The sequence below is a fragment of the Bradyrhizobium sp. USDA 3650 genome (assembly GCF_054057395.1).
In genome coordinates this window covers 788395-842657 of sequence record NZ_JBSRZG010000001.1, presented here as the reverse complement: position 1 = coordinate 842657, position 54263 = coordinate 788395, and the positions used below count along the sequence as shown (strand labels likewise).

At 64.5% G+C, this 54263-nt stretch carries 59 protein-coding genes and 4 pseudogenes (2 of these 63 only partly in view); 34 read left to right on the top strand and 29 right to left on the bottom strand.

From position 1 onward, the window contains the following. The 3 genes from ACVIN2_RS04165 to ACVIN2_RS04155 form a co-directional block, all read left to right on the top strand. On the top strand, nt 1-89 hold the final stretch of the coding sequence (locus ACVIN2_RS04165; RefSeq protein ID WP_456764601.1) for a phosphatase PAP2 family protein. It extends 859 nt beyond the left edge of the window; the window shows 89 of its 948 coding nt (coding positions 860-948); the start codon falls outside the window, past its left edge; it ends in the stop codon at nt 87-89. A gap of 489 nt (nt 90-578) precedes the next feature. Next, a complete protein-coding gene (locus ACVIN2_RS04160; RefSeq protein ID WP_456764600.1) occupies nt 579-1799 on the top strand; it encodes an MFS transporter in 1221 nt (406 codons plus the stop codon). A 310-nt stretch (nt 1800-2109) separates the two neighbouring features. Then, the gene (locus tag ACVIN2_RS04155) at nt 2110-3093 is read left to right on the top strand and encodes an alpha/beta hydrolase family protein (protein WP_456764599.1); all 984 of its coding nucleotides are present in this window, start codon (nt 2110-2112) and stop codon (nt 3091-3093) included. On the opposite strand, the gene ACVIN2_RS04150 is transcribed toward ACVIN2_RS04155, so the two are convergent. The 3 genes and pseudogenes from ACVIN2_RS04150 to ACVIN2_RS04140 form a co-directional block, all read right to left on the bottom strand. Further along, a complete protein-coding gene (locus ACVIN2_RS04150) occupies nt 3090-3707 on the bottom strand; it encodes an Isoquinoline 1-oxidoreductase subunit (protein WP_456769639.1) in 618 nt (205 codons plus the stop codon). The genes ACVIN2_RS04155 and ACVIN2_RS04150 overlap by 4 nt on opposite strands. An 8-nt stretch (nt 3708-3715) precedes the next feature. After that, nucleotides 3716-4241: pseudogene (locus ACVIN2_RS04145) on the bottom strand ((2Fe-2S)-binding protein). Then, nucleotides 4238-7009: a xanthine dehydrogenase family protein molybdopterin-binding subunit gene (locus ACVIN2_RS04140; RefSeq protein ID WP_456764598.1), complete on the bottom strand. Its 2772-nt coding sequence runs from the start codon at nt 7007-7009 to the stop codon at nt 4238-4240. Before ACVIN2_RS04140 ends, ACVIN2_RS04145 begins: the two are co-directional and overlap by 4 nt. Before the next feature lie 235 nt (nt 7010-7244). Here ACVIN2_RS04140 and ACVIN2_RS04135 point away from each other — a divergent pair, with 235 nt between their 5' ends. Beyond that, nucleotides 7245-8852 carry a multicopper oxidase family protein gene (locus tag ACVIN2_RS04135; protein ID WP_456764597.1) on the top strand — a complete coding sequence of 536 codons (1608 nt, stop codon included), beginning with the start codon at nt 7245-7247 and terminating at the stop codon, nt 8850-8852. A 121-nt stretch (nt 8853-8973) separates the two neighbouring features. Next, nucleotides 8974-10596 carry an ABC-F family ATP-binding cassette domain-containing protein gene (locus ACVIN2_RS04130; protein WP_456764596.1) on the top strand — a complete coding sequence of 541 codons (1623 nt, stop codon included), beginning with the start codon at nt 8974-8976 and terminating at the stop codon, nt 10594-10596. Here ACVIN2_RS04130 and ACVIN2_RS04125 read toward each other — a convergent pair. Next, the gene (locus ACVIN2_RS04125) at nt 10593-11588 is read right to left on the bottom strand and encodes a glycerophosphodiester phosphodiesterase family protein (RefSeq protein WP_456764595.1); all 996 of its coding nucleotides are present in this window, start codon (nt 11586-11588) and stop codon (nt 10593-10595) included. The two genes, ACVIN2_RS04130 and ACVIN2_RS04125, sit on opposite strands and share 4 nt — an antisense overlap. 126 nt (nt 11589-11714) lie before the next feature. Here ACVIN2_RS04125 and ACVIN2_RS04120 point away from each other — a divergent pair. Next, nucleotides 11715-12609: pseudogene (locus ACVIN2_RS04120) on the top strand (MBL fold metallo-hydrolase). Here the strand turns inward: ACVIN2_RS04120 and ACVIN2_RS04115 are convergent. Together ACVIN2_RS04115 and ACVIN2_RS04110 are read right to left on the bottom strand one after the other, a co-directional pair. Continuing rightward, nucleotides 12606-13697: a type II asparaginase gene (locus ACVIN2_RS04115; RefSeq protein WP_275171826.1), complete on the bottom strand. Its 1092-nt coding sequence runs from the start codon at nt 13695-13697 to the stop codon at nt 12606-12608. The pseudogene ACVIN2_RS04120 and the gene ACVIN2_RS04115 sit on opposite strands and share 4 nt — an antisense overlap. Before the next feature lie 223 nt (nt 13698-13920). Further along, nucleotides 13921-14169 carry a hypothetical protein gene (locus tag ACVIN2_RS04110; protein ID WP_456764594.1) on the bottom strand — a complete coding sequence of 83 codons (249 nt, stop codon included), beginning with the start codon at nt 14167-14169 and terminating at the stop codon, nt 13921-13923. 204 nt (nt 14170-14373) lie between these two features. Here ACVIN2_RS04110 and ACVIN2_RS04105 point away from each other — a divergent pair, with 204 nt between their 5' ends. After that, on the top strand, nt 14374-14838 hold the full coding sequence (locus tag ACVIN2_RS04105; RefSeq protein ID WP_456764593.1) for a cupin domain-containing protein: 465 nt from the start codon (nt 14374-14376) through the stop codon (nt 14836-14838). A 15-nt stretch (nt 14839-14853) separates the two neighbouring features. Here the strand turns inward: ACVIN2_RS04105 and ACVIN2_RS04100 are convergent, their stop codons facing one another. After that, nucleotides 14854-15417 carry a TetR/AcrR family transcriptional regulator gene (locus ACVIN2_RS04100; protein ID WP_085353008.1) on the bottom strand — a complete coding sequence of 188 codons (564 nt, stop codon included), beginning with the start codon at nt 15415-15417 and terminating at the stop codon, nt 14854-14856. A gap of 101 nt (nt 15418-15518) precedes the next feature. Here ACVIN2_RS04100 and ACVIN2_RS04095 point away from each other — a divergent pair, with 101 nt between their 5' ends. Next, nucleotides 15519-15890, top strand: a complete 372-nt coding sequence (locus ACVIN2_RS04095) for a nuclear transport factor 2 family protein (protein WP_456764592.1) — start codon at nt 15519-15521, stop codon at nt 15888-15890. 46 nt (nt 15891-15936) lie between these two features. On the opposite strand, the gene ACVIN2_RS04090 is transcribed toward ACVIN2_RS04095, so the two are convergent. Next, nucleotides 15937-16899, bottom strand: coding sequence for an alpha/beta hydrolase (locus ACVIN2_RS04090; protein WP_456764591.1), 963 nt, complete (start codon nt 16897-16899; stop codon nt 15937-15939). A 119-nt stretch (nt 16900-17018) separates the two neighbouring features. On the opposite strand from ACVIN2_RS04090, the gene ACVIN2_RS04085 reads away from it, so the two are divergent. Both ACVIN2_RS04085 and ACVIN2_RS04080 read left to right on the top strand, forming a co-directional pair. Continuing rightward, a complete protein-coding gene (locus ACVIN2_RS04085; RefSeq protein ID WP_456764590.1) occupies nt 17019-17696 on the top strand; it encodes a nitroreductase in 678 nt (225 codons plus the stop codon). A 133-nt stretch (nt 17697-17829) separates the two neighbouring features. Continuing rightward, nucleotides 17830-18033 carry a hypothetical protein gene (locus tag ACVIN2_RS04080; RefSeq protein WP_018456356.1) on the top strand — a complete coding sequence of 68 codons (204 nt, stop codon included), beginning with the start codon at nt 17830-17832 and terminating at the stop codon, nt 18031-18033. A 26-nt stretch (nt 18034-18059) separates the two neighbouring features. On the opposite strand, the gene ACVIN2_RS04075 is transcribed toward ACVIN2_RS04080, so the two are convergent. The 3 genes from ACVIN2_RS04075 to ACVIN2_RS04065 are packed head-to-tail and all read right to left on the bottom strand — an operon-like array spanning nt 18060 to nt 20655. Further along, complete coding sequence (locus ACVIN2_RS04075; RefSeq protein ID WP_456764589.1) at nt 18060-19181, bottom strand: HD-GYP domain-containing protein; 1122 nt, start codon at nt 19179-19181, stop codon at nt 18060-18062. A gap of 50 nt (nt 19182-19231) precedes the next feature. Next, nucleotides 19232-19552 carry a PilZ domain-containing protein gene (locus ACVIN2_RS04070; protein ID WP_456764588.1) on the bottom strand — a complete coding sequence of 107 codons (321 nt, stop codon included), beginning with the start codon at nt 19550-19552 and terminating at the stop codon, nt 19232-19234. Then, on the bottom strand, nt 19549-20655 hold the full coding sequence (locus ACVIN2_RS04065) for a DUF2336 domain-containing protein (protein WP_456764587.1): 1107 nt from the start codon (nt 20653-20655) through the stop codon (nt 19549-19551). The genes ACVIN2_RS04070 and ACVIN2_RS04065 overlap by 4 nt, the downstream gene beginning before the upstream one ends. A 298-nt stretch (nt 20656-20953) precedes the next feature. Between ACVIN2_RS04065 and ACVIN2_RS04060 the strand changes: the two genes are divergently transcribed. Then, on the top strand, nt 20954-21901 hold the full coding sequence (locus ACVIN2_RS04060) for a helix-turn-helix domain-containing protein (RefSeq protein ID WP_456764586.1): 948 nt from the start codon (nt 20954-20956) through the stop codon (nt 21899-21901). 50 nt (nt 21902-21951) lie between these two features. Beyond that, nucleotides 21952-22542, top strand: a complete 591-nt coding sequence (locus ACVIN2_RS04055; protein ID WP_446480260.1) for an NADPH-dependent FMN reductase — start codon at nt 21952-21954, stop codon at nt 22540-22542. A gap of 106 nt (nt 22543-22648) precedes the next feature. Here ACVIN2_RS04055 and ACVIN2_RS04050 read toward each other — a convergent pair whose 3' ends face one another. Together ACVIN2_RS04050 and ACVIN2_RS04045 are read right to left on the bottom strand one after the other, a co-directional pair. Further along, the gene (locus ACVIN2_RS04050) at nt 22649-24730 is read right to left on the bottom strand and encodes a methyl-accepting chemotaxis protein (protein ID WP_456764585.1); all 2082 of its coding nucleotides are present in this window, start codon (nt 24728-24730) and stop codon (nt 22649-22651) included. A gap of 96 nt (nt 24731-24826) precedes the next feature. Beyond that, nucleotides 24827-25267 (bottom strand): DUF1810 domain-containing protein, encoded by a 441-nt coding sequence (locus ACVIN2_RS04045; protein ID WP_456764584.1) that lies wholly within the window; start codon nt 25265-25267, stop codon nt 24827-24829. 222 nt (nt 25268-25489) lie between these two features. Here ACVIN2_RS04045 and ACVIN2_RS04040 point away from each other — a divergent pair, with 222 nt between their 5' ends. From ACVIN2_RS04040 to ACVIN2_RS04025, 4 genes are all read left to right on the top strand, one after another. Beyond that, nucleotides 25490-26440: a DUF2778 domain-containing protein gene (locus tag ACVIN2_RS04040; RefSeq protein ID WP_456764583.1), complete on the top strand. Its 951-nt coding sequence runs from the start codon at nt 25490-25492 to the stop codon at nt 26438-26440. A gap of 95 nt (nt 26441-26535) precedes the next feature. After that, nucleotides 26536-26793, top strand: coding sequence for a hypothetical protein (locus ACVIN2_RS04035; protein WP_007609546.1), 258 nt, complete (start codon nt 26536-26538; stop codon nt 26791-26793). Between the two features lie 157 nt (nt 26794-26950). Then, nucleotides 26951-28039 carry a TRAP transporter substrate-binding protein gene (locus ACVIN2_RS04030; RefSeq protein ID WP_456764582.1) on the top strand — a complete coding sequence of 363 codons (1089 nt, stop codon included), beginning with the start codon at nt 26951-26953 and terminating at the stop codon, nt 28037-28039. A gap of 208 nt (nt 28040-28247) precedes the next feature. After that, the gene (locus ACVIN2_RS04025) at nt 28248-29687 is read left to right on the top strand and encodes a YadA family autotransporter adhesin (protein ID WP_456764581.1); all 1440 of its coding nucleotides are present in this window, start codon (nt 28248-28250) and stop codon (nt 29685-29687) included. A gap of 9 nt (nt 29688-29696) precedes the next feature. Here ACVIN2_RS04025 and ACVIN2_RS04020 read toward each other — a convergent pair whose 3' ends face one another. From ACVIN2_RS04020 to ACVIN2_RS03995, 6 genes are all read right to left on the bottom strand, one after another. Then, complete coding sequence (locus ACVIN2_RS04020) at nt 29697-30479, bottom strand: ABC transporter ATP-binding protein (protein WP_456764580.1); 783 nt, start codon at nt 30477-30479, stop codon at nt 29697-29699. Continuing rightward, nucleotides 30467-31522 (bottom strand): dihydrodipicolinate synthase family protein, encoded by a 1056-nt coding sequence (locus tag ACVIN2_RS04015; RefSeq protein WP_456764579.1) that lies wholly within the window; start codon nt 31520-31522, stop codon nt 30467-30469. The genes ACVIN2_RS04020 and ACVIN2_RS04015 overlap by 13 nt, the downstream gene beginning before the upstream one ends. A 6-nt stretch (nt 31523-31528) precedes the next feature. Continuing rightward, nucleotides 31529-32350 carry a GNAT family N-acetyltransferase gene (locus ACVIN2_RS04010; protein WP_456764578.1) on the bottom strand — a complete coding sequence of 274 codons (822 nt, stop codon included), beginning with the start codon at nt 32348-32350 and terminating at the stop codon, nt 31529-31531. Next, nucleotides 32337-33374 carry an NAD-dependent epimerase/dehydratase family protein gene (locus tag ACVIN2_RS04005; RefSeq protein WP_456764577.1) on the bottom strand — a complete coding sequence of 346 codons (1038 nt, stop codon included), beginning with the start codon at nt 33372-33374 and terminating at the stop codon, nt 32337-32339. The genes ACVIN2_RS04010 and ACVIN2_RS04005 overlap by 14 nt, the downstream gene beginning before the upstream one ends. Nucleotides 33375-33404: 30 nt before the next feature. Continuing rightward, the gene (locus ACVIN2_RS04000) at nt 33405-34175 is read right to left on the bottom strand and encodes an ABC transporter permease (RefSeq protein WP_456764576.1); all 771 of its coding nucleotides are present in this window, start codon (nt 34173-34175) and stop codon (nt 33405-33407) included. An 84-nt stretch (nt 34176-34259) separates the two neighbouring features. Further along, nucleotides 34260-34907, bottom strand: coding sequence for a TetR/AcrR family transcriptional regulator (locus ACVIN2_RS03995; protein ID WP_007609554.1), 648 nt, complete (start codon nt 34905-34907; stop codon nt 34260-34262). 100 nt (nt 34908-35007) lie between these two features. Between ACVIN2_RS03995 and ACVIN2_RS03990 the strand changes: the two genes are divergently transcribed. From ACVIN2_RS03990 to ACVIN2_RS03970, 5 genes are all read left to right on the top strand, one after another. Next, entirely contained in the window at nt 35008-36024 is a 1017-nt protein-coding gene (locus ACVIN2_RS03990; protein ID WP_456764575.1) for an ABC transporter substrate-binding protein, read from the top strand. A 285-nt stretch (nt 36025-36309) separates the two neighbouring features. Beyond that, entirely contained in the window at nt 36310-37008 is a 699-nt protein-coding gene (gene minC, locus ACVIN2_RS03985; RefSeq protein ID WP_456764574.1) for a septum site-determining protein MinC, read from the top strand. 19 nt (nt 37009-37027) lie between these two features. Beyond that, nucleotides 37028-37846 carry a septum site-determining protein MinD gene (gene minD, locus ACVIN2_RS03980; protein ID WP_456764573.1) on the top strand — a complete coding sequence of 273 codons (819 nt, stop codon included), beginning with the start codon at nt 37028-37030 and terminating at the stop codon, nt 37844-37846. Further along, entirely contained in the window at nt 37843-38124 is a 282-nt protein-coding gene (minE, locus tag ACVIN2_RS03975) for a cell division topological specificity factor MinE (protein WP_007609560.1), read from the top strand. Before minD ends, minE begins: the two co-directional genes overlap by 4 nt. Before the next feature lie 176 nt (nt 38125-38300). Beyond that, on the top strand, nt 38301-38486 hold the full coding sequence (locus ACVIN2_RS03970; protein WP_007609561.1) for a hypothetical protein: 186 nt from the start codon (nt 38301-38303) through the stop codon (nt 38484-38486). Between the two features lie 13 nt (nt 38487-38499). Here the strand turns inward: ACVIN2_RS03970 and ACVIN2_RS03965 are convergent, their stop codons facing one another. The 4 genes from ACVIN2_RS03965 to ACVIN2_RS03950 all read right to left on the bottom strand — a co-directional run bounded on the left by ACVIN2_RS03965 (nt 38500) and on the right by ACVIN2_RS03950 (nt 40971). Beyond that, entirely contained in the window at nt 38500-38751 is a 252-nt protein-coding gene (locus tag ACVIN2_RS03965; RefSeq protein ID WP_456764572.1) for a hypothetical protein, read from the bottom strand. A gap of 109 nt (nt 38752-38860) precedes the next feature. Continuing rightward, on the bottom strand, nt 38861-39250 hold the full coding sequence (locus ACVIN2_RS03960) for a hypothetical protein (protein WP_027517634.1): 390 nt from the start codon (nt 39248-39250) through the stop codon (nt 38861-38863). A gap of 91 nt (nt 39251-39341) precedes the next feature. Continuing rightward, entirely contained in the window at nt 39342-39572 is a 231-nt protein-coding gene (locus ACVIN2_RS03955) for a DUF6894 family protein (RefSeq protein WP_007591727.1), read from the bottom strand. 373 nt (nt 39573-39945) lie between these two features. After that, nucleotides 39946-40971, bottom strand: coding sequence for a hypothetical protein (locus tag ACVIN2_RS03950; RefSeq protein WP_456764571.1), 1026 nt, complete (start codon nt 40969-40971; stop codon nt 39946-39948). Between the two features lie 354 nt (nt 40972-41325). Between ACVIN2_RS03950 and ACVIN2_RS03945 the strand changes: the two genes are divergently transcribed. Next, a complete protein-coding gene (locus ACVIN2_RS03945) occupies nt 41326-41943 on the top strand; it encodes a L,D-transpeptidase (RefSeq protein WP_456769638.1) in 618 nt (205 codons plus the stop codon). A gap of 7 nt (nt 41944-41950) precedes the next feature. Here the strand turns inward: ACVIN2_RS03945 and ACVIN2_RS03940 are convergent, their stop codons facing one another. Continuing rightward, nucleotides 41951-42379, bottom strand: coding sequence for a COG4315 family predicted lipoprotein (locus ACVIN2_RS03940; RefSeq protein ID WP_456764570.1), 429 nt, complete (start codon nt 42377-42379; stop codon nt 41951-41953). Nucleotides 42380-42501: 122 nt separating this feature from the next. Next, complete coding sequence (locus ACVIN2_RS03935) at nt 42502-42966, bottom strand: MarR family winged helix-turn-helix transcriptional regulator (RefSeq protein WP_456764569.1); 465 nt, start codon at nt 42964-42966, stop codon at nt 42502-42504. Between the two features lie 104 nt (nt 42967-43070). On the opposite strand from ACVIN2_RS03935, the gene ACVIN2_RS03930 reads away from it, so the two are divergent. The 3 genes from ACVIN2_RS03930 to ACVIN2_RS03920 all read left to right on the top strand — a co-directional run bounded on the left by ACVIN2_RS03930 (nt 43071) and on the right by ACVIN2_RS03920 (nt 46595). Continuing rightward, nucleotides 43071-44993 carry an FAD-binding monooxygenase gene (locus ACVIN2_RS03930; RefSeq protein WP_456764568.1) on the top strand — a complete coding sequence of 641 codons (1923 nt, stop codon included), beginning with the start codon at nt 43071-43073 and terminating at the stop codon, nt 44991-44993. Nucleotides 44994-45155: 162 nt separating this feature from the next. Then, nucleotides 45156-46142, top strand: a complete 987-nt coding sequence (locus tag ACVIN2_RS03925) for an SH3 domain-containing protein (RefSeq protein WP_456764567.1) — start codon at nt 45156-45158, stop codon at nt 46140-46142. Nucleotides 46143-46316: 174 nt separating this feature from the next. Continuing rightward, on the top strand, nt 46317-46595 hold the full coding sequence (locus tag ACVIN2_RS03920; RefSeq protein ID WP_456764566.1) for a hypothetical protein: 279 nt from the start codon (nt 46317-46319) through the stop codon (nt 46593-46595). A gap of 19 nt (nt 46596-46614) precedes the next feature. Here the strand turns inward: ACVIN2_RS03920 and ACVIN2_RS03915 are convergent, their stop codons facing one another. Beyond that, entirely contained in the window at nt 46615-46893 is a 279-nt protein-coding gene (locus ACVIN2_RS03915) for a DUF3551 domain-containing protein (protein WP_456764565.1), read from the bottom strand. A gap of 140 nt (nt 46894-47033) precedes the next feature. On the opposite strand from ACVIN2_RS03915, the gene ACVIN2_RS03910 reads away from it, so the two are divergent. Beyond that, the gene (locus ACVIN2_RS03910) at nt 47034-47213 is read left to right on the top strand and encodes a hypothetical protein (protein WP_027517643.1); all 180 of its coding nucleotides are present in this window, start codon (nt 47034-47036) and stop codon (nt 47211-47213) included. Nucleotides 47214-47298: 85 nt separating this feature from the next. Beyond that, nucleotides 47299-47613, top strand: coding sequence for a hypothetical protein (locus ACVIN2_RS03905; RefSeq protein WP_456764564.1), 315 nt, complete (start codon nt 47299-47301; stop codon nt 47611-47613). Nucleotides 47614-47680: 67 nt separating this feature from the next. On the opposite strand, the gene ACVIN2_RS03900 is transcribed toward ACVIN2_RS03905, so the two are convergent. Together ACVIN2_RS03900 and ACVIN2_RS03895 are read right to left on the bottom strand one after the other, a co-directional pair. Continuing rightward, nucleotides 47681-48025 carry a DMT family transporter gene (locus ACVIN2_RS03900; protein WP_456764563.1) on the bottom strand — a complete coding sequence of 115 codons (345 nt, stop codon included), beginning with the start codon at nt 48023-48025 and terminating at the stop codon, nt 47681-47683. A 164-nt stretch (nt 48026-48189) separates the two neighbouring features. Then, a complete protein-coding gene (locus tag ACVIN2_RS03895; protein WP_456764562.1) occupies nt 48190-48855 on the bottom strand; it encodes an O-methyltransferase in 666 nt (221 codons plus the stop codon). 97 nt (nt 48856-48952) lie between these two features. On the opposite strand from ACVIN2_RS03895, the gene ACVIN2_RS03890 reads away from it, so the two are divergent. The 3 genes and pseudogenes from ACVIN2_RS03890 to pdxY all read left to right on the top strand — a co-directional run bounded on the left by ACVIN2_RS03890 (nt 48953) and on the right by pdxY (nt 51194). After that, nucleotides 48953-49597, top strand: coding sequence for a TetR family transcriptional regulator (locus ACVIN2_RS03890; RefSeq protein WP_456764561.1), 645 nt, complete (start codon nt 48953-48955; stop codon nt 49595-49597). Nucleotides 49598-49689: 92 nt separating this feature from the next. After that, nucleotides 49690-50332 (top strand): annotated as a pseudogene (locus ACVIN2_RS03885) (FMN-binding negative transcriptional regulator). 49 nt (nt 50333-50381) lie between these two features. Further along, complete coding sequence (gene pdxY / locus ACVIN2_RS03880) at nt 50382-51194, top strand: pyridoxal kinase (RefSeq protein ID WP_456764560.1); 813 nt, start codon at nt 50382-50384, stop codon at nt 51192-51194. A gap of 10 nt (nt 51195-51204) precedes the next feature. On the opposite strand, the pseudogene ACVIN2_RS03875 reads toward pdxY, so the two are convergent. Next, nucleotides 51205-52510 (bottom strand): annotated as a pseudogene (locus ACVIN2_RS03875) (hypothetical protein). Between the two features lie 332 nt (nt 52511-52842). On the opposite strand from ACVIN2_RS03875, the gene ACVIN2_RS03870 reads away from it, so the two are divergent. From ACVIN2_RS03870 to ACVIN2_RS03855, 4 genes are all read left to right on the top strand, one after another. Continuing rightward, nucleotides 52843-53046: a hypothetical protein gene (locus ACVIN2_RS03870; RefSeq protein WP_456764559.1), complete on the top strand. Its 204-nt coding sequence runs from the start codon at nt 52843-52845 to the stop codon at nt 53044-53046. 172 nt (nt 53047-53218) lie between these two features. Next, a complete protein-coding gene (locus tag ACVIN2_RS03865; protein WP_211396075.1) occupies nt 53219-53473 on the top strand; it encodes a hypothetical protein in 255 nt (84 codons plus the stop codon). A gap of 247 nt (nt 53474-53720) precedes the next feature. After that, entirely contained in the window at nt 53721-53867 is a 147-nt protein-coding gene (locus ACVIN2_RS03860) for a hypothetical protein (protein WP_018454523.1), read from the top strand. Between the two features lie 91 nt (nt 53868-53958). Continuing rightward, a protein-coding gene (locus tag ACVIN2_RS03855; RefSeq protein ID WP_456764558.1) for a DMT family transporter crosses the window boundary here: on the top strand, nt 53959-54263 show its 5' end (the start). It continues 616 nt past the right edge of the window; 305 of the gene's 921 nt are visible here — the first part of the coding sequence; its start codon is at nt 53959-53961; its stop codon lies off the right edge, out of view.

Sequence of the window (54263 nt, the reverse complement as noted above, 5' to 3'; positions counted from 1 at the left end):
TCATTCTCTGCCTCGCTTGCCTTCGACAGCTTCGCTGGGGCGTTTTGTTTGCGCGATGGAGCACCTCGCCGTCTCACGCGGCCGGATAGTCATCCACGCTCTGCAGGGGGCAGAGCGATTTGTCCTTAGCAGAGGTCATTAAACGACAAGCAGATTGAAGTCCGCTTGTGGCCTAACTCGCTAAAGCGAGCTGATCATGTCCGCTCCCAAACGGTGAGGGGGGTCCTCGGCTGACGGCCGCTGGAAGGGGCGGCGAGCTCGAAGGCATCGCACTTGCCGGCAAGCGCAGCCTGCGCCTTGCGGCCTCGCTCAAGCTGATGCGACGGGCCTAGGACAGTTACTCAAAAATCTGGGGTGTCTGCTTGAGAGAGTAACGCAGGCTGACGTGCGACTCGCGGCGATGTCAGCAAGACCGAAAGCTGACATTGCGATTCGCTCACGCTGCGGCGGGCAAGTCGCTTCGCGCGCAACGACCAAACGGGCGCAACACTCGCAGTACCATTCTTGAATCGCTTTCCACGACTACAGCGTGTATGTAGTGCGCGCCGCTCGGGAGCGGCTGGGAGTGGGGCCGGCACATGCACGACGAGACGTCACCGCGCTACGCCGGCTGGAGGGTCGTGCTTGCCTGCTTCCTGCTGGCGCTGTCGATCTTCGGCTTTGCTCTGTATGGGCAGGGTGTCTACCTGGTGGAGCTGCAGCGGCTGAACGGCTGGCCGGCTTCGCTGATCTCGGGTGCCAGCACGCTGTCCCTCTTGATCGGCAATGTCATCGTCATCTTCACCGATGAGATCGTGCGGCGGCTTGGCCTGAAGCGACTGGCACTGGCAGGCATTGCATGCCTCGCCACCTCGATGGTGCTGCTCGCCTTCGCTGCCGCGCCGTGGACCCTCTATGCGGCATTCGCGTTGATGTCGCTCGGCTGGGTGGGCATGGGCACCGTAATCGTTTCGGCGGTCGTCGGTGCCTGGTTCGTTCGGCGCCGTGGTCTTGCAATTAGCTTGGCCTTCCTCGGCGCCAGCGCGGGCGGTGTCATCGTGACGCCATTACTGGTGGTTCTGGTGAGCCACCTCGGTTTCCAGACCGCGATGCTGGGTGCGAGCGCAGTCCTGCTGATCTTTCTGGTCCCGGCCACGCTCGCCTGGATCGGCCCGCCGCCGAATGCGGGCCCGACGGCTGCGACCCCCAACCAATCCGCGCCGGCGCCCGCCAGCAGCATCTCCCGGGCCGAGGTGGTCCGCCGGCCGGCGTTCTGGACCATCGCGATTCCCTTTGCGCTCGGGATCGTCGCGCAGGTCGGCTTCATCGTGCACCAGATCGCGATACTTGAGCCGAAGATCGGAGCTGTCACAGCAGGGCTCGCCGTCAGCGTGATGACTTTGATGGCGCTCGTCGGACGGCTCTCGCTTAGTGTGGTCGCCGACCGTCTCGATCCGCGCCTTGCTGCCGCCGTCTCGCTGGCGAGCCAGGCCGTGGCGGTGTTGACCATCTGCCTGACGGATGACGTCCAACTCGTCTTGCTGGCCTCTGCCGTGTTCGGTTTCTCGGTCGGCAACCTCATCACGCTACCGCCGCTGATCATTCACCGCGAGTTCGAGGTGCAAAACTTCACTGTGGTGATGGGACTGTTCACCTCGATCAGCGGCACGGTCGGCGCCCTGGGTCCCGGATTGATCGGTCTCATCCGCGGCTGGAGAGGCGATTACGACGCTGCGCTGCTGTTAGCGATGACACTGGAAGCCGTCGCAGCGGCGATCGTGCTCGCGCGGGTCGGAAATCCCAGCGTGGGCGAGGCGTAGCGTGCCCACCGCTGCACGCAGTGCGTTTCCTGCTTCGTGGTTCGAACTTACTCGGCAACTTCCTGCCGAGTTTCCGGCGATGACCGCGAGAGTGCGGCAACCTCATGCTGGCGTCAGAGGGGAGTGTCCGCTGTTGGCCCGTGAAAGACCTTAGCTCAGAACACCGCGACAACCGCTTTCGGGAGGGTGAGCTAACGATCGTGCAAGCTGCGCGAGGGCTGCCTTTGGCCGATAGCGGCAGTCAATGCGGCGACCTAACACAGTTCGGCCAAGTTTGATCCGATAGTTCACTGGCGAAATGGGGGCACCGATGGTCAGATTGTATTGGATCTATGCCGCCGTACTCGGCTGTTTGGTCTCGTCTGCGCAGGCTGCAGGTGTTCAGCTTCTGGATACCGATCCAAGTTTGGCCGGCGCTATATGGTACCCTTGCGCAGCAGCGGCGCAACGAGTGCCCCTCGGCAAACTCACTGTCCAATTCATTGAATCGATTGAAGGTGCGAAGGACTGCCCCGTCACAGGAACGAAATTGCCGCTCGTGATTGTCTCACACGGACGCGGCGGTTGGTTCGGACAACACGATGACACGGTGCAGGCTCTGGCAAATGCCGGATTTGTCGTCGCCTCGATCAACCTTCCGGGTGACAATGGAAACGATTCCTCGCAACGAGACAGCCTTTCCATTTTGGCATCCAGGCCCGCCAGTATCATCCGATTGCTCGATTTCGTCTTGAACGATTGGAAAGACCGGGCTGCGATTGATTCCGCCAGGATCGGCTTCTTTGGGTTTTCGCTCGGCGCCTATACCGGATTGGTTTTAGCGGGCGGCAATCCCGATCTCCGGAGATTTGCGCTTTACTGCTCGGATGCGAACCGAACGCGGGCGTGCGAGCAACTCCGTAGCGGCGACATACCGAGCAGCTTGCCTCACGAACCTCGTATCCGAGCCGCGGTGCTCGCCGATACGGCAGTTAACTTTGCCTTTCCCGTCGACCGCTTGGCAGACATAAAAATCCCGCTGCTGATCTGGCGATCAGAGTTTGGGGGCGCTGGCGTAGACCCGAAAAACTCAGCGCTCGTTGCGGAGTCGCTGCCCGGCATAAAGGAAGTGCGCGTGGTGCCTGCCGGTCATTTTGCTTTCCTGTCGCCGTGCACGGCAGAGTTCGCGGAGAAGCTTCCTCGCTTCTGTAGTGATCCGCCGGGGTTCGACAGGACGGCATTCCATCGCGAGTTCAATGCCAGCATCATCAATTTCTTTCGAGAAACTCTCGTTCGCCAGGGGGAGAGCCGCTAAGGCGCCGGACAGGCCGCTCCGGTCTTCACCCACGCCTCGACAAGCGCGCCGGCCTGCTGTTGCGTGCCCGACACGGGCGAGCGGCCGAAGCCGGGCTTCCAGGCCCAGCCGACGAGGGTGTCCTTGCCGATATGGTCGATCAGGTCTTCCACCTTGCGCCCGCCATTGCGCGCGGGATCCCTGATCTGCTCGCAGATCTCGCCGACGGTCTTGCCCTCCCAGGCCATCTCGCGCGGGGCCAGATGCCAGTCGGGATGGCCGGGCATGCGGCCGGGCTCGAAATTGGCCTTCTGGTGGCAACTGTTGCAGCGCATCGCCTCGAGCCCATGGCCGTCAGTGCCGCGCGTGACCGGCGGCTGATGCAGGCGGGCATTGTCGCCCTGGTGCGGCCTGTCGCCGGCCGGATGACAATTGGTGCAGCGCGGATTCGTCAGCACCTTGCCGAGCTCGGTGAAGATTGCGGCCGAACGCTTTTCGGTGTCGCCGATCGAAGCAAAGCTCTCGGGCGAGGCGAGGGCGTGGCTTGCCGTCTCCGACGCCGCGTAGCCCGCACCGAGACTGCCGGCGAGGGCGGCGACCACGGCAATCATCTTGAACTGCACGTCGGAGATCATGATGCGTGTCACTTGGTGGCCATGAGGTAGCGCTTCGAGTCGGCGAGGATCACGTCGCGCACCGCCTCGTGATATTTGATGTAGCCGGTGCAGCGACAGAGATGACCGTCGAGCGCGTCCGCGATGGTCTGCTCCAGCGCCTCGCGCGCGACCGGTGTCCGCGACAGGCGCTCCAGCAGGACCTGGCCCTCATTGAGGAAGCCGGCGGTGCAATAGCCGCACTGAAAGGCGAAATGTTCGATGAAGGCCTTTTGTAGGGTCGAGAGCTCGCCGTCCCTGGCGTGGCCCTCGACGGTGCGGATCGACTTGCCGTCGAAATTCACGGCGGGCGCGACGCAGGTCGGGCTGGTGGTGCTGGTGCCGTCGGGCGCATCGATGATGACGGCGCAGCTCAGGCATTGCGCGGCGCCGCAGCCGAACTTGGTGCCGGTCATGCCCAGCATCTCGCGCAAAAAATCGTTCATCGAGAGATCGTCGCGGACGTCCATCGGACCCGTGCTTCTGGCCGTTGATGGTGAGGCTGAGGGTCGTCACGCGAGCACTCCCTTCAATAGGCTTGCGGTGACCGGCAGCGCGCGGAAGCGATGGCCGGTGGCGTCGTGGATGGCGTTGATCAGCGCCGGCACGATCGGGATCATCACGACCTCCGCCATGCCCTTCGGTGGTTCGTCTGGTACTAGTGGCTTCAGCATCTCGATCTCGAGATCGCGGAGCGGCAGGTCGGAGCCGCGTGCGACCAGATAGCGCCCGAGATTCCATTCGCCGTTGCCCGGCCCACCCTCGAACGGGGGCAGGGTTTCGAGCAGCGCGTAGCCGACGCCCATGGCGAAGCCGCCCTGGGCCTGGCCCATCACCACCTCGGGCACCAGCGCGGTGCCGCATTCGAGCACGCTATAGGCCTTGGCGATGCGCAAGCTCCCGGTTGCACGCTCGATCTCGACGCGGACGACCGTGCCGCACATCGAGGTGTAGGCGGTGCCGATCCGGTTGTTGTCGGTCGGCGGAAACTTGACGCTGGTGCGGTTGATCCGCTCGAACTTGCCGTTGCCTTTGCGGATCGCCAGCGCGTCGATCTCGGCGCGGTATTGCTCGCCGGACAGCGGGAAGCGTGCCCGCGACCACGCCCAGCGCGAGAAGCTGTGCGCAACCGCACCGGTGACGAAGCCGCGCGCATGAGCCGTTGCCGCGAGCGCAGGGAGGCCGAGCGGTTCGAGGCCGGGCATGGTGAGCTGGCCGTTCTGCCAGCTTGCGCTGGCCGATTGTCGCGCGCGCGGATCGGTCTTGGCGATGCGCCACAGCTCAAGCGCCGCGGGCCACAGGCCGAAGCGGAAAATGACGCGCGCGGCCTCCGCGGCGGAATGGGTGCCGACATGCGCGCCGATCGAGGAGCTTGTCGGCGAGCTGATCGCGGGCACCCAGCGCGGATTTTTCTCCGCGGCATCCTGGGTCTTCTGGTCCATGGTTGAGGGATCGCCCGACGTGACCAGCCCGAGCACGTCATAGCTGTCGACGCGGGCGACCGAGACCTCGTCGGCGATGGCGCCGAGATGGCCGGCGACCCGGTTGGCCAGCGCCGTCCCGATGCCGTTGCCCATCTCGACATGATCGCAAAAGATCACGATCTTGCCGTCAGGTCCAAGCTCGACACGGCCGAGCGAGCCGTCCGCGCCGGAGCCATAGTCTTTCGTGACGCAGGCAACGCCGGTGCCGACCAGCCGATCCGACGAGGTCTGCTTGAACTGCGCCCGCTGCTGCCAGATCGGGTGCTTCTCGAGCTTGTCGAGGATTTCGGGCGTGCGCACCGAGACGATGTAGGGATTGCCCGTCATGGTCCGACCGTTCTGCGGCAACGCGTTGCGCCGCCGGAAATCGATCGGATCGTGCTTGAGCTCGGACGCGGCTTCGTCGATCAGGACCTCCAGCGCCGTCATGGCTTGCAGGATGCCGTAGCCGCGCATCGAGCCCGCGCTCACGCCGCGCGAGTGCACCGCGACGGTCCTGACGTCGACCTTCGGAATGTCGTAGATGCCGATCGCGCCGGTGCCTGCGACGACGGCGACGCTGGCCGAGAAATGCGCGAGCCCGCCGCCGTCGAGCACGTGATCGGCAGCGAACGCCTTGATCTTGCCGGTCGCGCGATCGATGCCGATGCGCGAACGCATCTTGATCGCGTGGCGTTTGATGCCGGCCTGAAATTGCTGGTAGCGGTCATGCGCCAGCCGCACCGGCTTGCCGGGAAAGCAGACCGCCGCGAGCGCAACATAGAGAATGAAGGGCGTGTGATCGCGGCCACCGAAGCCGCCGCCGACATGGGCGAATTGCGCGTTGATGTGCGCCGGCTTGTAGGGTGCGCGGGCCTTGCCGAACAGATGCGCGATCGACTCCGCCGCCTCGTAAGGTGACTGGACGCCAAGCAGCAGTTCGAGATTGCCGCCCTTGCCGTCGTACCAGGCGAGCCCGCATTCCGGCTCCAGGAACATCGGGTCGACCGATTGCGTCTCGAACTCGCGGTCGAGCACCAGCATCGAGGCGTCATCCGCTGCAAGCTCGGCGCGGATCTGCTCGCCATGTTTCGCCGCCTTGGCGTAATCCGCCGGCGTGTCCTTCGCGAGCGGCGACCACACCGGCAGCGCCGCGCTCTGCACCTTCTTGGGCGAGACCCAGCCGGCCTGGAGCGGTGAATAGACATCCGGTTTGTCAGGCGAGGGACCTGCCACGCGGGTGAAGCGGAAGGCCCCGTAATCCGGGACGACGACTGGCCCGGTCTCCTCGCCGAATTGGACGAACGTGCCGTCGCGCAGCGCGAGACGCGCCTGGTCGAAGGCGTCGAACTTTTCGAAGATCAAAAGCGCGACCGGCTGGCCGAGATAAAGCGGCGTCTTGCCGATCGGACAGAACAGGTCGCCCGCATAGAATTCCGGCACCTGCGTCCCGATCCGATCGAGATTGGCGGCTGTCACCACCACCGACGGCTTGAGCGCGCCGCCGAGGCGGGCGAGGTCCAGCCCGGTATAGACATGCGTGGCGTCGTTGGCGCGGACCAGGATCGCGTGCGAGGTGGCCTGCGGCCAGCCCGCCAGATCGTTGGCCCGGAAGTCGGAGGCGTAAAGCTTTGCGCCGGTGACCTTGGCGACGCCGTCGACACGGCCGGCGCCCGTTGTCGCGGGATTGAACTTGCCGCGTCCGGGCAGCGTCTCGTGCGCTGCGAAGGGCACGCCCGCCGCGGACGCCAGATGTGACAGGCTGACCGAGATGCCTCCCGCCGACAACCACTTCACGAACTCACGTCGCGAAGGCCCCATGATCATATCCTTGTACAGAGTTTCGAGAACATCGGGATGCGGCCAGCATGCGATGTCCAGAGGGCATAGGCGAGCGCCAGCGCGAATCCGTCACGATGCATCATGCGACGATAGAACGGGTGAGGAGGTTTACAACCGCTGAATGTCGTGCGCTCGCAGATCGAATTGTGGTTTCGTGCTTGCTTTAGAGTCGAATCGAACGGAAGACGGTCCGGCAACAGGGGGCGCAATTCAAATGCAGCACGATCCGAACGGTGCGTCTTCAGTCACCAGCACCATGGGCACGACGACATTGTCGCGCCGCCAGTTGCTGGATTGCGGTCTCAAAGCCGGCGCGTTGTCCCTGTTCGCAGGTGCAGCGAATGCCCAGCACGCCGTGCACGACCATGCAGGCATGTCCCACACCGCGGACATGTCGCCGACCATGGGAATGATCGCTGAAACGCCCGTTCCCGCCATGGACCAAGCGCTGGTCGAGCCCGAGGTGCGGCGGTCCGTCAATGGCGTGCTGAGCACGACGTTGCGCGTCGGCTACGCCTATCGCCAGATCGGCGGCGTCCGGCTCTACGTCAGATCCTATGAAGGCGGCAGCCCCGGCCCGACCTTGCGCATGAAGCCCGGCGATACGCTGCGCATCAAGATGATCAACGATCTGCCGCCGAACCGCGATGGATTGCCGGCCGACATCAGCCATCCGCACCAGTTCAACAACACCAATTTCCATTTCCACGGCGCGCATACCAGCCCGAGCGGGATTTCCGACAACGTCATGCGCTCGATGGCGCCGGGCCGCAGCTACAATATCGAAATCACCCTGCCGGCGGATCACACCAAGGGCACCTATTGGTATCACCCACATCACCACGGCAGCGCTGACATCCAGATGTCCTCCGGCATGGTCGGCGCCATCGTCATCGAGGGCGATTTCGCCGACGTTCCGGAGATCGCGACCGCCCGCGAGCGCCTCATGGTGCTGACCCAGGTGGTCTACGATGCCAACGGCATGGTCGAGAATTTCGAGACGCTGTTTCCCGAGACCGCGACGCGCTTTCTCGCCATCAACGGCCAGCGCCGGCCGATGATCGAGATGCGGCCAGGCGAAGTGCAGCGCTGGCGCATCCTCAATGCCGCCTATCAGGACGACATGCTGCTCGACCTGGAGAAGCACGATCTGCAAGCGATCGCCTATGACGGCATCCAGCTCGGCGCCATGCAGCCGCTCAAGCAGGTCCTGATCGCGCCCGGTCAGCGCGCCGACATTCTGGTGAAGGCAGGAAGCCCCGGCACTTACGCCTTCAACGCGGCGCCCTACGACCAGGGCCATCCTTCGCCGGTGGGACCGCTGGCGCGGGTCGTGGTCTCGGGCGCGCCGATGGACATGAAGCTGCCACGCGCTTTGCCACCGGCGCCGCTCGCGACCATCAAGGATTCCGAGATCACCAACCGCCGCAAGGTGGTGCTGTCGGCCACCGCGCCGGAGGCGGACGCCGCCGGCCATTGGCAGGAGTTCGAGTTCTTCGTCGACGGCAAGAAGTTCGACCCCGGCCGGATCGATCAGCGGGTGAAGCTCGGCGCGGTCGAGGAGTGGACCATCGTCAACACCCATGAGCATGACGACCACGTGTTCCACATCCATACCAATCCGTTCCAGGTGATCTCGGCCAATGGCAAGGCGCTGGCGGTGCCGGAATGGCGGGATTCCGTGATCGTGGAGCGCAAGGGCGGAGTGGTCGTGTTCCGCTCGCGCTTCATCGATTTCACCGGTGTCTACATGCTCCACTGCCACATGATGAACCATGAGGAGATGGGCATGATGCAGACCGTGGAGGTCTATAAGGCCTAAGCTGCGGGTCGAATTGCGCGAATTCGGCGGCGCGCGGGGCTGATCCGGGTCCGGCCGGGCTTCCCCTGGCGGCCCGCATGGCCTATGACGCTGCAACGCAACAATCCCCCAAAAAGACCCCATGATCCGCCTCGACAACGTCAGCAAGCAAGCCGGCCACCAGATCCTGTTCATCGAAGCGTCCGCCGCCCTCAACAAGGGCGAGAAGATCGGCCTCGTTGGCCCGAACGGCGCCGGCAAGACCACGCTCTTCCGGATGATCGCCGGCGAGGAACCGCCCGATGAGGGGCAGGTCTCGACCGATCGCGGCATCACCATCGGCTATTTCAACCAGGACGTCGGCGAGATGGCCGGCCGCAGCGCCGTGGCCGAAGTCATGGACGGGGCTGGGCCGGTGAGCGCGGTGGCGGCCGAGCTGCACGAGCTCGAGACCGCGATGGCCGACCCTGATAAGGCCGACCAGATGGACGAGATCATCGCCCGCTACGGCGAGGTGCAGCACGCCTTCGAGGAGCTCGACGGCTACGCGCTCGACGGCCGCGCGCGCGAGGCGCTGTCCGGCCTCGGCTTCAGCCAGGAGATGATGGACGGCGACGTCGGCAAGCTCTCCGGCGGCTGGAAGATGCGCGTGGCGCTGGCGCGTATTCTCCTGATGCGTCCCGACGTCATGCTGCTCGACGAGCCCAGCAACCATCTCGATCTCGAAAGCCTGATCTGGCTGGAGAAGTTCTTGCACGATTACGAAGGCACGCTGCTGATGACCTCGCACGATCGCGAGTTCATCAACCGCGTGATTTCGAAGGTGGTCGAGATCGATTCCGGTTCGCTCACCACCTACGCCGGCGATTACGAATTCTACGAGCAGCAGCGGGCGCTGAGCGAGAAGCAGCAGCAGGCGCAGTTCGAGCGCCAGCAGGCGATGCTCGCCAAGGAGATCAAGTTCATCGAGCGGTTCAAGGCGCGCGCCTCTCATGCGGCTCAGGTCCAGAGCCGGGTGAAGAAGCTCGACAAGATCGAGCGGGTCGAGCCGCCGCGCCGCCGCCAGACGGTGGCATTCGACTTTCCGCCGGCGCCGCGCTCGGGCGAGGACGTCGTTGCGCTCAAGAAGGTGTTCAAGGGCTACGGCAGCAAGCGCATCTATGACGGGCTTGATTTCATGATCCGCCGCCGAGAACGCTGGTGCGTGATGGGCGTCAACGGCGCCGGCAAATCGACACTGCTCAAGCTCGTCGCCGGTGCGAGCGAGCCGGACGAGGGCACGGTCGCGGTCGGCGGCAGCGTCAAGATGGGCTATTTCGCGCAGCATGCGATGGATCTGCTCGACGGCGAGCAGACGGTGTTCGAGTCACTCGAATATGCGTTTCCGACCGCGGGGCAGGGCTCCTTGCGCGCGCTCGCCGGCTGCTTCGGCTTCTCCGGCGACGACGTCGAGAAGCGCTGCCGTGTGCTGTCGGGCGGCGAGAAGGCGCGCCTGGTGATGGCCAAGATGCTGTTCGATCCCCCGAACTTCCTGGTGCTGGACGAGCCGACCAACCATCTCGACCTCGCCACCAAGGAGATGCTGATCGCGGCGCTGTCAGATTTTGAGGGCACCATGCTGTTCGTCTCGCATGACCGGCATTTTCTCAGCGTCCTGTCGAACCGCGTGCTGGAGCTGACGCCGGAAGGCATCCACCAGTTCGGCGGCGGCTACACCGAATATGTCGCGCGCACGGGGCAGGAAGCGCCGGGATTGCGGAGCTAGTTCTTGCTCTTTCCCTTGCCCTTGCCCGCGATCGTGGCGATCGCCTCGATCTCGTTGGTCCAGATCCCGCCGGAATAGCCTTGCGGGAGCCGGGCGAAGAGCTCGGGCGTATCGATGCCGGTGGAGAAATCGCCTCCACTGTAGGGACCGAGCACGAACACTGCGCTGTTCGCGCCCTCCATGCGCGCGAGGAAGCGGTCAGGCCAGCCCCATAGAAAAGGCGCGACATTGATCGGCACCAGCACCATCGCGTTCCGACAAGCTGCTGGCACCAGGCCGGTCCAGCCGTAGCCGATATAGCCGATCAGGCAGCTTCGGATTGCCGCGCGCGAGATCGTCCGAACCGCGGGGGTGAGGCGGCGGATCATGTCGATGGGTTCGTCGCCGCCATAGACCATGATCGTACGGCGGCGCTCGGCCGGCAGCGCGTTCAACACAGTGGCAAGTTTCTCGCCTTCGTACGCGTCGCGGCTCTTCACGTTGATGAGGAGCTTCTTGTCAGGGAAGGCGGCAAACACCTCCGACAAGGTCGGCATCATCCCGATGCCTTTGCCGCGAAACGGAAACGTCTTGCCACCGTCGGCGGTGTAGCCATAGCCGATGTCGAGCAGCTTCAGCCTCGCCATGCTCTGCTCGCGGGTCACGCCGCGGCCATCGGTGCGGCAATCGAGCGTCCAGTCGTGGAAGACGGCGAATTCGCCGTCGGTGGTCGGGTGCACGTCGAGCTCGACCACATCGGCGCCGGCGTCGAAGCTTGCTCGCATCGAACGTATGGTGTTCTCGAGGTAGTCGTGCGTCGGCGGCAACATTCGCGCGGCGGTGCAGGTGTCGTTCTTCACATCGCGCTCCTCGAAGCGCTGCGCCATGCCGCGATGTGCGAGTAGCACCGGCTTGCCGTCCCGATGCGGCGCCAGCAGACTCGTGTTGTTGACGTAGACGCCCGCGGCGACAGCGATCACGGCTGCCGTCGCGACTCTCAGTTTCGTGCCCACCGATTCTCCCCCAATTCCGTGATCACCGTCGGCGGCGTTTGGGGTTGATTTGCGGCAATCGCCGTCCGGCTTGAACCGTCCGACGGCGCCCGCTACGCTGCTTCAAAAATCGGGAGCGGAACGCGCATGAAGCAATTGCGCATCGGCGACATCACCATCGATGCGGTGATCGAGCGGGAGGGGCCGTGGCGGCGGCCGCAGGATTTTTTCCCGGCCTATGATGAGAGCGTGTTCAGGCACCATCTGCCGTCGATGGAGCCGGAGGTGTTCGACGCCGCGCGCGGCATGATGGTCATCACCTATCAGACCTTCGTGGTGCGCACGCCGCGCTACACCATCCTGGTCGATACCTGCACCGGCGAGGACAAGGGCCATCCGCCGCCGTTCGATTTTCCGGGCAAAGAGCGCTGGCGCAACGAGCTGTTCGCGCTCGGCATCTCTTTCGAGCAGATCGACTACGTGTTCTGCACGCATCTTCATATCGACCACACCGGCTGGAATACGAGCTTGCGCGACGGTCGCTGGGTGCCGAATTTTCCGAATGCGAAATACGTCTTCCACAAGGGTGAATATGCGGCCTGGGAGGCCGAGCACGCCAAGGGCAGCAACCCGGCCCGGCACCGTGTTTCGCGACAATTGCCTGCCGATCGTCGAGGCAGGCCAAGCGCTGTTGGTCGATGACGACTACGCGCTCGACGACACCGTCACGCTGACGCCGACGCCGGGGCATTCGCCCTGTCATTGCTGCGTGAACATCTTCTCGAAGGGTCAGCGCGCGGTGGTCGCCGGCGACCTCATGCATCACCAGATCCAGTGCCGCGAGCCGGACTGGTCGGCCAAGCCGGATTGGGATGCGAAGCAATCGGCGGTGTCGCGGCGAAAGGTTTTTGCTTCCGTCGCTGACACCGACACGCTGATCCTGCCTGTCCATTTTCCGGCGCCGACGGTCGGGCTGATTAAGCCGTTCGGCGCCGCCTTTGACTATCGTTTCAAGCGGGAGTGGGGCGACGCGACGCTCTAGTAAGTGAAGAACATCCGCTGGATTTCCTTGGTGTCGGTCGTCTTGGTCAGCGCCAGCATCAGCAGAATACGCGCCTTTTGCGGATTGAGCGTATCCGAGACGACGAAGTCGTGTTCGTCGTCCTTGGCCTCGCCGTTACGTGCGACGATGCCGTTGCCGACACGGCTGCTGCGCACGATCACGACACCCTTCTTGCGGGCCTCGTCGAGCGCCGGCTCGACCGCGGGCCGAGCCAGGCTGCCGTCACCGACGCCGGCATGCACGATCCCCTTGGCACCCGCGGCGACAAACGCGTCGATCGCAACCCTATTCATATTGGCGTAGCCGTAGACAATGTCGACTTGCGGCAGGACATCGAGGCTGGAGACGTCGAATTCCGAATCTGCCGTGTGCCGGCGCGTCGATTGACGATAGAAGTACGGCTTGTTGCCCTGCATGTAGCCGAGAAAGCCGAGTTCAGGGGTGCGGAAGGTGTCCGCCGTCGAGGTGTTGTTCTTGGTGACATCGCGCGCCGCGTTGATCTGATCGTTGAGAGCAACGAGCACGCCCTTGCCGACAGCCTCGTCGCTGCCCGCGAGGATCACCGCGTTGAAGAGGTTGATCGGCCCGTCCGCGCTGATCGCCGTCGACGGCCGCATCGCGCCGACGACGACGACGGGTTTCTTGCTCTTGACGACGAGGTCCAGGAAGTAGCTGGTTTCCTCGATTGTATCAGTCCCGTGCGTGATCACGATGCCATCGACGTCGTCCTGGGCGAGCAGCGTGTTGACGCGCTTGGCGAGCTTGAGCCAGTAGTCATTGTTCATGTTCTCGCTGGCGATCTGGAAAACCTGCTCGCCCTTGACGTTAGCCACCGTTTTCAGTTCGGGGACGGCGTTCAGGAGGGTCTCTATGCCCACCGTGGCTGCGGTATAACCGACCACGGTGGTGCTGCTCGCCCCGCTGCCGGCGATCGTGCCGCCGGTTGCGAGCACCATGACGTTGGGCAGTCCCGGGCCCCGCGCGTTCGCGGCTTCAAGTCCGATGAGCAGCGCGAAGAGCAAGCTCATTGCCGCGATGAAGTGATGACGCACTCGAGGTTGCCACATCTTGACGTTCCCTTTCATAGAAAGCCTTATCGATGCGCCCCGCTTCGCTCAGCACCGCATGATCGGTCAGTCGAGAGCTCCTGTCTAGGGCGACACTGCTTTCGGATGATTTGGTCTGGAAACCGGTACACAGAAACACGCACGCGAATGGCCGGGACAGGCCCGGCCATGTGGCAGTTCGTCTGGCGATTGCTCGCTAAAGCAGCAGTGAATTCGCGGCGCCTTACGCGCCCATCTCGCACTTCTTCATAAAGCTGTTTTTGGCGGCGCCGGCGAGCGGCTTGCCCTCGGCGCTGACGGCCTTGGGCGCGCAGGCGTCGGCCTTGCACTTCTTCATGAACGAGGTCTTGGCGGCGCCAGCCAGGGCCTTGCCGTCCTTGCCGACGGCCTTGCTTTCGCAGGTGTCCTCCGCGAAGGCCGAACCCGCTGCGAACGTGGCAACGATCGCAGCCAGGAAAATCCGCTTCATCATGATTGTCTCCCTAAACCAGAAATGGCGCGCGGATTGGAGCCGGGAATCGTGGCGCAATCAAGCTGGATGAGCGCCCGCCGTCCGGTCTTCCTGGCGATTTTTCGACCGCGGGTGCGACGAGACCGACGGCCTGCTGCACTGCTCGCTGACCGGGACGGGCGATCCTGCTAGCTTCGGGCGAGTTTAGCCGAAGGGAGCATCGTGATGAAGACCCTGATTGCGAACATGCCGGATGCCGCTTCTGACCGGCATTCTCACCTGGTTCGGCCGCAAGAGATGGAATGGCAGAAGACGCGCTTTCCCGGCTGCGAGGCCAAGACGCTGCTGTTCGATCGCAGCAGCGGTCTGATGACCGCGTTGATGCGCTTTGCGCCGGGATCGGTGCTGCCCGATCACGAGCATGTCGGCGTCGAGCAGAGTTATGTCATCGAGGGCGCTCTCGTCGACAGCGAGGGGCCGGCCAAGGGGATTGCCTGCAAGGCCGGCGAATTCATCTGGCGCGAGGCGGGCAGCCGGCATGCTGCCTGGTGCCCGGAGGGCGCCCTGATCCTGGCGATCTTCCAGGTGCCGAACAAGTTCTTCGAAGCCGACGGCCGTGTCGTCGATTCCGCCGGTCAGGATTGGGACCAAACATGGGGGCACACCGACGCGCAACGGGCGGGGAGATAGGCGGCTCTTCGCAGCTCAACTGCCATCATCGATGCTTCTGACGAGCATGGTGACCTGAACGGCGATCAGCCGCCGCATCTCCTTGCCGTTCCTGGCGGTTTCGCGCAATCCCCGCATGCCGAACACCAGGCATCGCGCCAGCACCTCCGGCTCGTCCGCGATCCCAGCGGCCTTCACCTGATCGCGGATGAGGTCGGCGACCAAAGACTGGAAGTTGTCGTAGACCTTCCGAACTGCCGGGAAACGCAGGTCGAACAGATCTGCCGAATCGGGGTGCGCCTCTATCAGGTCGAAGCCATGCGATCCCCAGGATTTACAGGCGTGGAGCAGCCTGGCGTGAAGGCCGTCGAGGCGCGCGATTGCGGCCCTGATCTCCCGATGCTTCTGCTCGTCCATTCGCTGGATCACCGCCGCGAACACGGCATCCTTGTCGGGGAAGAGCAAATAGAGCGCCGGCCGCGACATCCCCGCCTTGGCGGCGATGTCGCCCATCGTCGTGCGGGCATGGCCGTAGCGGGAGAAGACCTCCGTCGCAGCCGCGACGGCACGCTCCTCTTTCGAAATGCTAGAACGAGCCATGAGCCTCACGGGCGTCGGAACGGAACGTCGGCCATATTGACAAAATATCAATAATTGTCAATTTGCCGGAAGCGGCATGAAGCCATGAGAGGATCTGCGAGATGAACGATGAAGCGCGACTGAAGACCTGGAACACCTATCAGGCGGCGTGGGGACCCATCGATGAGGACGAGCGGCGTCGGCTGCTCGAGCAAAGCGTGGCCGCGGACTGCGTGTATACCGATCCGGGCTCGCAGATTGAGGGACGTGACGCCTTGATGGCGCGCATCGGTCAAACCCAGCTTAAGTTTCCTGGCGCGCATTTCAGGAATGACAGCTTCCTCGAGCACCATGATCAGGGGCTGTTTCGCTGGACGATGTACGACGGCGCCGGTCGCGTGTTCGTCACGGGCGAGAGTTTTGGCCGCTTCGGCGACGACGGCCGCCTCGTTCAGGCGACCGGCTTCTTCGACGTGCCCGCTGCGAAGGCCTGAACGCCGGCCGGCGCGGCGGTCGATCCTGCCGCTCCCGACATCGCCCTCATACGCCGCGCGCGAGAAGTGCCTTGAAGTCCGCGCGTGCGCGCCGCGCTTCGGCTCGCGCCACCTCGGAGGCGTCGCCGAGGCCGAAATAGCCGTGGATCAGACCGGGGCCTTCATGGTGCTTTACCGGCACACCGGCGGCTTCCAGCGCGCGTGCATAGGCTACGCCCTCGTCGCGCAGGGGATCGAACCAGGCCGTGGTGACGATCGCGGGCGCGACGCCGGCAAGCGAAGTCGCGCGCAGCGGCGAAACGCGCCAGTTGGTGGCGTGCGAGGGATCGGCGAGATAATGGCCGCAGAACCACTCCATCACGGCGCGGGAGAGGAAGTAGCCTTCGGCATTCTCGGCGCGCGAGGGAAAGCGTGCGTTCTCGCGCGCGTCCGTATAGCTGCCGAGGACGTCGGTGACCGGGTAGACCAGCAGTTGCGCGGCGAGCTTAATGCCGGCGTCGCGGCAGGCGATTGCGGTGGTGGCTGCGAGATTGCCGCCGGCGCTGTCGCCGGCAACACCGAGGCGTTTTGCATCGCCGCCAAATTCCGCGACGCGGCCAAACACGTCGCTGACCGCGGCAAAGGCGTCCTCGAACGCGCCGGGAAAGCGCGTTTCGGGCGGGCGGCGGTAGTCGACGGAGATGACGACGGCGCCGGTCTCGATCGCAAGGTTGCGTGCCTGCCGGTCGTGGGTCTCGAGGTCGCCCGCGACCCAGCCGCCGCCATGGAAGAACACCACGGTCGGCGCCGGCGTTGTGCCGACCCGGTAGACACGTGCATCGAGCGGTCCGGCGCCGCCTTTCACCTTGATATCCGCGGCGATGTCGACGGGTGGCGGCGGTATGGCCGCGCGTGAGGCAGCCAGTGCGCGCAAGGAATCGCGGGCGCTCTGTGGCGTCATGGTCGTGGCATCGCGCATCGGCAGCAGCGGAATGATCTGGGCGATGACAGGATCGAGCGGTGCGGCCATGTTGGGATCCTCACAGGGTTCTTGGTCTTGCTTGCGGGTTAGCATAGATATTGCGCGCCGCATCGGCAACCGCTCGCATGTGGCAATGCCGGGGAATGAACGGGCAGGGAGGTCTTGAGGTGGAATTCGAAACGCTGGTCCAGTCGCGCCGCAGCGTGCGCGGCTTCAGGAACGAGCCGGTGCCGCGCGCGGTGATCGAGGCGATCATCGACAGCGCTAAGCGTGCGCCGTCGTCGATGAACACCCAGCCCTGGCATGTCCACGTGCTCACAGGCAGTCCGCTGGAACAGCTGCGCCGACGCAACATGGAGGAGATGGTTGCCGGCGCCAAGGTCAAGCGCGACATCGTCAGCCACGGCGAATACCAGGGCGTGCACCGGACCCGGCAAGTCGACGTCGCCAAGAAACTGTTCGGCGCGATGGGGATCGCGCGCGACGACAAACCGATGCGTCAGGACTGGGTGTTGCGCGGCTTCCGCCAGTTCGACGCGCCGGTGTCGCTGGTCTTGACCTATGACCGCGTGCTCGATCCCGGCGCGGTCTGCCATTTCGACCTGGGCGCGCTCTGCTACGGCATCGTGCTCGCGGCCTGGGACCGCGGGCTCGGTTCGGTGATCAACGGGCAGGGCATCATGCGCTCCGACATCGTGCGCGAGGTCGCGAACATTCCGGAGGACGAGGTGATCATGACCTGCGTCGCGATGGGCTATCCCGACGACAACTTTGCCGCGAACGCCGTTCGCTCCGATCGCGAGGGCAACGACGATTTCGTGCGCTACGTCGGATTCGCCGAGTAGCGCAGGCAGAGGAGATTATTCTCTCGCCGGATTTTTTTTGGTGCGGACCCCTTGGCGGCCTCTTGCAATCTCTATCGTGCAGGAGGAACAATGTACGGACTGAAAGGTTTGATGCTGGCGCGAGGGAATTGACATGCGGCGGCTCGCTAGCCTGGTTCGACGGTTCTTCGGCCCGCGAGTGCGGCGTCCGATCGATGATGATCCAAGTCTTCCTTTCACACCCGAAGAGTTCGGTCGGCTGATCCGCAGCGGCCGGCACGAGGACATGAAGCTGCTGGCCGAAGGGCTGGCGTGCCGGACCGTTCCGCGCCGCACCAGACATCGCGCCGCGCACTAGACTGGGGTCGAGACGGGTTGCTGCGCTCACCTCGTGAGAGCGACCTGCCTGAACGCGGTCAGCAGTGCTTTCTCCAACTTTCCGCTCATCCCGCATAGGATGTCATAGGCTTCGCCGCGTGGCAGCGTCGGCTTGTAGTGCCGATACTCGATCAGGGCCGCGAAGATGTCCGAGATCGTGAGAATCCGCACGATGTCGCCAATACTCTCGGCCCCGAGCGCATCCGGATAGCCGCTGCCGTCGAGAAATTCGTGATGATGCCGCACGGCATCGAGGATCTCTGGGGAGATATTGTCGTGGTCTTTCAGGAAATCGTAGCCTGCCATCGGGTGAGTCTCGATCATGGCACGTTCGGCCGGATCGAGACGGCCGGGCTTGTCGAGGATGGCGAGCGGGATCCGGGCCTTGCCGACGTCGTGGAACATGGCCGCCGAATACAGCCGCTCGAGATCGGCCCGGCCCACACCGAGACTCAGCCCGAAGTCAATTGCAACGCCGGTCACGAGCAGGCAGTGCTGATAGGTTCCCTCGTGGTGGCGCCGCACCGTGGTGAGCCACTCGGACAAGCCATGCTGGGTGATGCGATCAGCGATCTTGCGGCCGGCTTCCTTCGTGCCGTCGACATCGATGGGCTCGCCGAGCGTGACGGCCGTGAACATCGACGCGATCGCCGTCGCCGCCGCCTCGACGGCATTGTCCGGCTGCGTCGCGTGACCTGAGGAAGCAGACGCCTCTTCGGCAGGATCAACCAGCGCTGACAGCAGCTTGATCTTGTCGATCGTCCCGGGAAGGACGAGCGTGGCCCCGAGCGCGTAGGCCTGCGAGATACTCATGTGAGAGGCGTGCTCGACCAGGAAGATGCGCTTCGTTGCCTTTGCGAGCTTTGCGGCTCGTTTCTTGATGGCCGCAATGGTGTGGACGTCACGCAATTCCGCACGGATGATGATCGCGAACGGCACCTGGGACAGCTTGGCTTCCGCGTCGAGCCGTTCGCCTGCGACGGCAAACCGTTGCTCGAGAATCGAACAGACGCTCGACAGTTTGTCCGAGGAATCAGCCAGCACATGCACGAATGGGCGTGCCGCTTCCTTCTCTCGGATGCCGCCGTCGCCTTTGACGGGGCGGGATATCATTCGCGCGTTCTGCACGGTTGACCTGAATCATGCTGGAGTTGGATGGGGCTGATGAATCCTTGGGCCTATTTGCTCTGAGCGGCAGCCTGCACGGCGACTGCCGCTTTCTTCTTGCCGTCTGCGGTGACGAAGTGCACGCCGGCCGTGGTGCCGTCGATCCAGACCAGTTCGCAGCGCCGGTAGGCGAGCCCCGTCGAGGACAGCAGCAGGAAGAATTCCTTGGCCTGGAGCACGTCGAGTGTACCCTCGACCGCGATCTTTGCACCGCTTTGCGATATGTCGAGCAAAACGCAACTGCGCCGCCACGTGCCGTCCGAGCCCATCAAATTGACGGGCTGCTTGTGGTCCATTTTCACGCGAAAGGCTTTACGGCCGTCGAACTTCATCGGCTAACCCCCATCTTCGGGCTCCGATTTCCCGGGTCGCCCGTGCTGTCGTTTGCTGCTATTTGCCCCCATCGCACTGTCCATTGGCTGGTGGACAGAAGCAGCGTCTCGAAGATCCGTTGCGCGCGCTCGCGCTCGGAATAGGAGAGCCTTTTTCCGCTGCGGTTGCTCAGGATGGTAAGGGTGGTCTGCCAGTTCAGCCGCGACGCCCGGCAGGCCATGACCAGCCCCTCGCAATCGTCATCGCTCACGACATGCTCGATGATTTCAAGCGGCGCCCCTGAAAGCACCGACAGTGCCGTGAACAGATTGGCCGTCTCGCCGCGGATCGCAAAACGGTTCACTGTGGAATCGTTGAGCTTGCCGATGCGGTTGAGGGCGACGATCTCCGGCCTCGCGCTTGCATAGTCGGCCCGGCAAGGCCGCTTTGGCGGAGTCGGCTCCGCTTCCGGCACCAGCGCCGCAGCGGGCGGGTTGGGCGTCGCCGGTGCCTTCGGTATTGGTGGGGCGGAGAGCAGCTTGCGCACGACCAAATCGGGTGTGCCGGGCCGGAGCACCAGCGCCTTCGCGATCTCGCCGTCCTGGTCGGCCTTGGCAATCAGCGCTGTATAGGCTGCGTCGGAGAATTTCGTTCCCGGATTCCTGATCAGGTCAAGGCAGGTCGGGCCGCCGTGCTTGATCAGCGCCTCGGTCACGGTCGGCGCGATGTCGCTGCGCGCGGCGATCGCGCGTCGATGCCACTCGCCACGGGAGTCAATGACAGCCTCGAGATCGGCCGCGGAAAGTGCACGCGACTTGAGCAACACAGGACCCGCCACGTCCGGATTATCGTGCGAGGCGAGACGCCACAATGTTTCGGGAGGCGCGATGTCAAGCTCGGCGAGCGCCATGCTGAGCTGAACCAGTGCGCTGGTCTCGACCCGTTCCGTCAAGCGTAGCAGAACACCGTCGGCCACGTTGGTGAGCATTGCCTGGCACTGGCCGCGGCTGCCAGTGAGCAACTGCACCATGCCTGAGAGAATGCGTGCGCAACGCTCCGCGGGGCACGTTGCGACCGTCTCCTCCAATTCAGCGAGAATATCAGCAGGCGAATTTGCCATCATGGCAGGGGCCTGACTCAAAATTGATTTTGAATATCGAACAGCGCTTATTCGGCCCGACAGACGTTAATTTGAAATGTTGCATTCGATTGTTCGGGTATTGCTGCACCGCTGGCAGCCAGGAAAACGCTATCGAAAATTGGCGACATTTGATGCGCCGGCTTGTCCTTGGACTTCGATGCTCGCCAACTGGCCAGCATAGTTGAAGTGATTCTTTCAGACCTAACGGACACGGAGCGGGGAAGTCGGGCTGGCATCGTCGCCGGACGCGCGTGTGTTGAGACGCGAAATTCACATTGCCATGAATAGAACTGATGATCCGCCGACGCTGGCGCCAAAAGTATTTCGCTTCACCGACGTCGATGAATTTCGAAATGCCATACGAGGGCTCGACTTCGAGTTCACGCCCTTCGTACGCAGGATTTCGGCCGAGCAGATTATTCTGTCGCTGCCCGGCTGCGACGTGAATTTGACGCGGGCATTTCCGCGGGTCGTCGACGCACAGCTCGTCGAGAATTGTACCGCGATCGGATTCACGATGGACGATTTGGACGTGCCCGTTCGATTCAACGGCACGCGGCGTGCACGACCCGTCATCGTTATAGGCAACGGCGGCGCGGCTTACACCATCATCGAGGAGGTGCAGCGGCAAATCGCCTCGGTGGTGTTCAGGCCGGAGGTGACGGATCGCGGCTGGCCACAAGCAACCCTCTGCTTCAACATCTTCGAAACGACCGCTGCGGGCTTGAGCCGGCTCCGCGGTGTGGTTCGGGAAGTCTTGGAAGCCGCGTCGGAGCCAGTCGACGCGCCCGACGTGCCGCTGAAGGCGGCCGCCATGAAGGAGAGCCTGCTGGGGGCTGTGGACGCAATCTTCCAAAGTATCGTTCCCGCGCGATGGACCCTGCGCCCCAATGACGAGCGCAACTTCAAGGTCTTTCAGGACATCCGCGCGCTGCTTTCCGACGACCTCTCGCAGCCCATCTACAGCGACGAGATCGCGCGCAAACTCGGCTTGTCCGTTCGCACCATGCACGACGTCGTCCGCCGCTATCGCGGAATGAGCCTGCACCGCTACTTGCGCCTGCGGCGGCTGTGGCTGGTGCGTCAGCGGCTGCTCGCCGGGGCGGACAGCGTCAAGGCCGTCGCGCTGGCGTTCGGCTTCTGGCATCTCGGCGACTTCTCCAGAAGCTATCGCGACCAGTTCGGCGAGACACCGTCGCGAACGCTGGAATGCGGACGGCGAACATAGCGCGTCAAAACGTTGAGGCCGGCCTGCTAATCCGTGCTATACTACCGGTCATGAGCAATCGCATCCTCGTCCTCTACGGTTCCTACCGTTCCGACCGCATGGGCATTCGCCTGGCGAATTTCGTCATCGATCGCCTGCGCGCTCGCGGCGACGACGTCGTGTTCATTGACGCCAAGGCGATAGGCCTGCCGATGCTCGATCGCATGTACAAGGAATACCCCAAGGGCTCCGCACCCGAGGCGCTGGAGAAGCTGGCGGGAGAGATCCGCGGCGCCGATGGTTTTGTGTTCGTCACCGGCGAATACAATTGGGGCATTCAGCCCGGCCTGAAAAATCTCACCGACCACTTCCTCGAGGAGTGGTTCTGGCGTCCGGCCGCGATCGTGAGCTACTCGGCCGGCCGCCTGTCCGGGGCGCGTGCCTCGACCGCCTGGCATGGCACGCTGTCGGAGATGGGCATGGTGGTGGTGTCGAGCACCATCGGCGTCGGCCCGATCGCACAGACACTGTCGGAGGCGGGCGAACCGATCGGCGAGGGCGGCAAGGCGCTGGAACGCTCGTTCCCGCGTTTCGCCGACGATCTCGTCTGGTGGATCGAGGCGGCCAAGGCGCAGCGGGCGCGCAAGGCGCCGCCTTATTGACGGTCCCGTAGCCCGGATGGAGCGCAGCGCAATCCGGGGCCGTCGGTGTTTGCGGCACGATTCCCGGATTACGCTTTCGCTCCATCCGGGCTACGAATGTGGAGTGCTAGGCCGACCTGACCTCGCCGAGGAAGCGGTCGAACTGTCCGGCGAGATCGCGTGACTGGGTCGAGAGCTGCTCGGCCGCGCCCAGCACCTCTCTTGCGGCCGTGCCGGTATCGTCGGCGGCGCGCTGCACGCCTGAGATGTTGGTGTTGACCTCCTGGGTGCCGCGCGCGGCCTCCTGGACGCTGCGGGCGATCTCCTTGGTCGCCGAGCCCTGCTCCTCGATCGCGGCCGCAATCGCGGTGCCGATCTGGTCGATCTCGCCGATCACGTCGGCGACGTTGCGGATCGCGGTGACGGTCTCGTCGCTCGCGGCCTGGATCGCCGAAATCTGCTCGGAGATTTCGGTGGTGGCCTTGGCGGTCTGGCCCGCCAGCGATTTCACCTCGGCAGCAACCACCGCAAAGCCGCGGCCGGCGTCGCCGGCGCGGGCGGCCTCGATGGTCGCGTTCAAAGCCAGCAAATTGGTCTGCTCGGCGATGCTCTGGATCAGCGTGACGACGTCGCCAATCTTCTGCGCGCCCTCGGCCAACGCTCGGGCGGTGTCGCCGGTGCGGCGGGCGTTGTCGACGGCGCGGGCCGCGATCTCGGTGGATTGGGCCACCTGACGGCCGATCTCTGAGATCGAGGAGGTCAGCTCTTCGGTGGCGCTCGCCACGGTCTGGACGTTGCTCGATGTTTGCTGTGAGGCGGCGGCGACGACCGCGGCCTGGCTGTTGGTCTGGGCCGCCGTCGAGGTCATCGACTGCGCCGTGCTTTCCATGGTGGATGACGCGCGGGACAGTCCGCCGACGAGCTCGGTGACCTTGGCTTCGAACGCGCGGGTGATCCCGTCAAGCGCCTGTGCGCGGCGCATCTTGCCGTCGTTCTCGGCCTGCTTCTCCGCCGCAAGGCTGTCGGCCCGGATCATGTTGTCCTTGAAGACCCGGACGGCCGCGGCCATCGCGCCGATTTCGTCGGAACGCTCGGCGCCGGGAATCTCTTCCGCGACCTCGCCGTCGGCGAGCCGTGACATCCGCGTCGTCAGGTTGACGATCGGGGCGCAGACGCGGCGGCGGACCGTGACGATGAGGCCGGCGCTGGCGATCAGCACGGCGAGGAGGCCCGCGAGTGCGATGGTGAAGCTGGTGTGGGCCGCAGTGGAGGCTCCGGCGAGAATGTGCTCGGCGTTGTCGTAGAAGGCGTCGCGGACCTCGATGATGGTGCTGAGGCCGCGCTGCGTGGCGGTGTAATAGGTGTCCATGTCGTGTTCGTACTTGCCGCTGACCGCCCCCTCCTTCACCAGCTTGAGCTCGCGGCCGAACTCTTCGATGTAGATCGCGTTGAATTTCTCCAGTGCGGCGGCGATGTTCGCCGGCGTTGCGGGATTGCCGCGCAGCTCCAGCAGCGACATCACGATCTGGTCGTTGCGGCCTTGCGAGCGGCTGATCTCGGCCTTCTCGGTATCGGTCGCCGGCTTTTTGCCCCCGACGAGATTCTTGTGCAGGCTGGAGTTGAAGCCGCCGACGTCGCGCAATGTCATCGCGATGTTGGCGTAGCTGGCCTGCCGGTAGGCATCGCCGTTGAGGATCGCCATGCGGCGGACCTGCTCGTTGAGCAGCGCGGTCACGCTGGCGTTGAGCACGGCGTTGTCGGCGACGATCTTCTTGGCGGCGTCCTTGCGCGCCTCAGGCGGGCCCGACATCGCCTTGTCGATGGCTTCGCGCAGCGCGGTGAACTTCGAATTGATGGCGTCGATGTTGCCGCCGGTGGTGTTGCCGTCGTCGAACGGGCCGGGCAGGTCCTTGCGCAGCCCGTTCATCGTGTCGCGGGCGGCGTCGGTCTGCTTGCGCAGCTTGCCCTGTTCGGCAAGCAGCGCCGGGTCGACAGCGGGAGGGCCATAGAGAATGTTGGTGGAAAAGCCGCGCTCGGGATTGAGGTAGCGCGGGATGTCGCTGACGGCGCGGACGATCGCGAGCCGCCCCTGGGCTTCGGTGATCCGCTCCATCGTCTGGTATTTCGTTACGGCGACGTAGACGGCGAGGCCGCCGCCCACGGTCGAGAGCGAGACGATGGCGGTGGTCAGGAGCGTACCGATTTTCATGAGTCTATCCGGCAACTGGCGCGGGAAATTATTGCACGGACAATAGGCAGGCGATCTTAATCCCGGGTTTACGCTGGTGGCCGCCAGCAGTCGCGGTCACTTCGCCTTGCGGTCGAGGGCGGCGAGGATATCGAGCGTTGCCTGATCGCGCCCGCCCGAAAAATACCGGGCGAGCGCCTCGTCGAAGACGGGCTCATCGGACACCGCGTCGAACAGCGTCATCGACGAGCGGAATTTGGCGTCATCGGGCGCGCCGAGGATGGCGTTGATGGTCCGGCCCTCGATGGCAAGCACGAGGCGGGTGCATTCGATCAGGCGCGGACCGAGGATGGGGTGGGCGAGATAGGCCTTGGCCTCGGCGCGGGAGGCGATGGCATAGCGCTGCGACATGGCGCTGGAGCCGAGGCCGGCGACCTGGGGAAAGACGAACCACATCCAGTGGCTCTGCTTTCGGCCCCGGGTCAGCTCCCCCCGAACGTCGCCATAAACCGGGTCCTGGGCCTGGACAAAGCGTTTGAGATCGAACGGATCGGTCATAAGATACCTTAGGATACCCTGGAATGGCTTGCCGGAGTCTTGCCAGGCCCCTGCCGGCCGCGATTATGCCTAACTTTTGGCTCCCAATGTGGTAGCTGGTATAGAATCTCCGGGTGGGGGTGGGTCCCCCCGGGGATCGATTTTGGGGAGCTGATGGTTTCCGACCGGGCACAAGCCGAGAGGCTATTGTCGCGCCGCCGTATTGGGCGAGCCGAGACGATATTGCTGTCTCTGGCCGCTGTCGCGCTGGCACTGGGCGCCGCCGCCTGGGTCGCGGATATCGGCGGTTCGGCCTCGCTGGTCACCGCCGCGCTGCCGCCGGCCAATGCGCCTTCATTCGATGATCGTTTCGCTTCTGCTTCCAGCAGTCCGCCCGCCCGCGAGCTCGGCTTGCGGACGCTGGAGCGCTCCGCGGTGAGTGCAGTCCAGCTCAAATTGCGCGACGCCAAGGCGATGCTCGCCCAGAAGCTCCAGGGCGACGACTGGCGCTCGACCCTGACCGACGACGACCGGCACATGTCCGAGGAGACGAGACAATCGCAGCGTGCTGACGCCATCCCGATGCCGCGCTCGCGCCCGCCCCAGGCCGACATCTCGGCCCAGATCGCCTCGAGCCAGGCTTACGCCGAGACCAATCCCAGGATCGACAACCGCAACTTCTTCGAAAAATTCACCGACAAGATCAAGCTGGCCTCGCTGACGCCCGACAGCGGCCTGTTCGGCAAGGCGCCGGATCTCGCCGCGCTCGGGTACGATTCGCGCACGGCCGTCTACGACATCTCGGCCAAGGCGCTTTACCTGCCGAGCGGCCTCGCGCTGGAAGCGCATTCCGGCATGGGCGCGCTGATGGACGACCCGGAGCACGTCGACCAGCGCATGGTTGGCGCGACCCCGCCCGCGACCTACGACCTGAAGCCGCGCGAAAAACTGTTTCACGGCGTCCGCGCACTGCGCTTGACGCCTACCGAGGGCACCAGCGCGCTCGGCCGCGTCGGCCTGCTCACCCACAATTACATGCTCGGGCCCCGTGGCGACTCCAACGGTTGCGTTTCGATCAAGGACTATGATCGGTTCATGAAGGCCTACGACAACGGTGAGTTCAACCGTCTGGTCGTGGTGCCCAGGCTGACCCCATCGGCGACCGCCTCGCAGCGCGCGAGCACTGAGTCCTGATATCTGCGCCTGATATTTGCCTGCCGCGGCGGGGCTGCCGTTTTCCCTTCGTTAAGCCGTCATCGTCCAGAAGCAGCCCATGAGTGATCCGCAAAGTGAGTGATCCGCAAAGTTCCGAGACCCCGCTGCGCACGACGTTCAAGATCAAGCTGAACGGCGACACGCTGGCGATCGCGACCGTCGGCCAGGCCTATCAATTCCTCACCAACTTCAAATCGGTCGAGTGGATGGAATTCCGCTCGCTGCATGAAGACGCGGTCGCCGCGCTCGAAGGCGCCGCCGAGAACGCCATGCTCGTCGTGCAGGCGACCAACGCCGTGCGCGCGCTGTTCGTGAGCGCAAAGCTGCTCTGAGAGCGACACGGCAGATATTTGGGGAGAGTCCCGGATTGCGCTGCGCTCCATCCGGGCTACCGCTCACAAGTTGAATTCCGCTATAGGAACGGCAATAGCTTCGCGAAGATCGCGCTCAAGCCGATATGTTGAAACATAGTTCAGGGAGAGACCCATCATGAAACGCCGTACATTCCTCAAGGGCGGCGCGGTCGCCGGCGCGACGACGCTGGTTGCTGCACCTGCGATCGCGCAAGGCGCGCCCGAGATCAGATGGCGCCTGACCTCGAGCTTCCCGAAGTCGCTCGACACCATCTACGGCACCGCGCAGACGTTTGCGAAATATGTTGCCGAGGCCACCGACAACAAATTCCAGATCCAGACCTTTGCTGCCGGCGAGCTCGTCCCCGGCCTGCAGGCGCTCGATGCGGTCAGCACAGCCTCTGTCGACATGGCGCAGACGCCGCTCTACTTCTATATCGGCAAGGAGCCGGCGCTGGCCTATGCGACCGGCGCGCCGTTCGGCATGAACCATCGCCATCAGGAATCCTGGTGGCATTTCGGCGGCGGCGCCGACCTCACCAACGAGGCGCTGAAGCCGTTCAAGGCGCACGCCATCCTCTGCGGCAATTCCGGCACCCAGATGGGCGGCTGGTTCCGCAAGGAGATCAAGACCGTCGACGATCTCAAGGGTCTCAAATTCCGCATCGCCGGCATGGGCGGGCATGTGCTGGCGCGGCTCGGCGTGGTCCCGCAGCAGATCGCGGGCGGCGACATCTATCCGGCGCTGGAGAAGGGTACGATCGACGCGGTCGAATTCGTCGGTCCCTATGACGACGAAAAGCTCGGCTTCCAGAAGGTCGCAAAATACTACTACTTCCCGGGTTGGTGGGAGGGCGGCGCGATGCTGCACATGATCGTCAACGACGAGAAGTGGGCGTCGCTGCCCAAGCAGTACCAGGCGATCGTCAACCAGGCCGCGTCGGCGGCGGGCGCCTGGATGCTTGAGAAATACGACAGCGTGAATCCGGCGGCACTGAAGCGGCTGATCGCTAATGGCGCGGAGCTGAAGGCGTTTCCGCAGCCGGTTCTGGAGGCCTGCTATGCCGCGACCCAGGAGCATCTGAACGAGCTCGCCACCAAGAGCGACCTGTTCAAGCGCACCAAGGAAAGCCACGACGCCTATATGAAAGAGCTGCTGTTCTACACGCAGATCGCGGAGAACTTTTACGACAATTATCTGCTCGGCAAGATGCGCAAGGGCTGATCTCAGGCCACCGCGACGGGCGGCCGGATTGCTTTGCGCCCACCTCCGGCCGCCCGTCGTTGCGTCAGACTTATGACGATGCATTCCTGCAACATGCCGCCGAAAACCGATGGTGGGATGATGCCGTCCATGCTTCTTCAACCTAACGGTTGATGTGGGATTTTGGCCGTTCCTCCAGACCTTGTTGAAGCAGGGAATGGAGTCGAAAATGACCTTACTGAACAGCATTGGCGGAACCGCTGGCAGGAGCTACCTTCGCCCGATCGCGTCCTGCCTGGCTATCCTCCTTGCAACCACATTCCTCCACGCCGGTTCCGCGCTGGCCGCCGACTACGCGGCCGGCGGCGGCGTCATCAACGGGCCATCCGGCGAGGCGACGGCGGTAGGCCAGACGGCGACGACGGAGGGCACGTTCGCCACCGCCTATGGCGCCTTGTCCACTGCAACCGGCGAAACCGCGCTTGCCGTGGGCACCGTGTCCAAGGCGATCGGCGATAATGCAACCGCGATCGGCATCGGCACCGCTGCAACCGGAATATCGGCGAGCTCCTTCGGTGACAACGCCACCGCAACTGGCACCGGCGCCACGGCGACTGGTACGCACTCCAGCGCCATTGGTGCGAACGCCGCGGCGTTCGGCGGCAACGCCTTCGCAAGCGGGGCAACCGCCACGGCGACGGGCGCCCACAGTAGCGCGTTTGGCACCGCAGCGACCGCAACGGGTGAGGGCAGCAACGCCCTCGGCAACAACACAACCGCGACGGGCGCCGGCAGCCTGGCCAACGGCGACTTTGCGACGGCGACAGGCCAGAACAGCAACGCCAGCGGCCAGTTCGCGACCGCGACCGGCACCAACAGCAAGGCGAATGGCGCCGCTGCCACGGCCTACGGTCAAGGCAGCACCGCGACCGGCAGCAACGCCGTGGCCATCGGTGAAACCAGCACCGCCACAGGCAATTTCGCGACCGCGCTCGGCAACAACAGCAATGCCATTGGCAACGTTACGGTGGCGGTAGGTGCTTTCAGCTCCGCCAACGGCGAGGGGACCGTCGCGGTCGGAAATTCGAGCAATGCAGGTGCGACCAACGCCACCGCGCTCGGCGCTTCGGCCGTGGCCGTCACCGGCGGCACCGCACTCGGCAACAGTTCACGGGCGGACGGCACCAATTCGCTGGCGCTCGGTATGAATGCGACCGCATCGGGAGCCAATTCCGTCGCGATCGGCGCAGGCTCGACCGCAACGCTGGCCAATACCGTGTCGTTCGGTACGTCTGGCAATGAGCGGCGCCTGACCAATGTCGCCGCCGGCGTCGCGCCGACCGACGCGGTCAACATGAGCCAGCTCACCGGCATCACTGCCGGATTTCAGTCGCAGATTGGTTCGCTCCAGGCGCAGATCGGCAACAATCTGACCGAGGCGCGACGCGGCATCGCCGCCGCGGTTGCAGCCGCCAGCGCGCCGATGCCGTCCGCGCCGGGCAAGACCACCTGGCAGGTGCGCGGCTCGGCGTTTCACGGCGAAGGCGGTTTCGGTGCTGGTTTCGCACATCGCCTCAACACCACCATGCCCCTCACCGTCGTGGGCGGCTATGGCAATGGCGGCGGCACCGAGCACACCGCCTATGTCGGCGTCGGCGGGGAGTTTTGAGCGTTCACCTCACGCCGAGCCGAGACCCAGCTTGGCATAGATGCGCCGCGCATAGGCGCCGAACGCGTCCGTCGTCTTCAGCGGCAGATCCCGCGGGAAGGGCAGGTCGATCGGGAAATAATCGGCCATCTTTGCCGGACCGGCGGTCAGCACGGCGCAGTGCGAGGACAGGAATACGGCCTCCTGGATCGAATGCGTGATGAAGATGATGGTCTTGCCGCTCTCGCGCCAGATCCGCAGCATCTCCAGATTCATCTGCTCGCGCGTCAAGGCGTCGAGCGCGCCGAACGGCTCGTCCATCAGGATCAGTTTCGGGTCGTGAATGAAGGCGCGCGCAATGGCGGTGCGCTGCTGCATGCCGCCGGACAGCTCTCGCGGATATTTCTGCTCGTAACCGGCAAGCCCCACCAGATTGAGCAGATCGCGCGCCCGCTCGCGCGCGGCCTTCATGGGAAGGCCGACGATCTCGGCCGGCAGCAGCACGTTGTCCAGGATGGTCCGCCATTTCAGCAGCAGCGCCTGCTGGAACACCATGCCGATGTCGCGGGTCGGATCGAACGGGCTTTTGGCATTGCCGATCTTCACCGTGCCGCCGTCGGCGTCGTGCAGGCCGGCCAAGATCTTCATCACCGTGGTCTTGCCGCAGCCGGATGGGCCGACCAGCGAGACCAGCTCGCCCTCCTGCACGTCCATGGTGACGTCGGACACCGCCAGGAATTCGGCGCCGCCGCTGCGATAGACCTTGCGGACGCCTTGCAGGCTGATGAAGGGGCTTGAGCTCATGCCAGCCATTTATCCAAGTTTGCGGCCACGAAGGCGTCGTCGCTGAGATCTGAATGCTCGCGAGTGACGCGGTCGATCTCGTCCTTCTGGCCGGGGCTCAGGCCCTCGTTCGGATCGAGGCACCACAGACCCTGCATCAGGCCCTGCCGTCGCAGCACCTCATGGCAGCCCGCAATGCAGCCGTGAAAATCGTGGGCGACGTCGAAGAAGGCGCTGTTGCAATCGGTGACGCGGGCATCGAGCGCGAGCAAATCGGCGGGGATGCTGTCCTTGTGCCGTGCCGCCTTGCAGCGCTCGAATTGCTTGATCGCGCTCGCCGTCCACACCGACCAGTGGCCGAGCAGACCGCCCTTGAAGTAGGTCCGCGTGGTGATGCCGTTGTCGCGCAGATCGAACGGCAGCGTCAAATCGAGCAGGATGTGATCGTCATTGCCGGTGTAGATCGCGACGCGGTCGAGCGCGCCGGCTGCCGCGACGCCGCGCAGAACATCAAGGGTCCTGTAGCGGTTGAAGGGCGCGATCTTGATCGCGATGACATTGTCGATCGCGGCAAAGCGCTGCCAGAACCGGCTCGACAGGACCACGCCGCCGACGGCCGGCTGGAGATAGAAGCCGACCAGCGGAATTTCGGCTGCGACCGCTGTGCAATGCGCGATGATCTCGTCTTCGGACGCGCTCTTCATCGCAGCGAGACTGAGGAGCCCTGCGTGATAGCCGATGTCGCGCGCGGTGCGGGCTTCGGTGGTCGCCTGCCTGGTCGGACCGGCGAGGCCCGCGACCAGCGCCAACGGACGCTTGGTCCAGTTCGCCGCAGTCTCGGCGGCGAGCTCGAGCACGGGACGATAGAGGCCGACATCGCGGATCGCAAACTGCGTGGTGTGGACGCCGACCGCAAGGCCGCCCGAGCCGGCGTCGATGTAATAGCGCGTCAGCGCACGCTGATGCTTCTTGTCGAGCTGGCGTTCGGCGGTGAGCGCGAGGGGATGCGCCGGCAGCACGGTGCCGTCGGCGATCAGGTTGCGGATCTCGCTGTTGATCTGGCTGTGGTGCATGATGTCCTATCCGAATTCAGGGCCGGCGACGGCGAATGGCATGTCCTCACCCGTGGCTATGGCGGGGCCGAACCGCATGCGCTGGAACGGCCGTTCGATGCTCCAGCCCGATGCAGTCAATCCTTCAGGGAACGCGGCTTGCGACGCGACGGCGTCGAGGAGCAGCGGCCCGGTCTCCGATCGCGCGATGGCCTCGACCAGGGTCAGCGCGGCTGCCGTGTCGTCGGCAAACAGCGGACCGATATGGCGCGCGGTGCGTCCGTCCCGCACCAGCGCGATGGCGCCGTTCGCGGCGACAATGCGTGAGCCGGGACGCTGAGCGAAGTTGGAGAGCAGGGCGGTTCGATCGAAACCGGTGGCCCGCCGGTCACGCATGCGGAGCGCGTCGAGCGTCGCGGATGGAGGTGGCTGCGCGGACGCGAACGCGGATTTCACCAGCTTGAGACGGCGCAATTGCAGCGTCGGCGTGAACCCGAGCGGTCCATAGACGGCAGCACCGTCGGGTGTTGCGTCGAGCCAGCTCGTCAGGCCGTTCCTGCGGGCGGTTTGCAGGCAGGCATCGACGAGGCGCGTTGCAAGGCCGCGGCGGCGATGGGTGCCTGATACCAGCACCATGCTGATCCAGGCGTTTTTGCTGGAGTAGGGCAGCAGGGCCGCGGTTGCCACCAGCCGTCGGCCGTCGCGCATGCCGAACACGATTCCATCGTGCAGGAAGATGCGCCAGTCCTCCTCGGTCTGGTTCCAGTGTGCTTCCGTCGACAGCACGAGCCCGGCGATCGCATCGTCGACGCCGAGCTTGATGATGGCCGGATCGTCAGTAGCGTCCATCGCGCACCTCGTATTTGGTGGGCTTGCCGAGGCTCGGCATGGCGCGGGACACCCAATCCGCGGTCCAGGCGATCAGCTGCTCGGTGTCGACGACCGGCAGGCCGAACAGCTCGACGGCCTTGGACGTGTCGGTCAGCCACGCCGTCGGCTGTTCGTTTCCTGTCAGCACCGGCGCACGGCCGAACCTCGCGCCAAATCTTGCTGCGAGGTCGCGCACCGCCAAGATCTCGTGGCCGCTGACATTGATCGGCGAGGTCGGCGCCGTGCAATGCGCGAGGCAGCGCAGCGCCTGGGACGAGGCATCGCCCTGCCAGATGAAATTGACATGGCCGATGCTGACATCGATCGGCGCGCCCGTAAGCACTTTCAAGGCGATGTCGTGCAGCACGCCATAGCGCATGTCGATCGCGTAATTGAGGCGGAACAGCCGCCCGGGCGTTCCGAACTTGCGCGAAAAATACTCGAACATGCGCTCGCGGCCGACGCAGGACTGGGCGTACTCGCCGGGCGGGTTCGGCGCCATGTCCTCACCCGAGCCTTTGCCGTCGACGAGGACGAAGGGATAGATGCAGCCGGTGGAAAACGCCACGATCCGCGATGACGGGAAGGCCTGCGCGACCAGTGCCGGCACGTGCGCATTCATCGCCCAGGTCAGCGAGAGGTCGCCCTCCGCGCCGAATTTGCGGCCAGCCATGAAGACGATGTTGGGCGCCTTCGGCAGTGCCTGAATCGCGGTCTCGTCCATCAAATCGCAGTTGATGGTCTCGACGCCACGCGCGTGCAGCCAGTCCTTGACGCCGGCGTCGCTGAAGCGGGCGACGCCGATGACGCGGCGGTCGGGCGCTGCGGCTTTGGCGAGCCCCGCCAGCGTCGGCCCCATCTTGCCGGCCACGCCGAGGATCATGATGTCGCCGTCAACCCTGGCGAGGTCGTCGATCAATGCCTGCGTCGGCCTGCACAGGAGATCGTCGAGCGCGGCGATATCGGGAATGGTCTTCGGCAGTGTCTGGCGGGTCAGGAGCATGGTTGTGGTCCTTGGTGTTGGCTTTGCCGTTCAAGTCGGTGTTGCGTCACCGACCACGAACATGCGTTCGAGGACGAGCACGAAGCCGTAAAGCGCGACGCCGAGCAGCGTCAGCAGCACGACGGCCATCACCATCGCGGGCGTGTCGAGCGACGACTGCACCTGGATCATGAGGTAGCCGAGCCCGCGCTCGGAGGCGATGAACTCGCCGACGATGGCGCCGGCGACCGCGAGGATGGCACCGACCTTCATGCCGGAGAAGATGTAAGGCTGCGATCCCGGCAGCTGGATCTTGCGGAACAACGTCCAGCGCGAGCCGCGCAGCGACTTGACCAGATCGAGCAGATCCGGCTCGACCTCGCGCAAGCCCCGCGCGGTGGTGAGCAGGATCGGAAAGAAACAGATGCTGAAGGCGATCAGGATGTTCGGCACGATGCCGTAGGAGAACCAGACGATCAGGAGCGGGCCGAGCGCGACCTTCGGAATCATATTCAGCGTCACGAACAGCGGCAGCAGCACGAGGCTGATCAGCGGCGCCCAGCTGAAGATGACGGCCAGCGCCACGCCGACGAATGCGCCGAGCGCAAAGCCGCCAAGGATCTCGATCGCCGTCACCAGCGTATTGGCGCCCCAGGCGTAGCTCGCGGTTCCCAGCGTCTGGATTGTCGCGAGCGGCGAGGGCAGGATGAACTTCGGCACGTGGAAGGCATCGACCAGGACCTGCCAGAGCACGAGCACGGCGAGGTGCACGATCAGGACGATCGCAAAGCTGCGCGTGTTGCGGGCGCCGTCTCCTGTCACCGGTTGCTCCCTGTTGCCGCCGGCCACCTTGCCGCCGGTCGCTAGCCTAACCGTCCTTGAGGGAAGTTTCAACCAGTTGGTTGATTACGGGCGGAGCGAATGCAGCACGAGATCGGCGACGTGCCGGCGGCGGGCGCGCCGCGCCGCCCGGCTCGACAGGTCCTTGCCGAAGATCGCCGACAGCGTCGGCGTGTTCGAGAGATAGAAATAGCTGAGGCCCGCGATCGAGATATAGAGCTGGATCGGGTCGATCCCCTTGCGGAACATGCCGGCGCGGACGCCTTCGTGAAGGATGTGGGACACGCTCTTCACCAGCGGCGAATGCATCGCTTCCAGCCGCGTCGAGCCGCGGACGTGGCGGGCACCGCCGCGGTTCTCGTCGTTCAGAAGCACGATGAAATCGGGGTTTGCCGCGAGGTAATCGAACGAGGCCTCGATCAGTTTCCGGATCGCCTTTTCCGGCGGCAGGCCTTCGAGATTGAGCTGGCGCTCCTGTTCGCGGATATCGGCGTAAACCCATTCGAGCACGGCAAGATAGAGCGCGTCCTTGTCGCCGAAATAATGGTAGACGAGCTGCTTGTTGACGCCGGCGCGCTCCGCGATCTCATCGACGCGGGCACCGGCAAAGCCGTGCCGGGCGAACTCCTCGCGCGCCGCGGTGAGCAGCTTCTTGCGGGTGGCGACCGGGTCGCGCCGCTGCGGCACGGTGTCGCCTGAACGTTTTGCGGGCATTTCCAACCAAACAGTTGACAAGTTGAGGGCGGCCTTGTTGCATTGGTATCCTCACAGGGGGAGAGCGACAAGCCGGTCGCGGGCAACGAGGAGAGATGCGATGAAGCGTTTGCAGGCGGCGGGCTCGGCTCTGGCTGTGGCCCTGATGCTCGGATCACCAGTCGTGCCCGCGACCGCGGGCGAGGCGGTCAACCTGATCCTGAACTGGGCGCCGACGGCCGATCACTCGCCCTATTATTACGCCAAGGCACAAGGCTGGTACGAGAAGGCGGGCATCGATCTGACCATCGAGGTGGGCAAGGGCTCCGGCGTCTCCGCCGCCAAGGTCGGCTCCGGCGGCTCGCCCTTCGGCGTCGCCGATCTCGCCACCATGCTGGTGGCGAAGAGCAAGGGCGCCGACGCTGTTGCCGTGATGAGCGTCTACGCCAACACCGGACAGACCTTTTACTGGCTGAAGAGCTACGGCGTGAACGGGGTGAAGGATTTTGCCGGCCACAAGATCGGCAATCCGCCCGGGGACGCCTCGCGTGTGATGTGGCCGGCCTTCGCCAAGGCTGCAGGGCTTGCGCCCGACTCCGTCGGCTTCGTCAATGTCGGGCCGACGGCGAAGATCGCCGCGCTGAAGAGCCATACCGTCGACATCATCAGCGACTTCTACAACGAGCATGATTTGAAGGTGATCGAGTTCGGGCCCGATCTCGGCTACGTCAACTGGAAGGACATCGGGCTCAATCCTTACGGCAATTCGCTGATCGTCAATGGCGGCTATCTGCAGAAGAACCCGAAGCTGGTCGAGGAGTTCGTCCGCGTCACGCAAAAGGCGTTCGCGACTTGCGTCGCCGACGCCGCGCCCTGCCTGAAGGCGCTGCTCGACCAGGTCTCCGGTCTCGACAAGGAGAACCAGGAGCGCCAGTGGGAGCGCATCAAATTCCTGATGACGGACGAATTCACGACGACGAAGGCGCTCGGCTGGATCGACGGCGAGCGGATGAAGAAGGACTACGATCTGGTCCAGACCTATCTCGGCATGGAGAAGCCGTTCGACGTCACGACGGCGTTCACGACCAAGATGCTCGATCCCGCCATCAAGATGGATGCGAGCAAGGTGAAGAAGTAGGGGGGCTTCCTTATAGTCGTCCTGGCGAAAGCCAGGACCCATTACCCCAGGGCGCGGTTTGGCGAAGACTCGTGGTTCGGTACTCCCACCGTCCGCATCGATGGATTCCGCGGTATGGTCCTGGCTTTCGCCCAGGACGACACTGGAGATCGGGGCGGCTGCCCGTCGCCGAGAGCCACGGCCCGACGCCCACCACTCCACGTAGCCCCACGGAGAAATTAACCGGCCATTAACCATATCGGCGGCATCGTTAACCATTCAATAACAGGGAACGAGTCGGCCGCTATGGAGGCTGCAGTAAAACCTCAACGCCAAATGGTTCGCCTGCGCGGGCGCTCCTATGTGGCCTTCGTGTTCGTGCCGACGGTTCCCATCCAGGACTGGCTGCAGGAGATCGACACCACCATCGCGCGCTCGCCGGGCTTCTTCGCCGGCCGCCCCGTGGTGATCGACCTGTCCTCGGTCGATCTCAGCCAATCCGGCATCGGCCATCTGCTCACCAGCCTTCAGGACCGCAACATCCGCGTGCTCGGGATCGAGGGCGTGGAGGAGGCGCGGCTGACCCCCATGATGCCGCCGCTGCTGTCGGGCGGGCGGAGCTGCGTGGTCGAGCCGAGTGCGCCCAAGAAGGTTGAGGCAAAGGTCGAGACCAAGCCGACCTCGCTGCTGCTCGAAAACCCCGTGCGCTCCGGCCAGACCGTGATCTTCCCCGAAGGCGACGTCACCATTTTGGGTTCTGTCGGCTCCGGCGCCGAGGTCGTTGCCGGCGGCTCCATTCACATCTACGGCGCGTTGCGCGGCCGCGCCATGGCGGGCGTGAACGGTCACACGAGCGCACGCATCTATTGTCAGAAGATCGAGGCCGAACTGCTTGCAATCGATGGTTTTTACCAGACCGCCGACGATATCGACGCGGCCCTGCGCGGCAAGCCGGCCCAGGCCTGGCTGCAGGGCAATACCATGCGAATTACCGCGCTGAACTGACCAGAAGGAGATTTGAGAGATGGCCAAGGTACTGGTCGTGACGTCAGGCAAGGGGGGCGTCGGCAAGACCACGACGACCGCCGCGCTGGGAGCTGCGCTCGCGCAACGCGGCGAAAAGGTCGTGGTCGTCGATTTCGACGTCGGCTTGCGCAACCTCGACCTCGTGATGGGCGCCGAACGCCGCGTCGTGTTCGACCTCATCAACGTGGTGCAGGGTGTCGCAAAGCTGCCGCAGGCGCTGATCAAGGACAAGCGGCTGGAGAACCTCTGGCTGCTGCCGGCCTCGCAAACCCGCGACAAGGACGCGCTGACCGAAGAGGGCGTGGGCAAGGTCATCGACGATCTGCGCAGCCGTTTCGACTGGGTGATCTGCGACAGCCCGGCCGGCATCGAGCGCGGCGCCTCCATGGCGATGCGCTTTGCCGACGAAGCTGTGATCGTCACCAATCCCGAAGTCTCCTCGGTGCGCGATTCCGATCGCATCATCGGCATGCTCGATTCCAAGACGGTGCGGGCCGAGAAGGGCGAGCGGGTCGAGAAGCACATCCTCATCACCCGCTATGATCCCTCGCGCGCCGCGCGCGGCGAGATGCTGACCATCGAGGACATCCTTGAGATCCTCGCAACGCCGTTGCTCGGCATCATCCCGGAGAGCCAGGACGTGCTGCGCGCCTCCAATGTCGGCACGCCGGTCGTGACGCTGTCGAACGCTGAAGGTGCTCCGGCGCGGGCCTATATCGACGCGGCGCGGCGGCTGTGCGGCGACACCGTGCCGATGCAGGTGCCGACCGAGCGCAAGGGCTTCATGGACCGCCTGCTGCGACGGAGGGCCGCATGAGCATGGGTTTGCTTCGGCTTCTCCGCGGCAACAAGGCCTCTGCACCCGTCGCGCGCGAACGGTTGCAGATCCTGCTTGCTCATGAACGCGGACTGCGCGGCCAGCCCGATCTGCTCGGTGTGCTGCGTGAGGAAATTCTCGCGGTCGTCTCCAGGCACGTCACGCTGGACCCGACCAAGGTCATCGTCCGGCTCGATCGCGGCGACGAGGTCTCGACCCTCGAGGTCGATATCGAGGTGCCCAATGATTTCGAGCGCAGGCGCGCGGCGGCCGGGTAGGGATTTCGGCTGCGACGCTTCGAATTTGGGGTGGGTGAGAAGGCGGTCCGCTGGGCATAGCGGGCCGCCTTTTGCGCGCCGGTATGAACGCTACGGAACGAGGTCAAGGGCTCAATCGTTGTGAACAACCCGCGGCGGCGCGATGCACCGCGGTTTCGTCAAACGGGAGAACGCCCATGATGACCGAGGTCCAGGTCCACACCGTCGCGCGCCAGATGCTGGAACAGCATGGTTTTGCGGCGATCGCGAAGGCCGCCGAACAGGCCCGGGCCTGCGAGGGCCGCGGCGAGGCCGATGACGCCAAAGAGTGGCGTCACATCGCCGACGCGATGAAGATCATACGCGGTCCGCACCAGAGCTGATACTCCCGCGCGTTCAACGCTCCCCGCGGTCGGCGCCCTGCGGCGACGTACGATGCTGCGTCTGCGGCTGGGAGCGCTCGCCCGTTTCCTTGCAGGGCAGCGGCTCCCACGAGCCGTCCGGCGCCTGCTGGTAGGCGCTGCACGATGACGACGAGGTCGATTTGTCCTCGCCCTTCTGGGCGTCTGAATTCTTCGCCATCACGGGCGCAGTCAGGATCGTGGCGACGGCAAACGCGACGGCGAGAAGGACATGGTTGATCCGCATGGGGCTCCCCTGTTCGAATTCGAAGAGAGCCGCATGCTGGCGAGGATTGTGACGATTATTGGCCGAAGCAAAAGTTCCGGCGCGGCGTGCTTAACGCCGCGCAACAACGCTAGCCGCCCTTGCTGCGGATCAGGCCGGCGAGGTTGGTCTTCTGGGCCTCGCACCAGCTGGGCATGCCGAGGCGGCGTTGGTTGAGGTCGGTCGCCTGGGTGGCCACCGCGACCTCGGCCATCAGATCGTCGTCCTGCTTCTCGCCCAATTTGCCGCCGGTGTGCATCCAGGCGATCGCCTTGCGGACCTTCTCGGTGGTGCCTTCGGGCAGCTGCATCTGCTCCGCTTTCTGCACCAGATCCTGGTAGACGACATCGGTGCCGGGACATTCGACCTTGGCGGCGAAGGCCTGCAAGACCAGCGTGACATAGGTCGAACGTGGATGGTCGGCCGCTTGGGCCGGCGCCGCCAGCAGCAACAGGGCCGTCATCAGAAAACCAGTGCGCATCCTTGGTACCTCCCGAATTTTCGGGAAGGCTAGCGACTGCCGCGCCGCTCCGCAATGGGGATGGCGTGCAGCTGCGAAGACGGCCGGCGGGCTAGCGCCGCCAGGCCGGCACCGGATCGAGCGGCGTGCGATAGACCTCTTTGTGATCGCGGTCGGTGACGCGCACAGCGCAACCCTTGCTTTGCAGCTCGGGCTTCACCTGCGACAGCTCGGTGGCCAGTTGAACGGCGCGATCGGAGGCGACCTCGATGTCTTCGAGGATGATACCGCCCTGGTTCTTGAACTCTTCACCAACCACGAGATCGAAGGAATAGTAAGGCATCCGAATTCCCCGGTGTGACGAATTGAGCTTCGGCTTTCAACACATGACCGATGGTACCACTGAGTCGATGTTTATCGAATGAACGGCGCGCGCAATCTCTGTGCTTATGGCGCAGAAATGATGTGCAGCATTCAAGCGTGTTAAGATTTTATTAAATATGTCGGCGTGATCATGAGGCATGGAATTGCAGCAGAACCGGGCTCCGGGAACCGGCAGCTGCAAGAGAAGGCCGCCGGCATAAATCCCGACGGCCTTTTCTCTTGATCGAAAACGATCGAAGCGCCGCTTCCCGTAGTCACCCGGAGTCAACGCATCACATCGACTCGGACAGCATCGCTGGCGCGACGCTTTCGTGTCGTCGCGTGACGATGGTTCAGCGCAGCGGCATTGGCGGGCGTACGACAGGTCCGTCGTCGTCGGCAACGGCTTGCGTCGTCGTCACTGGCGCAGCTGGCGGCGGGACTGCGGAAACGTGCGACGGCGGCGGCGGAGCGAGCGGCGCGGGCGAATAAGCCGGCATGTAGGTGTGCGACACGACAGGCTTGGGCTTGCGAACCGGCGGCGCAGCAGGCCGCGGCGGCAGCGCCGACATTTGCGCGCGCGGATCGACGCGCGGCTTCGCATCGGCCACCGGCTTCGGCGCGGGCGGCTTCGCCATCTCGCGTGCCATCTGCTCCTGCCCGGCCTTCAACTCGGCGATGTTGGCCTTGAGCTGCTCGATCTGTTGCGCCATCGCGGCGAGATCGCGCGTCATCGACTGCACTGATGACGCAGGATCGGATTGTGTTGCCGTGGGCACTGCTGCTGCAACCTGGGTTGCGGGCGGAGTCGTCGATTGATCGGTTGCTTGATCTGTCGCGGCTTGATCCGTTGCGGTCTGGTCGGCAGGCGGCGCGGCCTGTGCGGCGGCGACCGGTGCCGTCTGCGAGGTCGAAGGCAGCAGCGACGCCAATACCGGCGTCCATTCGGCGAGCATCTGTCTTGCGGTGTCGCCATGTTTCTCCCAGGCGACAGTGGCGGCAGCGCTTCCGCCCGCAAACAGCATCGTGACGAACGCGCCGCGCAGCCATTTGCCAGCCGAGGACCGCTTCTGCCGGCTGAGACCATCACCGGCCGCAACGCGCACGGCGGTGTCGACCGACGGCGCTGCCGCCTGCGGCTCCACGAGGGGACTGAACTTCGGCTCCGGATCCATTCTGGACTTCAGCGTGAACGCCGGATCTATCTTGGGTTCCGGTCGGCTCTTGATCTCAGGCGCGAGCGCGGGCGCGACGCTGAGAGGGCGGGAGGCCAGCACAATGTCAGGCGAAATTTGCACGGCGTCGTGCGGGTCGTTGTTCGTGACCGTGTCCTTCACGATCTCATCGACGATTTGCCGAGAGTTCAGCGTCGCGAGCATCGCAGCTCCTTTGAAGCCCGGGTGTTTTGATGCCCGGGTGTTGAGTAGTTGAAGTGTTGGCCGTCCGCATTCGCGCGAGCAGATCCGTGAAGAGAGCCCATCCAATTCCCGAGGCCCAAGCACATGACGCACGAGTCCAGCCGGGTTTGACCAAAGCAAGGCGAGGGGATGGAGACTGTGCGACGCTCTTGCGCCGTTTGTGGTGATGGAACCCGCCTCAGAAAACACGCGCAATTGTTCCGCAATGCCTTGTTTTCAGCACGATTTTGGCAGCATCTGGCGTCGCTGGGGGTGCTGCTATCGCTATCGGGGCCGGCGGTGCCAAGATCCTTATTCGTTCTATTCGTCCTTGCCATGCTGCCGTTGGGCGGCTGCATGCAGACGACGCTTTCGCCATCGACAGATGCGAGCATGACGTCGCGCGACCGGCAGTTGCTGGCGCATACGCCGTACGCGCAGGCGAACGTGCCCGAGCAATATCTTCGTCACATCGTCGATTATCCGCGCAAGGAGCAGCCGGGCACGATCCTGGTCGATACCGATGCGCGCTATCTCTATTTCGTGCTGCCCGACGGCAAGGCGATCCGCTACGGCGTCGCGGTCGGCGAGGAAGCCATGGCGTTCTCCGGGGTCGCGCGGGTCGGTCGTCTGGCGGAATGGCCGGACTGGGTTCCAACGGCGGACATCCAGGCGCGGCTCGGACCCTATCCGGCCCGCGTGCCCGGCGGTCCCGCCAATCCGCTCGGCGCGCGGGGCATCTATCTCTATGCCGGCAACAAGGACACGCTCTACCGCATCCACGGCACCAACCAGCCGGAATATATCGGGCAGGCGATCTCGTCCGGATGCATCCGGATGCGCAACGAGGACGTCATCGATCTCTATGACCGGGTGAAGCTCAATTCAATGGTCGTGGTGCTGCCGCCCGGACAGAACGCGCAGGTCGAGGCGCGGCCCAGCTGGCGCGGGTGAGGTCGCCCTAATTCTCGGGACGGGCAATACGCCATTGCAACGTCGTGGCATTGCCGTTGGCCTCGCCCGGCGCCTTGTCGGCCGGCGAGGTGTAGAGCGGACGATAGCGATAGGCCCACATCTTGCTGCCGTCGTTGCGGTTGATCACGGTGAAGTCGCCGATCGCCTTGGCGTCGGCCGTTGCGGACAACGGCACCCAGCTCTCGACGCATTTGCCGTTGCAGTTCGATGTCTTGCCGGTGGTATCGCGCTCGTAATAGTAGAGCGTCATGCCGTTGAGGTCGACGAGCGTGGGGCCCTGCTTGGTCAGGATCACTTTCGCCGGTGAGGTCGCGGGCTTCGGCGGAGGAGGGGCATCGCCGCCGCCGTGGCCATTCGCGAGCGCCGGAGCGGCCGAGAGTGCGATCGCCGCCGCCGCAATGAGGAACCTGAACATCCGAAACTCCAGACCGGCAAAGTTAATCGCGCGTTAAACGCCGAATGCGGCGGACCCTAACAGCCGAAGGTTAGTTCCTGGTTTCGCGACACTGCGACAACGACCGGTAGAATTACGGTGGGTTAGGCCTGCACCTCGCGCAGCGGGGCGCGGCTGAGTTCGTTACCGGCGGCGATGGCCTTGTGCAGGAGGCGCATCAGATCCTCACCTTCCTTCGCGCTAAGGCCACGCAGCATGATGCGTTGCGCGGTTTCGACGGCCGGCGTGATCTTGCGCAGCGTGCGGCGGCCTTCGTCGGTGATCTCGAGTTCGCGGGCACGACGGTCGCGGCGCGAGGCGCGGCGCTCCGCAAGCCCCTTCTGCACGAGGCGGTCGATCACGCCGGTGATGGTGGTGCGGTCGTAGGCGATCAATCCTGCGAGCGTCACCTGGTCGAGTCCCGGATTGGCCTTGATGGTTGCGAGCGCGGCGTATTGCACCGGCGTGAGGTCGAAGCCGGCATCCCCGACCTCGGCCAGAAACACCGCGACCGCGATCTGCTGGAATCGGCGCGCCAGATGTCCGGGCATGTCGTTGTTGTCTTTCACCGAATTTCTCCGTTGGGGGCGGGACGGTCGGGATCGTTGACAAGTATACTGATAGTCAGCATACTGATCAATATCCAAACAGACCATCGGCGGGAGAGGTGCTCATGCAATTCCATCTCAATGGATTTCAGCCGGGCGACCCTGAAATCGCCGATCCCGCCGCGCGCATTCAGGCTTCGGGCGCAACGGGGGGCGTGCCCGAAGAGGTCGATGTCCTCATCGTCGGCTGTGGCCCTGCGGGCCTGACGCTCGCGGCCCAGCTTGCGCAGTTTGCTGACATCAAGACCTGCATCGTCGAGCAGAAGCCGGACCGCTTGCTGGTCGGGCAGGCCGACGGCATCGCCTGCCGCACCATGGAGATGTTTCACGCCTTCGGATTCAGCGAGCGTGTCCTGAAGGAAGCCTGTTGGGTGAACGAGACCACGTTCTGGAAGCCGGACGAGCGGATTCCGGAACATATCGTCCGCAGCGGCCGGGTGCAGGACGTCGAAGACGGTTTGTCGGAATTCCCGCACGTCATCCTCAACCAGGCGCGCATCCATGACGGCTTTCTCGACGTCATGCGCAAGGCGCCGGCCAAGCTCGAGCCCCATTACAGCCGGCGCCTGCTCGACCTTCAGGTCGATCCGGCCGTGGGTCCCGCCGACCATGCCGTGACGGCGCGGCTCGAACGGGTCGATGCCGAGAACGAGGGCGAGATCGAGACGATCAAGGCGCGCTACGTCGTCGGCTGCGACGGCGCCCGCAGCATGGTGCGCAAATCGATCGGCCGCGAGTTGCTCGGCGATTCCGCCAATCATGCCTGGGGCGTGATGGACGTGCTGGCGGTGACCGATTTTCCGGACATCCGCTTCAAGGCCCTGATCCAGTCGGCAAAGGACGGCAGCCTGCTGATCATTCCGCGCGAGGGAGGCTACATGGTCCGCCTCTATGTCGAGCTCGCCAAGCTCGACATCGGCGAGCGCGTCGCCAATCGCAACATCACCGCCGATGACGTGATCGCGAAAGCGCAGCGGATCCTGAAGCCGCATACGCTGGATGTGAAGGAGATCGCGTGGTGGTCGGTCTACGAGATCGGCCAACGACTGACCGACAAGTTCGACGACGTGCCGGGGGCCGAGATCGCTACGCGTCTGCCGCGGATCTTCATCGCCGGCGATGCCTGCCACACCCACAGCCCGAAGGCGGGGCAGGGCATGAACGTTTCGATGCAGGACGCCTTCAATCTCGGCTGGAAGCTCGCTGCCGTTTTGCGGAAGCAATCTGCGCCGAGCCTGCTGCATTCCTATTCGGCCGAGCGCCAGGCGGTTGCGAAAGAGCTGATCGATTTCGATCGCGAATGGGCGGGGATCCTCGCGTCCGCAGCCAAGGCCGGCGGCGCCGATGCGGCCAGGACGCAGGACTATTTCGTGAGGCACGGTCGCTACACCGCGGGCACGGCGACGCATTACCGCCCGTCGGTTCTGACCGGAGCGACGTCCCACCAGCATCTGGCGCAAGGCTTCGTCATCGGCACGCGCTTTCATTCCGCGCCCGTGATCCGGCTTGCGGATGCCAAGCCGGTGCATCTCGGTCACGCATCGTCCGCGGATGGCCGCTTCCGCATCTACGCTTTCTCCGGCGCGGAGAATCCGGCGGCAGCCGGCTCGGCCATTCGCGCCTTGTGCAGTTTTCTCTCCGAGGCGCGGGAGTCGCCGGTCCGGCGTTACACGTCGGCGGCCGCCGACATCGACAGCGTGATCGACCTGCGGGCGGTCTTCCAGCAGGATCATCGCGAGCTCGCCGTGGAGGCGATGCCGGCGCTGCTGCTTCCGCGCAAGGGCCGCTACGGCCTGATCGACTACGAGAAGATGTTCTGTCCGGACCTCAAGAATGGTCAAGACGTTTTCACCATGCGCGGTATCGATCGCAAGGCCGGCTGCATGGTCGTGGTGCGGCCGGATCAGTATGTCGCGACCGTGCTGCCGCTCGATGATTTTGCTGCGCTTGCCGCGTACTTCGACGGGTTTATGCAGCAAGTGAACTGACGGGACGGCGGCGCACACTCTCTCTGCGCGTGGTGTCGATGAACGGCGAATGAATATTGAACCGCGCGCTGCATCCGTCTCGATCTTTCGACGAATGACACCTTCGTACGCGGAACGCCCGTTCCGCTGGCGCGTTCCGACTCGAAAGAGGAGGACTACGCCATGAAATTCCGAAGCGTGTTGTTAGCCGCATTGCTGCTTGCCCCGACGGCCGCGCTGGCCGCACCGGGCATGGTCACCGTCTCGACCGGCCTGCGCGCCGGGCCGGGTCCGGGCTTTCCGCTGGTCGATCGCATCCCCGAGGGCGCCCGCGTCGACATCCATGGTTGCCTGCGCGGCAACGCCTGGTGCGACGTGAGCTTCTCGGATGACCGCGGCTGGGTGTCGTCGCAATATCTCGAATATCTCTACCGCAACCACTACGTCTATCTCCCCGACTATGTCGACGAGATCGACGTGCCAATCGTCCCCTTCGTGCTGACCTCGTACTGGTCGAGCTATTATCAGGGGCGGCCCTGGTATCGGCGCCATGCCCACTGGAATAGCTACTGGACCTCGCATCAGCGCGACGCGACGCGGATGACAATCGATCCGCGCGCGGCTCGCATCGGCCGCGCGGCAACGCGCGATGCGGCGGTCGCACTCGGGCGCAACGGCGCGAATGCCAGGGAAAATATGAAGGGCACGGCCACGGTCTCCGGACGTGATGCCGCAACTTCACGGCACGACGCCGCCATCGACAGGCACGAGACTGCGGTGACGACCGACCGGAGCCGTGCGGGACGAAGCGACCGCATCGCGCATGAGCGGACCAATCTTCAGGGCCGCAATCCGCACGATGCACAAGCCCGCATCATGCACGAGCAGGCCGCACAGCGCGCGGCTGTGCGTGCGCAGCCGATGGCGCGCCCGCATGAGACGCCGCGTGTCTCAGCCGCTCCTGTAAGCCGACCCACGATGCCGCATGTGGCCCAACCCAATTTGAGCCACGGCTCGCCGATGAACGCTCATGCCCAAATGCCGGCGCCGCGCGCGGCTGCGCCTGCGATGCCTCATGGGGGTGGCGGCGGCGCACCTCACATCAACGCCGCGCCGCACGGCGGTGGTGCGCCGGCCGGCGGTCCCGGTGGCGGGCACCAGAAGCACTAAATCTGTCAAAGAAAGCCCGGCCCTCGCGCCGGGCTTTCTGCTCGGGGCGGACCGGGTTCCGTGCGCGTACAATTTAAGAAGGTTCTTCGCGGGCAGATTTCATCGATCGTAAGATGTCTACTCAAAGCTGTAAGCATTCCACTCGGGGCAGCGGGGCACGGGAGGATGACGACGATGAGACAGAACCAGGCGGAGACGCGCCGCCACAATGTCGCGAAGCGGTCGATGACCAGGGAAGCCAAGCAGCTGTCCGGCCTGATTGCCGGATTGCGCCAATCTCTCGAGGTGATTCACAAGGAGCGATCGAGCACCAAACTCTCCGGCGCCGAGATGGGCCTTCTCGACGAACGCCGCAACAATCTGTTGCTGACCATCGCAGCCCTCGACGACCGCCTCTCGGCGGTGCAGGGGCTGATCGATCTTGGCCGCCCTCACATCATTCGCGTCCACTGATCCGAGCGCAGACCTGATGCTATCGGCTTCGTCGCGGCGGCGACGGAACCGGGCTCAGCTGCCGGCTCTGCGTGGCATAGGGATTGGCGTAGCACTGGGCGGATTGCCCGGAGGCGGTCGCGGCGCACTGCGCGATCGTCGCAAAGCTGCAATCGATGCTGCGGCCGTCGATGGTGTAGATCTCGATGCAGACGGGATGGCGCGGATCGTAGGTCTGCGCCGCTGTGGGCGCCGAGCCAAGCAGGCCCGCACCAAACAAGCCCGCGACAAGCAGAATCGCATTCATGATGCGGCCCACGATCGATCTCCTTCGCTCAGCCGGAACAAAGCACAATGCTGCCGCGGATGGCACCAAATTGCCACGCTCCCGGCGAATTGCCGCCAAAGCCCGCTGCCACGAGGAGAGCGGGTGCAGGGGCAACGCTAAGGGGATGCGCATTGGCCTACAAGATGATCGCAGAACGCGACAACGAGAAGTGCAGTTTTGCCCGCGAGAGCCGTTTGCTCATCGTGGCGAAGGCGAAGGTTTGGGCGAGCGAGGGGTGGAAGGTCGTCATCACCGACCAGGACGGCAAGGCCTACGCGCCGCCCGAATTCGATCAGCTATTGGCGGCCTGACCGCAAGACCGGGCAGGGGACGACATTGATTTCGCACTTTCGTCCGGGGCGCGACCTGATCGCGCCCCTAATATCTCTTCCAACGATGAGTCTTGCAGCCGCCGCCGTCCTGACGGCGACATTTGCCGTCGCGCAAAATCTCGATGCCGGCAAGTCGCCGCAAAAGCTTTTCGCCGATGGGTGCGCGACCTGCCATCGCAGCCCGCGCGGTCTTGCCAAGGGGCGCTTCAACCTGACGCTGTCCTGGTTCCTGAAGGACCATTACGCAACCAGTTCGGACACAGCCAAGGCGCTTGCCGCTTATCTGGAATCGGTCGATACAGCGCCGCCGCGAGCTGCGGCCAAGCCTGGCGCGAAGCGCTCCGGGCCGCGTGCTCCCAAACCGTCGCAAAGCCAGTAGGCATGAGTCGGCCGCTGGCAGGGCGTCGCGAAGCAGGGCCTGCCGGTGAACACCCTGCTTGCCGCCATCAATGCACCGTGGTCGCCGAGAACAGGTTGATGACCACCACTCCGGACACGATCAGCGCGATGCCGACGAAGGCCGCAGCGTCGAGCATCTGGCGAAACAGCACGAAGGAGACCGTTGCAGTCAGGATGATGCCGACCCCGCCCCAGATCGCATAGGCGATGCTCAGGGGGATGACCCGGATCGCGACCGACAGCGCGTAGAACGAGGCGACATAGAACAGCATCATCGCCAGTGTCGGCCACAGCCGCGTGAACTGCATGGATTGCTGGAGGAAGGCGGACGCCGTGACCTCAAGGACGATAGCGAGGGCAAGCGCTGCGTAGGCATTGAAGGCGGAAGTCATCACGGGCTCGGGCGTATTGTGCAAAGAAAGATACGGCACGGTACGGGGAATATGACGTTTGCCCGGGTCCAGCTATCACGTGTCAGTGACGAGCCTGCGACACGGCGGAGCGCAGCACGAAACCGCCGCGCGATGGTTCGCGCGGCGGTTCGCTGGTGGTGGCGTTAGTTGATCCGCACGGAGAGTTCGACGTCGTCGGCAAAGGCCGTGGACATGTAGCCGCTTCCGGGCCTGCGCATGCGCGCCAGATAGTCGGGGCTGTCGTCGGCGTTGTCGGCGACGATGATCGCGCCCGGCCGGAGATGGCCTTCGACCAGATCCAGGATATCGGGGTAGAGCGCCTTGGCGCCGTCGAGCAGCACGAGATCGATCGTATCCGGCAGATCGACTCGAAGCATCTTCAGCGCGTCGCCTTCGCGGATTTCGACGAGGTCCAGCAGCCCGCCGGCCGCGAGGTTCTCGCGCGCCCGGGCCGCTTTGGACGGTTCGAATTCGCTGGTGATGAGGCGGCCGCCGCCATTGTCGCGCAACCCTGCGGCGAGGTGCAGGGTCGAGATGCCGAACGAGGTGCCGAACTCGACGATCGCTTTGGCGCGGGAGCTGCGTGCGAGCATGTAAAGCAGGTGACCGGTCTCGCGGGAGACCGCGAGCGGTGCGTCCTTCAGCCGCCCGTAGAGGTCGCGGTAAGCGGTCTTGCTCCGCATCATCCGTGCGCGGTCGGCGTCGGTCACATCGGCGAAGGCGGCTCGCATCGCGCTGCGCGCGGCTTCGTCCTGGTCGAACAGACGATCGAGCAGTGGCGCAAGTGATGTGATGGTCGGGATGGTCATGTGTCGTCTCCAGATGTCGCCGCGAGGCGAGTGCTTGCGTGAGAACTGAAATACGACTAATTCGTCGCATTCGCTATTCGCATTGCCCGAGGGCGCCATGGCCGATCGCCGAAGTCGTTCAGTTTCCTCACGAAAACAGCCGCAGCAGGCCCGCTCGAACGAGCTGGTGGCGGCCATTCTGGACGCGGCTGTTCAGGTCCTGACCAAGGAGGGGGCGCAGCGTTTCACGACGGCGCGGGTGGCCGAACGGGCCGGGGTGAGCGTCGGGTCGCTCTATCAATATTTTCCGAACAAGGCGGCGATCCTGTTCCGGCTTCAGAGCGACGAGTGGCGGCGCACGAGCGAGCTCCTGCGCGGCATCCTGGCGGACCGGGCGAAACCGCCACTGGTGCGGCTGCGCGCGCTGGTCCACGCCTTCATTCGTTCCGAGTGCGAGGAGGCTGCAATCCGCACGGCGCTCAGCGACGCCGCGCCGCTCTATCGCGATGCGCCCGAAGCACACGACGCGCGGGCCGCCGGTAAAGGCATCGTCGCGGCCTTCATGCGGGAGGCCCTGCCCAAGGCGCCGGATGCGACGCGGGAGCTTGCCGGCGAGCTGATCAAGACGACGCTGAGCGAGGTCGGCAAGCAGTTCTCGGAGACACCGCGCAACGAGGCGGAGATCGCGTGTCATGCCGACGCAATGGCCGACATGTTCTGCGCCTATATCGATGAGCTCGCGCGGCGGCGAGATCATTCCTGACATCCGCGTTTGCGGGCCAATATCGCTTCTGATCTGACCGGATCATGAGTTAGCCTCGATTTGTCCTCCAGCCCGCTAACGAGCGCCCCGCCATGCATGTCCTCCGCCCCCCAATTCCGCATCGAGGAGCAGCAAGCGCTGGAATTCGCAACCCAGCGCGGCTTCGGCATGATCGTCGCGGCGGATGAGCGCGGTCCGCGCGCCTCGCATGTGCCCTTCGTGCTGGAGCAACGCGAGGGGCGTGCGATTGTCCAGATCCATTTCACCGCCAGGAATCCGCTCGTTCCGCTCGCGGATGGCGCGCGGCGCTTTCTGCTGATCGTTGCCGGCGACGACGCCTACATCTCCAACGACTGGTATTCTTCGCGCGACAACGTCTCGACCTGGCTGTACGAGGCCGTGCACCTGTCCGGCGTGGCGCATCTGCGCGGGCTCGACGAGAACCGCGGGCACGGCGATGCACTACTCGCGGTCGCCGAAGCGCGGCTGCCGAAGGCGCCCTGGGACCTGGCGCAGATGGAGCCAGACAAGCGCGAGACCATGTTGGCCACCATTCGCGTCATCGATCTCGTGGTGGATACCGTCGAGGGGCAGGCCAAGCTCAACCAGCACAAGAGCGATGCGGATCACGTCGCGGTCGTGGACCGGCTGGCGCGGTCGGAGGAGAGCGGGCATCGGCGGCTGGCGCGGAAGATGCAGGCGCTGCGGCCGGGGCTTGGATATGATTTTTCGTGATCCGGGCGACCCTTGTCTCGTTTGACGATTACTCCTACGGACCTCTTTCATGCTCGTCATCTCCATTCAAAGCCAGGTGGTCCACGGCCACGTCGGCAACAGCGCCGCCGCCTATGCCATCCAGGCGGAAGGCGTGAATGTCGCCGCGGTGCCGACCACGCTGCTGTCGAACCATCCGCGCTATCCGACCCTGCGCGGGCGGGTGCTGGAGACAGAGCTCGTTGCAGATCTGCTGAGAGGCGTCGAGGAGCGCGATCTCGTCGACGAGGCCGCGGTCCTCGTTACCGGCTATCTCGGTTCGCCCGGCAATGCCGCTGTCATTGCCGATTTCGTCGAGCGGGCGCTGACCCGCAATTCAAAGCTGGTCTATCTCTGCGACCCCGTGATCGGCGATGACGGCCGCGTCTACGTCGCCGACGGCATCCTGGACGTGGTCCGGCACCGGCTGCTGCCGGCCGCTAATCTGACCACGCCGAACCAGTTCGAGCTCGGGCTGCTCGCAGGCCTCGACATCGCGGATGCGCAGGGTCTGCGCGCGGCGTGCGCGGCGCTGGCGGGGACCGGCCACATCGACGTGGTCGCCACCGGTTGCACGCTCACTGATACGGCGGAAGGGCAGGTGGAAACGATTCTGTGCGCCGACGGTCAGTTGTCGCGCTTTGCGACGCCGCGCCTGCCGATCCGCCCCTCAGGCACCGGCGATCTCCTCACCGGCCTGATCGCGGCGCATCTGGCCAAGGGCACAGCGACCGAGGCGGCGGTACGGCTCGCAGTCGAAACCATTTACGCGGTGCTGGTGCGTACACAGCAGGCCGACACCGCGGAGATGCGGCTCGTGCCGCTGCCGACGCCGGGACGGTAAGCTGTGCTACTCAGGTCGCGCGCTTCGCGGCCGATTGCGCTGATTTCTGCGGCTTCGCGGGGACCTTCTGCTCGCGCGTCGCCTGTGCCTTCGCCTTTGGCAGCTTTGCGCTTGCCACGGCCCGCGCCTTCCTCGGCTTGACGCTGGCTTCCTTGCGGTCCGACGTGCCTCGGCGCGAGACGTATTCCGTACCGTCGACCGGGCCGACATGCGGCGGATCGCGGCCGAGATAGGGTCGGCCGATACCGAGCGCCTTGCCATTGGCATCGACCCACTTCCACAGCACCTCGGTCGAGACCCAGCGCTGCGCGCGGTTGTCGCCCTTGGTGCTGACGATGTCGGCGGCCATGCCGTGTCCGTAGCCGCCGCGCGTGCTGCCGCCGTGGTAGGAGCGGTCCGAGGCAGCCTTCAGGCCACTCGCGATCGACTGGCGATAGTCGTCGCGGAACGCGCTGGTGATGCCCGGCGAAAGTCCGGCAGCCTCAGCCGCGAGCAACGTGCGAAACAGCTTTTTTCTTGAAACTCTTGTCCATGCCGCCGATGACGTAGTCCATCATCGACATGCCGGCGCGGTCGGCCGCCTTCGGATCCTTCCAGCCAAAGTCCTCGTCGACCAGTTTCGTGAAGCTGCGCATCACGGTCACCATCTTGCCCTTGCGCTTGACGGTGACGGCGCGGCGATCCTCGACCTTGACCGAGTCTTCCTTGGGCGTGCGCTGGTAGAGCGCCCAGAGATAGCGGTCGATGCAGGCTTCCATGACGTAGCATTCGTCAAGGACTGCGGTCGTGTCCGCGGACGGCGAGGCCTTGCTCGCCGCCGGCGCGGGGCCGGTCGCGATCGTCGCGGGCGACAGCGCGTCCGTCGTCACGATCTCGGTGGGATCGGCGGATGCGAGCTTTATCACGGGCTCCGACGCCGGAGCCGCCTCGCTGGCGACTGGTGCCGGGTCAGGCGCAATCTGCGGCGCGAGCGGCGCTTCGGTCGGCAAGATCAGCACTGGGTCGGCCGAGGCGAGCTTGATGGCTGGAGCTGGCGCCTCGGGCGCTGCCGCTTCAGCATTGACCAACCCTGGTGTCGCAGCGACAGCGGCCGCGATATCGGCGGTCAGGGCGACGCCGTCCTCGATGGCCGCAGCGTGCGGGATGTCGGCGAGGTCAAGCCGGCTGAGATCCTTCGCGCGCGAGACGGCGGAAGCATTTGCGCCGCTGTTCTCGAGGAGTGCAGGGGCATAGGCGGACAAAGAGAGTGCCAGCCAGCCGGCGAGAACCGCCGAGGGGCAGGAGACCGCCACCAGAAGAGACCGCCGATCATTCATGATCCCTGCCTCCAAACGGTTCTGTCGAACCTCGTCTTCTCCGAACAGTCTTGACCAAACAGTCTTTGACTAAACAGTCTTGCACGAAAAGGCACGCCGCGCGTCGATTGTTCGGAGGACGGTGTGGCGGCGCAATGGCGCAATTCGGGGAAATGGGGCTTTTCAAGCAGGTGTTGCGCGGGGGCAACGCGGGTTCCATTGCGGTTCCAAGGGCGCTTGTTCGCGGGCGGTAGGCAAAATTCGTTAAAGGCGAATATTTTGGCACGGGCCGTCGTAACCGTGTTTCGCCGACACATTGCGCAACCTTGTCACGGCGGGCGCGTTAGGCGCCCATGACGCATTCCTCGCTTCGTCCCATGGACGGCTTCGACCCCACCGAGCCCGCCATCCTGCACGACCAGCTCTCCGATACGATCATCACCTGGACCGCTGAGCAGGCCGACGATTTCAGGCGCGCCAGCCGGCCGGGCCAGGACGGAACCGTAATCTGGAAGGCCTACGTCTTCGATGGCTGGGGCCACGTGCTCGGCGGCTGACCGCCACTCATAAAAGCGTCATGTCGCAGCCGGCGGTGATTCGGCCAAAGCCTTGTGCGCATTAAACATATTGCCATGCACCGGGCGCGTTGTTGCAATGCAGCAGTGCATGTCGCAATGCAGCAAAATGGGCTTAGATGTGCTCCGAACGTTTCATTCAGGAGCATCACCCATGAACAAGAAGACTCTGTCGATCGCCGCCGCCATCCTGACGATCGCGGGCAGCACCGCGGCTTTCGCCGCCGAACTGCCGACTTATGAGGCCAACGGCTTTCCGGTCTCCCCGATGCAGGTGCGCGTGCTCGGTGCCGCGCATGTCGAGCAGCAGGCCTCGGCGCCCACTACTGTCGCTTCGGTCCACCAGACCCGCGTTCTGTCGCCGCGCAAGGTGAAGACGGCTGACGTCACGACGGGCAGCGCCCGCTGATCTGGGGACGCCATAAGCCAACGTCAAGCCAACGTGATGCAGGCTCGTTTTTTCCGAGCCTGCCTGGACCGCGTTCCCTTTCGGGAGCGCGGTCTTTTTTTGGGCGCGGCGAGTCATGATCACGTGCGGTTGTGTACGGCCGTTCAAAGCGAGTGTGATCTCTTTAATAGTTGCTTTGCAGATCGCGGCGCTTGATGCGGGCGCCGCTTATTGAGCAGCCAAGAATCATTTCCATAATGGAGTAGTCATGCCCGTTGCACAGAAAGCCGTTGTTGCAAGCGTCTCGCCGCGCGCGTTTATTCTCAAACATCTCGCCTTGTTCGCAGCCGCCGCGCTGTTCGTGTTCGTGCTCAGCCTGACGTATGGGCTCGATCTCAGCCCGGGATTTTTCTGAGCGAAAGGCGCGCTGGCGTCTTTCGCTTGCGTGCCAGCCTTGCAGGCACATGGGTTGAGCCACGGCCTCTGTCGGCGTACCGCTTTGTCCCATGGATCAGCGGACGAGCGGCGCCGACGCTCTCACTCAAAAGAACGATGCGGCATCGGCGCTTGTCGGCGTGCTCTGCGGCCTCGCCGCGGCGCTGTTCTGGGCGCTCGGCTTTGCCGGCACGCGGCACGGGCTCAAGGTCGGTTTTACGCCGGTCGACCTGCTCGTGCATCGCTATGTCTGGTCCGGAATCGCGTTCCTGCCGCTGGTGATACGCGGCGGGATCTCCGATCTCTGCGGCATCGGCTGGGGCAGGGGCCTTGCGCTGATGGTGCTCGGCGGCCCCGTGATGTCGCTGATCTCCTA

Coding starts and splice junctions, on each gene's coding strand:
- ACVIN2_RS03965 (WP_456764572.1), bottom strand. CDS start 38,751: ATGCGGATCAACCATGTCCTTCTCGCCGTCGCGTTTGCCGTCGCCACG.
- ACVIN2_RS03990 (WP_456764575.1), top strand. CDS start 35,008: ATGAAGCGTTTGCAGGCGGCGGGCTCGGCTCTGGCTGTGGCCCTGATG.
- ACVIN2_RS04155 (WP_456764599.1), top strand. CDS start 2,110: ATGGTCAGATTGTATTGGATCTATGCCGCCGTACTCGGCTGTTTGGTC.
- ACVIN2_RS04160 (WP_456764600.1), top strand. CDS start 579: ATGCACGACGAGACGTCACCGCGCTACGCCGGCTGGAGGGTCGTGCTT.
- ACVIN2_RS04055 (WP_446480260.1), top strand. CDS start 21,952: ATGAGCAATCGCATCCTCGTCCTCTACGGTTCCTACCGTTCCGACCGC.
- ACVIN2_RS03900 (WP_456764563.1), bottom strand. CDS start 48,025: ATGACTTCCGCCTTCAATGCCTACGCAGCGCTTGCCCTCGCTATCGTC.
- ACVIN2_RS04100 (WP_085353008.1), bottom strand. CDS start 15,417: ATGGCTCGTTCTAGCATTTCGAAAGAGGAGCGTGCCGTCGCGGCTGCG.
- ACVIN2_RS04010 (WP_456764578.1), bottom strand. CDS start 32,350: ATGGACGCTACTGACGATCCGGCCATCATCAAGCTCGGCGTCGACGAT.
- ACVIN2_RS03940 (WP_456764570.1), bottom strand. CDS start 42,379: ATGTTCAGGTTCCTCATTGCGGCGGCGGCGATCGCACTCTCGGCCGCT.
- ACVIN2_RS04050 (WP_456764585.1), bottom strand. CDS start 24,730: ATGAAAATCGGTACGCTCCTGACCACCGCCATCGTCTCGCTCTCGACC.
- ACVIN2_RS03955 (WP_007591727.1), bottom strand. CDS start 39,572: ATGCCTTACTATTCCTTCGATCTCGTGGTTGGTGAAGAGTTCAAGAAC.
- ACVIN2_RS03960 (WP_027517634.1), bottom strand. CDS start 39,250: ATGCGCACTGGTTTTCTGATGACGGCCCTGTTGCTGCTGGCGGCGCCG.
- ACVIN2_RS03870 (WP_456764559.1), top strand. CDS start 52,843: ATGACGCATTCCTCGCTTCGTCCCATGGACGGCTTCGACCCCACCGAG.
- ACVIN2_RS04080 (WP_018456356.1), top strand. CDS start 17,830: ATGCGGCGGCTCGCTAGCCTGGTTCGACGGTTCTTCGGCCCGCGAGTG.
- ACVIN2_RS03970 (WP_007609561.1), top strand. CDS start 38,301: ATGATGACCGAGGTCCAGGTCCACACCGTCGCGCGCCAGATGCTGGAA.
- ACVIN2_RS04130 (WP_456764596.1), top strand. CDS start 8,974: ATGATCCGCCTCGACAACGTCAGCAAGCAAGCCGGCCACCAGATCCTG.
- ACVIN2_RS04005 (WP_456764577.1), bottom strand. CDS start 33,374: ATGCTCCTGACCCGCCAGACACTGCCGAAGACCATTCCCGATATCGCC.
- ACVIN2_RS03920 (WP_456764566.1), top strand. CDS start 46,317: ATGAGACAGAACCAGGCGGAGACGCGCCGCCACAATGTCGCGAAGCGG.
- ACVIN2_RS04070 (WP_456764588.1), bottom strand. CDS start 19,552: ATGAAGTTCGACGGCCGTAAAGCCTTTCGCGTGAAAATGGACCACAAG.
- pdxY (WP_456764560.1), top strand. CDS start 50,382: ATGCTCGTCATCTCCATTCAAAGCCAGGTGGTCCACGGCCACGTCGGC.
- ACVIN2_RS04025 (WP_456764581.1), top strand. CDS start 28,248: ATGACCTTACTGAACAGCATTGGCGGAACCGCTGGCAGGAGCTACCTT.
- ACVIN2_RS03860 (WP_018454523.1), top strand. CDS start 53,721: ATGCCCGTTGCACAGAAAGCCGTTGTTGCAAGCGTCTCGCCGCGCGCG.
- ACVIN2_RS04150 (WP_456769639.1), bottom strand. CDS start 3,707: ATGATCTCCGACGTGCAGTTCAAGATGATTGCCGTGGTCGCCGCCCTC.
- ACVIN2_RS04045 (WP_456764584.1), bottom strand. CDS start 25,267: ATGACCGATCCGTTCGATCTCAAACGCTTTGTCCAGGCCCAGGACCCG.
- ACVIN2_RS03925 (WP_456764567.1), top strand. CDS start 45,156: ATGAAATTCCGAAGCGTGTTGTTAGCCGCATTGCTGCTTGCCCCGACG.
- ACVIN2_RS04090 (WP_456764591.1), bottom strand. CDS start 16,899: ATGGCCGCACCGCTCGATCCTGTCATCGCCCAGATCATTCCGCTGCTG.
- ACVIN2_RS04140 (WP_456764598.1), bottom strand. CDS start 7,009: ATGGGGCCTTCGCGACGTGAGTTCGTGAAGTGGTTGTCGGCGGGAGGC.
- ACVIN2_RS04030 (WP_456764582.1), top strand. CDS start 26,951: ATGAAACGCCGTACATTCCTCAAGGGCGGCGCGGTCGCCGGCGCGACG.
- ACVIN2_RS04095 (WP_456764592.1), top strand. CDS start 15,519: ATGAACGATGAAGCGCGACTGAAGACCTGGAACACCTATCAGGCGGCG.
- ACVIN2_RS03930 (WP_456764568.1), top strand. CDS start 43,071: ATGCAATTCCATCTCAATGGATTTCAGCCGGGCGACCCTGAAATCGCC.
- ACVIN2_RS04115 (WP_275171826.1), bottom strand. CDS start 13,697: ATGTGGCAACCTCGAGTGCGTCATCACTTCATCGCGGCAATGAGCTTG.
- ACVIN2_RS03890 (WP_456764561.1), top strand. CDS start 48,953: ATGGCCGATCGCCGAAGTCGTTCAGTTTCCTCACGAAAACAGCCGCAG.
- minE (WP_007609560.1), top strand. CDS start 37,843: ATGAGCATGGGTTTGCTTCGGCTTCTCCGCGGCAACAAGGCCTCTGCA.
- ACVIN2_RS04060 (WP_456764586.1), top strand. CDS start 20,954: ATGAATAGAACTGATGATCCGCCGACGCTGGCGCCAAAAGTATTTCGC.
- ACVIN2_RS04065 (WP_456764587.1), bottom strand. CDS start 20,655: ATGATGGCAAATTCGCCTGCTGATATTCTCGCTGAATTGGAGGAGACG.
- minC (WP_456764574.1), top strand. CDS start 36,310: ATGGAGGCTGCAGTAAAACCTCAACGCCAAATGGTTCGCCTGCGCGGG.
- ACVIN2_RS03895 (WP_456764562.1), bottom strand. CDS start 48,855: ATGACCATCCCGACCATCACATCACTTGCGCCACTGCTCGATCGTCTG.
- ACVIN2_RS04015 (WP_456764579.1), bottom strand. CDS start 31,522: ATGCACCACAGCCAGATCAACAGCGAGATCCGCAACCTGATCGCCGAC.
- ACVIN2_RS04110 (WP_456764594.1), bottom strand. CDS start 14,169: ATGATGAAGCGGATTTTCCTGGCTGCGATCGTTGCCACGTTCGCAGCG.
- minD (WP_456764573.1), top strand. CDS start 37,028: ATGGCCAAGGTACTGGTCGTGACGTCAGGCAAGGGGGGCGTCGGCAAG.
- ACVIN2_RS04135 (WP_456764597.1), top strand. CDS start 7,245: ATGCAGCACGATCCGAACGGTGCGTCTTCAGTCACCAGCACCATGGGC.
- ACVIN2_RS04020 (WP_456764580.1), bottom strand. CDS start 30,479: ATGGCTGGCATGAGCTCAAGCCCCTTCATCAGCCTGCAAGGCGTCCGC.
- ACVIN2_RS03905 (WP_456764564.1), top strand. CDS start 47,299: ATGAGTCTTGCAGCCGCCGCCGTCCTGACGGCGACATTTGCCGTCGCG.
- ACVIN2_RS03950 (WP_456764571.1), bottom strand. CDS start 40,971: ATGCTCGCGACGCTGAACTCTCGGCAAATCGTCGATGAGATCGTGAAG.
- ACVIN2_RS03865 (WP_211396075.1), top strand. CDS start 53,219: ATGAACAAGAAGACTCTGTCGATCGCCGCCGCCATCCTGACGATCGCG.
- ACVIN2_RS03995 (WP_007609554.1), bottom strand. CDS start 34,907: ATGCCCGCAAAACGTTCAGGCGACACCGTGCCGCAGCGGCGCGACCCG.
- ACVIN2_RS04105 (WP_456764593.1), top strand. CDS start 14,374: ATGAAGACCCTGATTGCGAACATGCCGGATGCCGCTTCTGACCGGCAT.
- ACVIN2_RS03945 (WP_456769638.1), top strand. CDS start 41,326: ATGCTGCCGTTGGGCGGCTGCATGCAGACGACGCTTTCGCCATCGACA.